Annotated in this window: 37 protein-coding genes and 2 pseudogenes (1 of these 39 running past the window's edge); 22 read left to right on the top strand and 17 right to left on the bottom strand. The window is 52.4% G+C overall.

The genetic code is table 11. From position 1 onward, the window contains the following. From ALO80_RS08975 to ALO80_RS08940, 8 genes and pseudogenes are all read right to left on the bottom strand, one after another. Positions 1-270: pseudogene (locus tag ALO80_RS08975) on the bottom strand (ABC transporter permease); the annotation flags it as partial. After that, complete coding sequence (locus tag ALO80_RS08970) at positions 270-1,214, bottom strand: ABC transporter permease (RefSeq protein ID WP_055008726.1); 945 nt, start codon at positions 1,212-1,214, stop codon at positions 270-272. The gene ALO80_RS08970 and the pseudogene ALO80_RS08975, both read right to left, overlap by 1 nt. 28 nt (positions 1,215-1,242) lie before the next feature. Then, the gene (locus ALO80_RS08965) at positions 1,243-2,745 is read right to left on the bottom strand and encodes an ABC transporter substrate-binding protein (protein WP_055008725.1); all 1,503 of its coding nucleotides are present in this window, start codon (positions 2,743-2,745) and stop codon (positions 1,243-1,245) included. Continuing rightward, positions 2,742-3,863, bottom strand: coding sequence for an ABC transporter ATP-binding protein (locus ALO80_RS08960; RefSeq protein ID WP_055005056.1), 1,122 nt, complete (start codon positions 3,861-3,863; stop codon positions 2,742-2,744). The genes ALO80_RS08965 and ALO80_RS08960 overlap by 4 nt, the downstream gene beginning before the upstream one ends. Beyond that, positions 3,860-4,876, bottom strand: coding sequence for an ABC transporter ATP-binding protein (locus tag ALO80_RS08955; protein WP_055005057.1), 1,017 nt, complete (start codon positions 4,874-4,876; stop codon positions 3,860-3,862). Before ALO80_RS08955 ends, ALO80_RS08960 begins: the two co-directional genes overlap by 4 nt. Continuing rightward, a complete protein-coding gene (locus tag ALO80_RS08950; RefSeq protein WP_055008724.1) occupies positions 4,873-5,610 on the bottom strand; it encodes a FadR/GntR family transcriptional regulator in 738 nt (245 codons plus the stop codon). The genes ALO80_RS08955 and ALO80_RS08950 overlap by 4 nt, the downstream gene beginning before the upstream one ends. Positions 5,611-7,072: 1,462 nt before the next feature. After that, complete coding sequence (locus ALO80_RS08945) at positions 7,073-7,342, bottom strand: hypothetical protein (RefSeq protein WP_055008723.1); 270 nt, start codon at positions 7,340-7,342, stop codon at positions 7,073-7,075. 83 nt (positions 7,343-7,425) lie between these two features. Then, positions 7,426-7,845 carry a helix-turn-helix domain-containing protein gene (locus ALO80_RS08940; RefSeq protein ID WP_235812467.1) on the bottom strand — a complete coding sequence of 140 codons (420 nt, stop codon included), beginning with the start codon at positions 7,843-7,845 and terminating at the stop codon, positions 7,426-7,428. Between the two features lie 68 nt (positions 7,846-7,913). Between ALO80_RS08940 and ALO80_RS08935 the strand changes: the two genes are divergently transcribed. The 11 genes from ALO80_RS08935 to ALO80_RS08900 all read left to right on the top strand — a co-directional run bounded on the left by ALO80_RS08935 (position 7,914) and on the right by ALO80_RS08900 (position 16,386). Further along, entirely contained in the window at positions 7,914-9,044 is a 1,131-nt protein-coding gene (locus ALO80_RS08935) for a phage/plasmid replication domain-containing protein (RefSeq protein ID WP_055008722.1), read from the top strand. After that, the gene (locus ALO80_RS08930) at positions 9,041-9,271 is read left to right on the top strand and encodes a hypothetical protein (RefSeq protein ID WP_055008721.1); all 231 of its coding nucleotides are present in this window, start codon (positions 9,041-9,043) and stop codon (positions 9,269-9,271) included. Before ALO80_RS08935 ends, ALO80_RS08930 begins: the two co-directional genes overlap by 4 nt. 265 nt (positions 9,272-9,536) lie before the next feature. Beyond that, a complete protein-coding gene (locus ALO80_RS29305; RefSeq protein ID WP_083493205.1) occupies positions 9,537-9,836 on the top strand; it encodes a propanediol utilization protein in 300 nt (99 codons plus the stop codon). A gap of 1 nt (position 9,837) precedes the next feature. After that, complete coding sequence (locus ALO80_RS08925; protein ID WP_170286819.1) at positions 9,838-10,047, top strand: hypothetical protein; 210 nt, start codon at positions 9,838-9,840, stop codon at positions 10,045-10,047. Positions 10,048-10,057: 10 nt separating this feature from the next. Beyond that, positions 10,058-10,291, top strand: coding sequence for a hypothetical protein (locus tag ALO80_RS08920; RefSeq protein WP_055008720.1), 234 nt, complete (start codon positions 10,058-10,060; stop codon positions 10,289-10,291). A 578-nt stretch (positions 10,292-10,869) separates the two neighbouring features. Beyond that, a complete protein-coding gene (locus tag ALO80_RS31705; protein WP_159420667.1) occupies positions 10,870-11,304 on the top strand; it encodes a hypothetical protein in 435 nt (144 codons plus the stop codon). Beyond that, positions 11,265-11,672 (top strand): hypothetical protein, encoded by a 408-nt coding sequence (locus ALO80_RS29295; protein WP_083493209.1) that lies wholly within the window; start codon positions 11,265-11,267, stop codon positions 11,670-11,672. Before ALO80_RS31705 ends, ALO80_RS29295 begins: the two co-directional genes overlap by 40 nt. Positions 11,673-11,674: 2 nt before the next feature. Then, a complete protein-coding gene (locus tag ALO80_RS08910) occupies positions 11,675-11,986 on the top strand; it encodes a DUF2523 domain-containing protein (protein ID WP_055008718.1) in 312 nt (103 codons plus the stop codon). Positions 11,987-11,991: 5 nt separating this feature from the next. Beyond that, complete coding sequence (locus tag ALO80_RS08905; RefSeq protein WP_055008717.1) at positions 11,992-13,257, top strand: zonular occludens toxin domain-containing protein; 1,266 nt, start codon at positions 11,992-11,994, stop codon at positions 13,255-13,257. A gap of 1,245 nt (positions 13,258-14,502) precedes the next feature. Next, positions 14,503-14,787 (top strand): hypothetical protein, encoded by a 285-nt coding sequence (locus tag ALO80_RS30605; protein ID WP_144434211.1) that lies wholly within the window; start codon positions 14,503-14,505, stop codon positions 14,785-14,787. A 318-nt stretch (positions 14,788-15,105) separates the two neighbouring features. Continuing rightward, complete coding sequence (locus tag ALO80_RS08900; RefSeq protein WP_055008716.1) at positions 15,106-16,386, top strand: tyrosine-type recombinase/integrase; 1,281 nt, start codon at positions 15,106-15,108, stop codon at positions 16,384-16,386. A gap of 200 nt (positions 16,387-16,586) precedes the next feature. On the opposite strand, the gene ALO80_RS08895 is transcribed toward ALO80_RS08900, so the two are convergent. The 3 genes from ALO80_RS08895 to ALO80_RS08885 all read right to left on the bottom strand — a co-directional run bounded on the left by ALO80_RS08895 (position 16,587) and on the right by ALO80_RS08885 (position 19,358). Then, a complete protein-coding gene (locus tag ALO80_RS08895) occupies positions 16,587-17,132 on the bottom strand; it encodes a 3'-5' exonuclease (protein WP_159420666.1) in 546 nt (181 codons plus the stop codon). A gap of 202 nt (positions 17,133-17,334) precedes the next feature. Next, a complete protein-coding gene (locus tag ALO80_RS30600) occupies positions 17,335-18,063 on the bottom strand; it encodes an HNH endonuclease family protein (protein WP_144434210.1) in 729 nt (242 codons plus the stop codon). Beyond that, positions 18,060-19,358: an AAA family ATPase gene (locus tag ALO80_RS08885; RefSeq protein WP_055008713.1), complete on the bottom strand. Its 1,299-nt coding sequence runs from the start codon at positions 19,356-19,358 to the stop codon at positions 18,060-18,062. Before ALO80_RS08885 ends, ALO80_RS30600 begins: the two co-directional genes overlap by 4 nt. A 1,088-nt stretch (positions 19,359-20,446) precedes the next feature. Here ALO80_RS08885 and ALO80_RS29285 point away from each other — a divergent pair. After that, positions 20,447-20,809, top strand: coding sequence for a tyrosine-type recombinase/integrase (locus ALO80_RS29285; protein WP_159420665.1), 363 nt, complete (start codon positions 20,447-20,449; stop codon positions 20,807-20,809). A 424-nt stretch (positions 20,810-21,233) separates the two neighbouring features. On the opposite strand, the gene ALO80_RS08870 is transcribed toward ALO80_RS29285, so the two are convergent. The 3 genes from ALO80_RS08870 to ALO80_RS08860 all read right to left on the bottom strand — a co-directional run bounded on the left by ALO80_RS08870 (position 21,234) and on the right by ALO80_RS08860 (position 24,806). Next, a complete protein-coding gene (locus tag ALO80_RS08870) occupies positions 21,234-22,328 on the bottom strand; it encodes a hypothetical protein (RefSeq protein WP_055008711.1) in 1,095 nt (364 codons plus the stop codon). Between the two features lie 79 nt (positions 22,329-22,407). Beyond that, positions 22,408-23,268 carry an HNH endonuclease gene (locus ALO80_RS08865; RefSeq protein WP_235812466.1) on the bottom strand — a complete coding sequence of 287 codons (861 nt, stop codon included), beginning with the start codon at positions 23,266-23,268 and terminating at the stop codon, positions 22,408-22,410. Continuing rightward, positions 23,265-24,806 (bottom strand): AAA family ATPase, encoded by a 1,542-nt coding sequence (locus ALO80_RS08860; protein WP_055008710.1) that lies wholly within the window; start codon positions 24,804-24,806, stop codon positions 23,265-23,267. The genes ALO80_RS08865 and ALO80_RS08860 overlap by 4 nt, the downstream gene beginning before the upstream one ends. 199 nt (positions 24,807-25,005) lie before the next feature. On the opposite strand from ALO80_RS08860, the gene ALO80_RS08855 reads away from it, so the two are divergent. Together ALO80_RS08855 and ALO80_RS08850 are read left to right on the top strand one after the other, a co-directional pair. After that, positions 25,006-27,318 (top strand): AAA family ATPase, encoded by a 2,313-nt coding sequence (locus ALO80_RS08855; protein ID WP_055008709.1) that lies wholly within the window; start codon positions 25,006-25,008, stop codon positions 27,316-27,318. Then, a complete protein-coding gene (locus tag ALO80_RS08850) occupies positions 27,315-29,189 on the top strand; it encodes a UvrD-helicase domain-containing protein (protein ID WP_055008708.1) in 1,875 nt (624 codons plus the stop codon). Before ALO80_RS08855 ends, ALO80_RS08850 begins: the two co-directional genes overlap by 4 nt. A gap of 272 nt (positions 29,190-29,461) precedes the next feature. On the opposite strand, the gene ALO80_RS29280 is transcribed toward ALO80_RS08850, so the two are convergent. After that, complete coding sequence (locus ALO80_RS29280; RefSeq protein WP_083493201.1) at positions 29,462-31,447, bottom strand: ATP-binding protein; 1,986 nt, start codon at positions 31,445-31,447, stop codon at positions 29,462-29,464. Between the two features lie 588 nt (positions 31,448-32,035). On the opposite strand from ALO80_RS29280, the gene ALO80_RS08835 reads away from it, so the two are divergent. The 3 genes from ALO80_RS08835 (at position 32,036) to ALO80_RS31970 (ending at position 34,627) form a co-directional block, all read left to right on the top strand. After that, a complete protein-coding gene (locus ALO80_RS08835; RefSeq protein ID WP_055008729.1) occupies positions 32,036-33,301 on the top strand; it encodes a phosphoribosyltransferase-like protein in 1,266 nt (421 codons plus the stop codon). Positions 33,302-33,461: 160 nt separating this feature from the next. Continuing rightward, a complete protein-coding gene (locus ALO80_RS08830; protein WP_235812465.1) occupies positions 33,462-34,307 on the top strand; it encodes a reverse transcriptase family protein in 846 nt (281 codons plus the stop codon). 44 nt (positions 34,308-34,351) lie between these two features. Continuing rightward, positions 34,352-34,627: a hypothetical protein gene (locus ALO80_RS31970; protein ID WP_235812464.1), complete on the top strand. Its 276-nt coding sequence runs from the start codon at positions 34,352-34,354 to the stop codon at positions 34,625-34,627. A gap of 678 nt (positions 34,628-35,305) precedes the next feature. On the opposite strand, the gene ALO80_RS08825 is transcribed toward ALO80_RS31970, so the two are convergent. Beyond that, a complete protein-coding gene (locus tag ALO80_RS08825; RefSeq protein ID WP_055008707.1) occupies positions 35,306-36,223 on the bottom strand; it encodes a LysR family transcriptional regulator in 918 nt (305 codons plus the stop codon). Between the two features lie 121 nt (positions 36,224-36,344). Here ALO80_RS08825 and ALO80_RS08820 point away from each other — a divergent pair, with 121 nt between their 5' ends. From ALO80_RS08820 to ALO80_RS32485, 4 genes and pseudogenes are all read left to right on the top strand, one after another. Then, the gene (locus tag ALO80_RS08820; protein WP_055008706.1) at positions 36,345-37,271 is read left to right on the top strand and encodes an alpha/beta hydrolase; all 927 of its coding nucleotides are present in this window, start codon (positions 36,345-36,347) and stop codon (positions 37,269-37,271) included. A gap of 143 nt (positions 37,272-37,414) precedes the next feature. Further along, complete coding sequence (locus tag ALO80_RS08815; RefSeq protein ID WP_235812463.1) at positions 37,415-37,906, top strand: hypothetical protein; 492 nt, start codon at positions 37,415-37,417, stop codon at positions 37,904-37,906. Between the two features lie 455 nt (positions 37,907-38,361). Further along, positions 38,362-38,820: pseudogene (locus tag ALO80_RS08810) on the top strand (quinone oxidoreductase family protein); the annotation flags it as partial. Positions 38,821-39,123: 303 nt separating this feature from the next. Next, positions 39,124-39,342, top strand: coding sequence for a tryptophan 2,3-dioxygenase family protein (locus tag ALO80_RS32485; RefSeq protein WP_083493199.1), 219 nt, complete (start codon positions 39,124-39,126; stop codon positions 39,340-39,342). A gap of 56 nt (positions 39,343-39,398) precedes the next feature. Here ALO80_RS32485 and ALO80_RS08805 read toward each other — a convergent pair whose 3' ends face one another. After that, the gene (locus tag ALO80_RS08805) at positions 39,399-40,073 is read right to left on the bottom strand and encodes a TetR/AcrR family transcriptional regulator (RefSeq protein ID WP_211372062.1); all 675 of its coding nucleotides are present in this window, start codon (positions 40,071-40,073) and stop codon (positions 39,399-39,401) included. Positions 40,074-40,336: 263 nt separating this feature from the next. Between ALO80_RS08805 and ALO80_RS08800 the strand changes: the two genes are divergently transcribed. After that, positions 40,337-41,149 carry the 5' portion of a metallophosphoesterase gene (locus ALO80_RS08800; protein WP_055008704.1) on the top strand. 306 nt of this gene lie beyond the right edge of the window, so only the first 813 of its 1,119 coding nucleotides appear in the window; its start codon is at positions 40,337-40,339; its stop codon lies beyond the right edge, outside the window.

The following is a 41,149-nucleotide window of genomic DNA, read 5'->3' as shown; positions in this document are numbered from 1 at the left end:
GGCGCCATACAGCAGGCGTGAAAGCAGATCGCGACCCAATTCGTCGGTACCCAGCCAGTAGATCAGCGAAGGGGCTTTGCGTACGGCGAGGAAGTTGGCTTTGAGTGGGTCGTGCGGCGCGATCCAGGGTGCCAGAACGGCCGCCAAGACAAACAGCAACAATACCGCTGCGCCAATCACGGCACCTTTGTTGGCGAGGAATTTTTTCAGGAACGGTGAGCGGCTGCGGCGCAGGATCGCGCTGTGCGGGAGGCTGGCAATAGCGGTCATCAGGCAGTCCTCAGGCGTGGATTGATCAGGCGGTAGAGCACGTCGGCTAGCAGATTCAACATCACGAAGCCAATCGCGACACACAACACCACACCTTGCACCACGGCATAGTCACGGTTGAACACCGCGTCGACGATCATCTTGCCGAAACCCGGAATGCTGAACACTTGCTCGGTCAGCACCGCGCCGCCGAGCAGCTCACCAAACAGCAAGGTCGTGAGCGTGACGATGGGCATCAACGCGTTGCGCAACGCATGCCTGAGAATCACCGTGCGCGGGAACAGGCCTTTGGCCCGGGCTGTGCGCACGTAGTCAGTGCGCAATACTTCCAGCATGGCGCTGCGGGTGTGACGCATGAGTATTCCCGACAGCCCTGCACCCAACACGAAGGCTGGCAGTATCAGGGTCTTCAGGTTTTGCCCGAAGTCTTCACCCATCGGCACAAAGCCGGAGGCGGGCAGCCATTGCAGTTTCACTGCAAAGACCATGATCAGCAGGATGCCCAGCCAGAAGTGCGGAATGGAAATGCCCGACAGCGCTACCACGTTGGCACCGTAATCCACGGCGGAGCCTTTGCGTACCGCCGAAATGATTCCGGTCGGAATGCCTATCGAAAGCGCAATCAGCAAGGCCAGCACAGCCAGTTCAATGGTGACCGGCAGCTTGGACGCGAGCAACGTAGTCACCGGTTGTTCGGTGCGCAGCGAGGTGCCGAAGTCGCCGGCCAATACGTTGCCGACCCAGTTCAGATACTGCAGGGGGATCGGGTCATCGAGCCGGTACTTGTCGCGCAGGTATTCCATGACCACCGGATCGCGTTCTTCGCCGGCCATCGCCAGCACCGGGTCACCCGGCAGCAGCTTTTGCAGGGTGAAGACGAACAGCGAAACCAGAATCAGCGTCGGTATCGAGCCGAGCAGGCGTCGCAGGATGAACATCAGCATACCGGAACCTCGCAGTTGCGCCCGTCAGTCATGGCTTGAACGCGACATTGGTCAGACGAATCAGACCGTCCGGGTTAGGGACGAAACCGGTCACGTTATTACGCAGGGCAATGATTCGCGGATCGAAATACAAGTATGCGGTCGGCACTTCATCGGCCAGTAAACGCAAGGCTTCGTTGTACAGCGCCTGGCGTTGTGCAACGTCGTTTACGGTGCGCGCCTTATTGAGCAGTTCGTCGAGCCTGGCGTTGCAGTACTTGCCGTCGTTCTGGCCGCCTTTGCAGGTCACGAACTGATGGATATCACCATCTGGATCCGGGCGACCCGACCAGGCGCTCATGCCGATCTGGAAGTTACCGCTCTGTTGTTCGCTAAGCATCGTGGCGTACTCAGTCGCAACCAGGTTGACCTTGAAATCCGCTTCTTCCGCCATTGCCTGAATGATCTGCCCGACCTGTTGCGCAATAGGATTGTTGGCCACTTTGAGGTCAACTGCCAAAGGCAGTTTCACACCGGCCTCAGCCAGCAGCGCTTTGCTTTTTTCAATATCGCGCGCCGGGATCGGCAGATCCTTGTCGTAATACGGACTGTTTTTCGGGAACGGCTGGGCACTTGGCGCATACAAGCCCTCGAACACCACCTGGTTAATGGCATCGCGGTCTATGGACAGCTCGAACGCTTTACGTACGCGTTTGTCCTTGCCCATCGGCGAGCTGGCTTTTTCACCATTGCCGATGTTGAACATCAGCTGCATGTAGCCCAGGCCTGGAGTGTTGTAGATCGCCAACTTGCTGTCGCCTTTGACGGTCTTTACATCAGTGGGTGCAACGCGCTCGATGATGTCCAGGTCGCCGGAACGCAGGTTGGCGAGGCGCACCGAGGTATCCGGAATGGGCAGGAACACTACTTTGTCGAAATGGTAAGCCTGCTTGTTCCAGTAGTGGTCAAAACGCTCCAGAACGATTCGATCCTGCTGCACGCGCTGCACAAATCTGTAAGGACCTGAACATACGGGGCTGGAGGCGAAATCGCCCTGAGCAGCTTTCGGCGCAAGCATCATCCCGGCACGGTCCGAGAGCTGCGAAACCAGCGTTGCATCGGCTTGCTTTAACTTGATGGCGATGGTTTTTGCATTAACCACTTCCACGCTGTCCACCGAGGCAAGCTCGCTTTTGCGCAGGGAGTCGGGGAGGGTGCGCGCGCGGTCCAGGTTGAACTTCACCGAGGCGGCATCAAAGGGCTCACCGTCGTGGTACGTAACGCCTTCGCGCAAGCTCATGGTCAGGGTTTTGCCATCCGCACTCCAGTTCCAGGCCGTAGCCAGTTGTGGTGCATACGTCAGGTCCGGATTGACGTCCACCAGCTTGTCGCACAATGCGGTGTAGACCAGTCGACCGGAGTAGGTGCGCGAACGATGCGGATCAAGCACATCGGGATCGTCCTGAATGCCGATGCGCAACGTCGATTCGGCAAACGCGGCGTTGGCGGCCAGCAATAACAATGTTCCTGTCATGACGCGTGCGATTTTCATGGCTGGCTCTCCACTGCAAGGGATTGATGGGTCTTGAACAGATTCAGGCGCTGCGTGTATGCAGCACTGGGTGTTGTGATTAACGTTCCGCTGCCTGCATTGGCGAGCTCTCGCCAGAAGTGGCAGGCCACCTGGCGTGTGGTGTCGACTGTTTCCATGACTGGCGCTGCTTCCTTGCACAGTGCGCGGGCATGCGGGCAACGGGTATGAAAACGGCAACCCGAAGGAGGGCGGCTCGGGCTTGGCATGTCTCCGCCGAGCAGAGGACGTGGCTGGCGCTGGTCGGGATGACTGACCGGCACAGCAGCCATCAGCGCCTGCGTGTAGGGATGCAGAGGGTTTTCGAACAGCGCGTTGACCGGCGCCAGTTCGACGATTTCACCCAGATACATCACCGCCACGCGGTCACTCATATGGCGGATCACGGCCAGTCCATGAGCAACAATCACTAGAGTAAGGCCGAACTGATGTTTGAGGTCTTCGAGCAGGTTGACCACTTGTGCCTGCACCGAAACGTCGAGCGCCGACACCGGCTCGTCACCGAGTATCAAACGGGGCTCGGAAGCCAGTGCGCGAGCAATGCCTATGCGCTGGCGCTGACCGCCGGAAAATTCATGGGGATGCCGACCGCTGTGTTCCGGGGCGAGACCTACTGTGCGCAATAACTCAGCGACCCTGGCCTGGCGGTCACTGCGGCTGGCTTCGCTGTGCAGCCAGATCGGTTCGCCTACGATGGATTCCACGGTCATGCGCGGATTCAGCGACGCAAACGGGTCCTGGAAAATGATCTGTAAATCTCGGCGTACCTGACGCAGTTTTTCCGGCGGCAGGTTGGCCAGATTACGGCCTTCGTAAATCACATCACCTGAAGTTGGCTGCAGCAGATTGAGCAGCAGGCGGCCAAGGGTTGATTTACCCGAGCCAGATTCGCCCACCAGCGCCAGCGTTTCGCCTTTGCGGACAGACAAGTTGACGTTATTGACGGCCTGCACCGGTGGCTTCTTCGCCTGGAACAGGCCGCTTTCAACGGCAAAGTGTTTGCTAAGGCCGATGCTCTCGAGAATGGGTTTCTGCACACTGCCGCTCGTGCTGGCGATATTGTGTTCGGAAAGGCTCATGCACTGACTCCCACATGCTGTTCCAAAGGCGCTCGGATGCACGCGGCGAAGTGTCCTGGAGACAACTCGAGCAGCGGCGGACGCTCATCTCTGCATTGCTGGATCACGAACGGGCAGCGACCGGCAAAGCGGCAACCCGCTGGCATTTCTGCCGGCGTCGGTACCCGGCCGTTGATCGTTGCCAGACGGCCTTCGCGAGGGCCAATGGATGGCATCGAACCCATCAGGCCGATGGTGTAGGGATGCTGCGGATCGTCGAACAGTGTTTTCACCGGGCCGCTTTCCACGACGCGTCCGGCGTACATGACCATGACGTCATCGGCTACTTCGGCGACCACGCCCAGGTCGTGAGTGATCAGAATCATCGCTGTGCCGGTCTCGGTCTGCAGGTTGGCGATCAGCGAAAGGATCTGCGCCTGAATAGTCACGTCCAGCGCAGTGGTCGGCTCATCCGCAATGATCAGTGCAGGATCATTGGCCAGCGCCATGGCAATCATGGCGCGTTGACGCATGCCACCCGAAAGTTCATGCGGGTAGGCGTCCAGCCGCTGGCGAGCGTCCGGCACGCGGACCTTTTCCAGCATGTCCAGAGCCCGCTGGCGGGCGGCCTTGTCTGAAAGACCCTGATGACGCATCACGCTTTCAGCAATCTGCTCACCGATGGTGAAGACCGGATTCAGAGAGGTCATCGGTTCCTGGAAGATCATCGCCATGCGGTTACCGCGTACATCCAGCAGTCGATCTTCGGACATGCCCAGCAAGGCTTCATCTATCAGTAAAGAGTCACTGGCACCGACCTTGGCAGTCGCTGGCAGCAGGCCCATCAGTCCCATTGAGGTCACGCTTTTGCCGCAGCCGGACTCGCCGACGATGGCGAGGGTCTTGCCGCGATTGACGGAAAAAGAAACGCCGTCGACAACGTTGGCGGGCGCACCGTCAAAGCGAACGGTCAGGTCCCTGATGCTGAGCACTGTGCTATCGACGGTTTCTGCGGGGTAGGCGGTGGCGCTCATGAGCTGGCCTCCAGATCTTGATTGATGACGTTATCCAGCGCTTGTTGCAGCGCCCGTAAATGACCGCGCATGGCTGTGGCTGCCTTGATCGGATCGCGGCTTTCAATAGCGGTAACGATGTCGTCGTGATCGTGGCTGTAAGTGTCGAGCCGGTCGGCGTTGCGCGCCCGTTGGCGCAAATCACGCCAGGTTGGGTCCAGACGGATCGCATCGAGCATTTCGAAGATATCCAGCATCAATCGATTGCCCGCTGCTTCAGCAATGGCTCGGTGCAAGGCGCTGTCCCAAAGCTCAATGCCTTCGGCATCGGTCTGCTCGGCAACCTGCTGGCGAGTGGTGCGCTCGGCAAGGCGGCGCAGAATCGCCATTTGTACGCCATTGGCCCGTACCGCGGCCAATGAGGCGAGTGCCGGCTCCAGGTGCAGGCGAGCCTCCATGACCTCACTGAAATTGGTCCGGCCGGACAGGCGGGCGAAGCTCATGGCGGCGCTGGGTGGGGTAGGTCCGACAAAGGTCCCTTTGCCTTGCCGCCGCCAGATCTGGCCTTCAGCCTCGAGTACCGACAGAGCTCGACGAATCGCCCGTCGGCTAACACCGAAGTCGGCAGCCAGGTCCCGTTCAGTGGGCAACGCTCGCTGCGGGAATGCAGCATGCTGGGCAACGATCTGGCGCAAGGCATCCAGTGCCAGTTTTGAAGAGTTGTCGATAGGGGTGTCAGGGTCGAACCTTTGCATCGTGGTACTCGCGCCAGACCAGAAAAAAGTGCCCTGAGCTGCCTACAGGCAGAGATTCACGGCAAAGGGGAGAGTGCAAGAGCGATGCCAATGAAAATTGGTTCGGCCAGCTTTGAGCGGCAATAAGCCTGCTGATGAACAGTGATCAAGGCTTGCTGGCCAATTCTCAATGGTTCGCCAAGTAGGCTCAGGGTATGAAAGAGGATTGGTTCGCTGGCAGGTGAACCAATTTTTCAGGTGGTACGAACTTTTTGCATCAATGCGGGCATGGTGCGCCAGTGAGGCGCGCATTTTGTAGGCAGTTACCCAGTGCTACCGAAACCGAGCAGTCTTATTAGTAAGCACAGGATTCGTCAGAGCAGTAAGGACTCGCGACAAGCCTGTAGCGGTTTGGATGTATGGCTGACGAGGTGATAGGGCGCTTAACAAGTAAGTCTGCCAGGTAGCTAACGGGATAACTCAACTAAATGGTGGTTTAGTTGAGTTGGAACGGGTAGTTGCAATGGACGCGGAGCATTGGCAGAGGGCGACTGACTTTAACAGGTTTCATGACACATTGCGGTTGCCTTCGTTTTGTTACCCGGCCGACATACCGCGCGGGCTATAAGCTGCGCTGACACTGTAATCCGCCGCATTAAAGGCTGGATTTACACGCCCGCAATGTGTCATGCCGGTAAGGGAATAACCATGTTGTAACTTCGGCTCGGGCAGGTGAATACGCAAGCTTTAATGTTGAGGCCAATCCCATGCTTGAAGCGCTCGATTTAGCGCTCGATTTCAAGGCGTAAACAGCCTGGCTCGGCCAAGTGGATCCGCGGGGCTTTAAGCCAGGCCACCAAGCCAGCATCGACGTTCCTGTCTTGGCTTTATCCCGAATAGCTGCAATGTGCGGTAGCCCTTGAGTTTTTTAATCGCATCGGCTGTCAGTAGCGTGGGTACGCTGAGATGTAAACGTGCTCGTCAGTAACCGAGCTGAATGATCGGAGGAATGCATGGGCTCGGAAAATATGATGCTGTGCATTTTGTGTTAGCGCTGGATGGAGGTGCATCAAATGGAAGGTGTCGATCAGCGCGGAGAGAAACTGAAATGCCTGTGAGATTGACGTTTGGAAAACGTGGCCAGGTCATGAGCGTGAGAAACGCATTCTGGAGGCAGGCCTGACATCTGCCTGGGACTGAGCTCGGTGCGTAATACCTTGTTACGCATAATGTGTGGACGTTATGGTACTTGCGGCCAACGGCCAGAATCGATCGTCGGGACCATTGCGCAGCCCCCCGGCGATCGATTTACCCATAACGTCAATTATGCGTGGCACCACCTCATCTGATCGCGTGTGACGCTCTCAGGCCCCTTGTGATCTGACTTCGCGCCATGATCACTCAGCTTTACCGCAACGGACCCATAGCGCACAGCACTTAGGTGGTCAGGTCCCGGAGGCTCGTACTTGCAGCACTTGTCCTGTCAAAGCGAATCCAACATCTGATAGGTCGTTTCTGGCGATTCCTGCATGACAGGTTTCGCTTTTTCGCGTGCCTGGCTTTCCCAGGCAATTCTTGATCCAGCGCAAGCAGGGCAGTCGTCGTCCTCTCCAGCGCAATGCACGCAGATCCCGCTCAAGCGCATCAGCTCTTGCCCAAGCCGTCGCAGAACATCGTCCTGCCGGGACTCCCAAAGCTCCTCAGAGAGTGTTTCGCCGATTCTGTACATCCTTACTGATTTTGCGTCTGCCATTGCCCTGTGCCCTCTGGCGATTTTGGAGCGAAGCGGGTGGGGGTGCTGTTACACCCCCACTTTACCGCAAAACGCCTCGGTCTCTACTTGATCGCTTCTTGCTCAAATCCGAAAAGCACGCCTTTCAGGGCTATGCGTGCCTGATTCCTGATCTCTGGCGGCAGGGAGTCGAATCGTTTCAAGATAGGCCTTAAATCCTCTGATACCGTCAGTTCGGATTCGCCTAAAAGCAGCTCGTCATTCGACACGCCTAATACTTTTGCAAGCTCAACGATTTTGTCTGCAGACGGCATCTGTGTGCCTGCCTCATAAGACGTATAACTCGACTTCGCGATGCCTGCTGGCCCCCAGACGTCAGGCTGTGTAAGGCCTCTCGCCTTCCTGAACCTCTTCAGGTTTTCGCTCAGTGTCATCGTTCTGTCGCTCTGGTTTCTCATCGTTTCCAGATCGTAAATACTGTTCAATTGTCCAGTTCCGTTATTCCGGTATTTTAGTGCTTGCATGTCGTGACCCTCAGTGGTTAGCATACCGGCATTCGGCTACCGTTATTCCGGTATTGACAAGGATTTGTATGTTTATCGATTGGTTGACAGTTTCTCAGGTGTTTGATTTCGACCTTCCCGTCATTTCGGACACTGCTTTTTTGGCTGTTGACACCGCTACGCACGAAATCCTGAGCACGTCGTACCGTTCTACCAAATACGAAGGCAGCTATAGCTCCACTCTCAAAATCAAAATCTCTGGTCGGAAAATTACCGTAGATGGCAATCCTTCACGCATCAACAGGCATGACAACTTGTTCGGTTTCGAAACTGTCTCCGAATGCATCTCCGTCTTTAATTCGGTCATGTCCAATCTCGGTCTTCCTTCTTTCACCCGCTGCACGCGGTTTGAAATTCGCGATGGCGAGTCAGGGGGGAAGGCCGGTCATTTATGGTCTGACGGTTGTGTCATCCATCGTATAGATTTGACTACTAATGTTGCTGTTGGTTCTGGCAATGAAATGTCTTATATACGCGCTTTAGCAACTCAAAGAATTGGTCATTCTATTGGGTTTCTTTATCCAAATGGTCAAACAACTGACTGGACTACATCCGGTCACGGCAAGGGCGCTAGACTTCAATACAGAAAAGTATATAACAAAGCTTTTGACCTCATTAATAAGCACTTGCCTAAAGTTAAGCTTATTTATGGTGAAACATCCGAAGAGTTTAAGTACGCCCAAAGTCTTTATGACTACTGTGTTTCTCAGGGTATTGTTCGTTTTGAACAAGAATTGAAAGATGAGTTCCTTAAGAAGAAGGGTCTTTCCTTCTGGGGCTTGTTTGACGAAGGCATTTATAGCCAACTCCATCGAGAGTTTTTAGATATTGATCAGCGCCTAAAGGTGACTAAAATGGATCAGGTCAGCATTGCACAACAGCTTTTACTTGAGAATGTAGTTGATACTCCGCGTCAGGCTAATACAACTGCCTATTACGCAAGTCTTTGGATGAACGATCAGGAACTCGTTCTCTCTCAACGCTCTTTTGAAACTCATGCTGCTCGGCTTAATCGCATTGGTATCAATATTCGTAATGTCTGCGACATTCGTTCGTTCTCTACTGTCTTTATTCGTGAAATGAAAGAGATTACACCTGCTAAGAACATTCAGCCACCATCGTTCTACAAGCGCGCTTCTCATTTGAGGTCTGTGGCATGATTTATAATAATCATCAGGGAACTCAACTTACAACCAAGCAACGCCATATGCTCGATCAGCAGCGTCACGTTCGTGAGTTTATGAACCCTGTTCTGACCCAGCAAGTAGCAGAAACACTTGCTGTAATTGAAGTTCGGAAAGAGCATGGCACTAAACCCGAGCGCATCTGGTTTCTTGATCGTCAAGAAAAAGGCACTCCGTCAATGGCTGAATGGATGGGTTACTAATGGATAAGTCCCAATATCAGATTCTTCGTTATTCCGTCGAGGCCGAGATTGCTAATTTTAACTCTGGCAACATTGATGATTCTGCTTTCGCTAGCTCGCTTATGCGCCTGTTTTTACAGGCTTCATCAGCTGAGCAAGTACGCTCTCAAATAGCTAAGCGTCAGTTTCTTACTTTTCGCCGTGTTCCAAATCTCATTCCGCCCAGCTGGGCATACTGCAATCCGAGCTTAAGTTCTCGGCTGCCTACACTGTAAGGGGCTTTACCATGTCTATGACTCTTTTGATTGAAGTAACTGGCATTACTCGTTCCGGCATTTCTTCAAGGTCTCAGAAGCCGTACACGATGTTTCAGGCCTTCGTCCATTTGCCAAATATTCCTTATCCTCAGAAGACTGACTTCTATGCCGCGCTTCCCACCGAAGTTCCACAGCCCGGAACTTATGAGTGTGATGTTATCGCTGATGTTCGCGATGGTCGTCTTGAGTTTACTTGTGATCCTCGTCAGGGCCGCCGCAAGAACATTCCTCCTCTTTCTGCTGCAATGAACCCGCAGAAGGCTGGCTGATATGAATTTTTTGGGCTGTGATGGAATGTGGCAAGTTCAGGCTGACGGTACTCCCGTTTGTACTGGTCAACTACAAACTTTCACTGTTCAAGAGATGCGGGACTCCCTTAGTCCTGCAATTACCGCAGAACAGCGGATGGAGATTACCGGCGCGCTTTTTGCACTGTTCGTCTTTGTCTGGGTCTGCAAAACCGTCCGCAATGCTTTTTAATTGGTGATATATGAAAAACAAACTTCTCGTACTCTGCAAATCCGGTCGCGCTCAACTGGCTGTAGCCGCTATTGTCATGGCGTCTACCTCGCAATCGTACGCTGCCGCCGCAAACATCGACACTGCTGAAGCCCTGGGTTACGTCACTGGTGGTGCTGCCGCTGCCGCTGCGGTTGTCGCTGCCATGTTCGGTCTGACCGCCCTCATCGGTGCTGCCAAGAAGGCAATGCGCGCAGGGACTTAATTAACCCTGTTTGCCCGGTGGGAGTTCTTCCCTCCGGGCTTTTTTTTGTCTGGAGAAAATAATGGGGACATTAAAATGTATATTGATCCGAACGACTTTGTCTGGTTTTGGGTTACGGCTGCGCTCTTTCTTCTTTGCGTTGGTCGTTAGTTTATTTTATATTCAGGCTGCCTCTGCTGCTATTTTCTACACTGGTCCTCTGTCTAGCTCACATTTCTCTACACCAGCTGCAGCATGTGCTGAAACTGCCGCAGCTTGGGGGCCTGTAAACCTTTCATACCTCCAATCCAATCTATGGGCTTGTGGTAATTCACTTAATGTTCAAGGGACAGGAACGTGTGACTCTGGAACTATTTATAATGGTACAACGGGCGCATGTGACAATCCCGAGTTACAGAAATGCTTAGATGCCAAAGGTACAACTAAGAAAGGACATAGTTGGCATCAAACTACTGACACACCAAGTCCTCCTTCACCCGGCGGCTGTTCAACTACTTTGTCTGGAGTATCTATATGCCTCGCAGACCCTACTGGCGGATTTACTTGTACTGGTGATATCACTGTTACAGGCGATCTTTATGTTCCTCCTCCTACAACAGAACCTACACCCGACCCAACCCCAACCCCAACTCCCACGCCAGGTACTGGCACCGGTGACACTGGTACAGGTTCTGGATCCGGTAGTGGTTCTGGTAGTGACTCAGGCTCCGGTAGTGGTAGTGGCTCTGGTTCTGGTTCTGGCAGTGGTTCAGGCTCAGGTTCCGGTAGTGGCTCTGGCAGCGGCTCAGGCTCAGGTTCCGGTAGTGGCTCTGGCAGCGGCTCAGGCTCAGGTTCCGGTAGTGGCTCTGGTAGCGGCTCAGGCTCAGGTTCTGGTAATGGTTCTGGATCAGGTTCTGGCACTGGTACTGGCGATGGTGACGGTACTTGTGAAGGTGATAAATGCGGTGAGGATGACGCTCAGGTTTCCGGTGATATGCAGTGTCAAACTGTCGTTTCTTGCACCGGTGATGTAATTCAATGCGCCGTACTTCGTCAGGAACAGCAATCACGCTGTGCAGATAAAGAGTATCGTGATCTAACTGAGAAGAAGATAGCGGATTTAAAGTCCGAGCTTCAATCTGAGTTTGCAGGTGAAGACTACAAACCTATTAAGCCCGATTCTGATTCAACTTTTGATCTTTCATCTATGATCGACACGAGTAGCCGTTTTGGTGCTTCCTGCCCAGTCCTTAGGACTGTAAGCGTTCCTTTTATGTTGGGAAGGTCAGTTTCTTTTGACCCTAATGTTCCGGGTCTTTGTACATTCCTCACTTTTATGGGTTATTTAATGGTCGCCTTTGCAATGCGTAAGGCTGCTGAAATTATCGCAACTGGAGTTTGATTATGCCCGCAATTATTGGCTTGTTTATCCGCATGCTGGGTCTTTCCATTGTCCCGTTGGGTTGGAAGCTTTTAAGAGGCCTTGGCTTTGCTGCAATAAGTTATATTGGCATTGATGCCGCACTTAATAAGGCCAAGGATTATGCATTTTCTCAGCTTGGCGGATTGCCTGCCGATTGGCTTTCAGTTCTCGGCATGCTTAAAGTGGATGTATGTTTGAATATATTGTTCTCTGCATATATTGCGCGTGCATTGCTTGCTGGTATGAACAAGTCTGGCAATAAAACAAGTATGAAATGGACACCTAAGGAGTAGGGCGCATGTTATTTCTTCGCACTGGCTTGCCCGGTTCTGGCAAGACGCTTAATACCATCAAGGAAATTGATTATGAACATGCTGCTGATCCAGATAATCCTTTGTTGCGTCTTCATAAGGATCCTGATAATCCCAACCTTCCGCCGCGCACCATTTACTACCATGGTATCCCTGAGCTTAAGGTGGATCAGTTAAAGTCTAATTGGGTCGAATGGGAAACTCCAGATCTCTGGTACGAATTGCCTGATGGCTCCGTTATCGTTATCGACGAGGCTCAAGGCACGTTTGGTACCGATGTGCGTGGACGTGTTGAAAAAGTTACTCGTTTTGAGAAACATCGACACCACGGTTGGGATGTTCATATTATCACTCAGCATCCATCACTCATTTGCTCGCCTGTGCGAAAGTTGGTAGGCAAGCACATCAACTTTATTCGTCCATACGGCAGGACCAAAGGCATATTTCGTCACGAATATGAAATGTGTATTGATCGTCCTGAGAACCGCTCTAATTTCAAGATGGCTCAAGAGAGAAAAATCGAATTTGACAGTCATTACTTTGGGCTTTATAAGTCTTCAACTGTTCACACTCATAAAAAGATCACACCCAGTTATTACAAGGCGATCCCATTCATTGCCGCTGCTATATTGATACCGATATTGTTCCTTGCTGGTGGGTTTTGGTACGTTATTAAGAGTAAGAGTTCTGACAGTGATGCTCTTATGCATTCACAGCCAGAAACAAAAGTCTCTGAGACTAAAACTCAAGTCGCACAGTCTTCATTGCCTAGCACTCCAGGCCGTGTAGTTCAGCCTGTTCAGGAATATATCCAGCAGTACAAGCCTAGGATTGCTGATGTTGAGTCGTCTGCGCCTAGGTACGACGAAACCAACAAGGCTCGTGATTTTCCACGTCCTACCTGTATGGCTTCGACCGATGTGCGTATGTTGTTGTCTGCTAAGTCGAGAGGTTTAAATACTGGCACATTCAATGGTGAGGACACCGTTTGCCAGTGCTATTCACAGCAGGCCACACGAATGACAACGTCTTTTGATTTCTGTATGTCAGTCGTGCAGAACGGATATTTTGATGACACCAAGCAGCAGCCAGCGTATGCCACACCGGCCGGTCTTTCATCAACTCGTTCCCTGGAGTCGCGTGACGGTCCGCAGCGAGGGCTCGCAGCGGTGGACCAGAACGCGCAATCTACAAAGCCTTCGCGGTTCAACATCATTCCTGACACCAGTCGCACTCAGAGGACTATCAAATGAAACCACTTGAGCTTATGTACAGATTCAACCCTGTCGTTGAGCGCTTAGACCTCTGTAACTCTCATGTTATCGACTGGAAGTGGCACCTACAGGAAACCCGTCCTCATTTTTGGTGGCGTTCCCGGTGCTGGCTGTTATAACTCGACTAAACGGTAATTTAGTTGAGTTATGCTTTTTGGTGATTAAAAGGACTGTACATCGATGCCGGGATGGATTCCAGAGGTACGCATAATGTATATTATGTTAAATTATGTCTGTGTGTTTCCAATTACCGACGAGTACTTGGTCAGCTCCTTGGCACCATTACATTTGCGCCAATCGCGATTTGATTGGAAAGCCCTCCTTTATCTTCCCAACCCCTTGATTCCATTGGGCTTTAGTTCACCAGGCATCCCAGTTCGACGCAGCTTTTTGACGATATGAGTGGAAACCTCTCCGATTCATAAATCCATAAGTCATTGATCTGTATAGATTTTACAAATCCACGTCTAAACGGAACAGCTCCATGCCTAAGGAGAAATCAGTGGAATCATATTTCAGGGGATGCATTGTCGACCGCCTCGAACCTCTTACAGGACAAGGGCTCCAGCGCTTTTTGAGGAATTGAGTGGACATTCCGCACCACCGTTTCCCAAGACGAAACCAGTGGAAAATCCACGAAAACACTGCCTTGCTGCGGGTCGTATGACGCCCAAACCAATATCGATAGAAACCCGTAAACCGAGGTTGCTGAGAACCGCCAATACCCTTGAAGCCCCCGTAATCCCTAGCCCTGGCCAGGCTAACAGTCTCTAATTCAGTTCTACCGTACTGCCCCAACACGGTACCCGGCGGCTCCTGAGATGCCTGGTCACGGGCTGAAGCATCATCGGATCACGACGTTTCCTGATAAAACAACGAGTGGAAATTCCATTTGCGAATTCGCTCAGAAAAGCCATGAAAGCCAATAAAACCCGGCACCATAGGATTTTCAAAGAAACGAGTGGACATTCCAGAGAGTTTTTCCATTCAAAGATTTAAATGGAAAAACCGCAGTGTCACTCAGCTCACTCTACGTGCGCGTTCAATTCTCTCCAAGGTAATGGCGCGGGTTGCTTGCTGAGCGTCAGGGTGCTCGCCCGGTCGACGCGAGTGACTGCTTGCTTCAAATCAAGGTTTTGTGCGAGCGCACCGTTACCGGCCCGACACAAAAAATCTCACACTCCCCGTTGAGGCGTTAGGGGGCTTTTCCCCTGAGCAGCCCATGTGTCCCAGAACGCCACGCCCCAAATCGCGAATTGCCCAACAATTGCAATTCGGCTTATCAGAGATCCAATAGCCATCAACCACAAAGCCTTTCAACAAACTCCAATCCAGATCCCTAAAAACCAAAACCCAGAAACCCAAAATACTAAAACCCAAGCATTGGCATTAATTGGCAATATCCTTATTAAGGGTAATAAAGCCACCAGCCGGCCACACCAAGAAATCCCAGAAGAACACCTTGGCAATATACGATTAAAGCAACTAACGCCTACGAAGCTCTCATAAAGACGCGAAACGACGGAATAAGTGGAAAAGCCAAAGCGCGCGTCTATTAGTTTATGCCGCAAGCCTTTGTCAAGCTCGCCGCTAAACTTTTAACGCCGAGCAGAGATAGTTGCAACAGTGTCAGCCGGGGGCTACCATCGGGCATCGTCAACGAATTGGGCAAGGGGGGATGAACGAAATGCACGCGATCAAAATGCAGAAAATCACTATGCAAAAAAACAAAATTCGAAGAAGCGAGCAGCTACCCTACCCTAACTTCCAGTTACTACCATAACTGGAAGTTCTAAATCAGCTACAAATCATACGGTATGCACCAACATTTCTACGCAGCCCATGCCTGTTTTTGAGACCTACGAAATCTTCATTGATATGGACTTTAGTCTGCGTGAACCTAGTATGGCTTGCGTTCGTCAGTACATTGAAAATTTTCCCGCATCATTGGAGGCTAACAAGGGTTATCTAACGACTCGGGAGTTTCTTCGCGCCTTTTCGGACAACAGCCTAACTTTCACTTCTTATAGAACTCATGTTGAGAGGTTATTATTATGGACTCTCATTATAAAGCAGAAGCCGTTTTCTCAGCTCAAACGCCAAGATGCGGAAGACTACCTGGAGTTCTGTCGCAACCCTCCAACTGAATGGGTAGGCCCGATCGTGCGGGGCCGGTTTGTGACCAGTGACCACACCGAATCTGCCTGGGGTGACCCCATTATTCCAAACAAGAAATGGAGACCGTTCAGCCTGAAGCTCCCTAAGGACTTTTCGAACGAGCAGGAGTCAACTCGTTATAAAGCTTCTTCGAGCACCATCAATCAGATTTACACGATCTGCAGCCGGTTCTTTGAATATATGGTTGAAGATGGGACGGTTACAGCTAATCCTTTTCGGATGATCAAGAAGAAGAGCCTCAGCGGTAGAGTCCCTCAAGAGGATAGGGTAAATCGAGCCCTGACTCCTTTGCAATGGGACTACGTTCTCGAAACCGCTGAGCGGATGGCTACTGAGGAACCAGAGCGGCATGAGCGTACTTTGTTCATCGTCGCCACTCTCTTCGCGATGTATCTGCGGGTATCCGACATCGTTGGCAGGCCGAACTGGCGTCCGGTAATGGGGGATTTTCGACTCGATCCCGAGGGCAACTGGTGGTACCACGTAATCGGGAAAGGCAATAAGGTTGGGAAGGTCGCGGTCAGAGATGAGTACATTTCAAAGTACCTAACGCGCTATCGTCGATACATTGGTCTGTGTCCGCTGCCAGAGTGGAATGAACAGACGCCTCTTCTCATGACACTGCGAGGCCGTTCAGGGCTGTCTGGGAGGCAGGTGCGCGCCCTCCTCCAATCGTTATTTGATAACGCGTTGGCACGGATGCGCGATGAGGAGCGTGAGGAACATGAGATGAACAGTCTCAGGTCGGCTTCTGCACACTGGCTAAGGCATACCTCTGCGACCTTCGATGCGCCGCTACGCAGCCCGAAGGATCTGCAGATGGATTTACGTCATAGCAGTCTCAGTACCACCCAGAATGTCTACTACCACTCACATGATCAAGAGCGCAGTCAATCCGTGCGTGGCGTAAGTATGCGTGACAGGGGTTGAGAGCCGCAGATGACTGAACAGGACATAAAATCCGAAGACATTCCATAGCGACTACGACGTACCGAGCGGCCAATGCGGCATCAATCCTGCCGAGCAACAGGCTTTCCTGTTAAGGCATGGCGTCCAGCGCCACCTCTTGCTGCTCAGCCAGGACGAAAGCTCGGGTGGGGAATTACCAACAGAAAAAATCTAACCATGCGCTATTGGCGAAAATCTTCAAAAAACATGCGCGAAGTATCAACGCGTTCAGACGCTTTTGGTAAGCCGTTCCCCCCAGCAGCATTTTCTTCCATAAACCAATAACAGTAGAGCTTGGCACGAGTGATGGCTACGTATGCTAGGCGCATGACTTCGTCGCCTTGAGCGTCATCGTACGCGAGCGCTTCCCCGTTCATCGACAGATCCGCCTGCACGTAGGCTTGGTTACAATAGTCTGACAGCATGAGCTGTTCACAATCGCCGACCAGAAAAACCACATCCGCTTCCAATCCTTTGGATCCGTGGTAGGTCATAAGGCGTATGTTGTCAGGCTTCTTGTCCCGTTTCGCTCTGTTGAGAATACCACTGAGTGTTGTGGGGAGAGCACCCTTAGTGCTTCTGGAGCGCGTCAGAACCATGATCTCGTGACCTTGACTGTAGTGACGTTCGACCATTTCCAGCAGGCGATCATCGTCTCGCTTCCATAGTTGTACGGGGTTCAGGACGTTTTTCATATCTGGATGTGCAGCATCGATAATGAATACCAAGGGACGGGCCTTTTGACTTGGCTGAGGCTCAAAGAAGATAGGCAGGCAGAGAACCCACATCCTGTCTGGCCAAGACCTTCACGCTTCAAATCATAGTTTGTCACGTGAGCAAAAGCGCCCACCAGGAATTGGTAGGCCTTGCCAGGGGCAACTACTGGTCGATTGTCCTGCTTGAATCGACCACAACAACTCCATCGCCCCACTAAATAACGTCTGGAATTGTAGGGTTGCGTCCTACAGGGTCGTTGTTCGCATTGAACCAATTCACGCGATCAATTTTAAACTGCGGTATATCTAGCATCGCATCGATCACGACCTTCTCATTCTTAAAAACCTCTAGCCACAGACTGAAAAAACCATCTGTGACCACACTGTCCACTATGCTACCTAGCGTGCATTTTCCGAATTTATACTCAAGGTAACGTCGAACTGCTTTACTTCCGATTACTGCTTTTCGTGTGTACCTAGCATCCCCCTCACCCGAAGCTAACAATTTTTGATCAAGCTTATAAAGATCAATAGTTGCTGTCGCTCGTGCAAACTGCGCAGCATTGAGTCCCGAATGAGGTTTCACAAGCAACGCATCCGGCCCTATCAAAGTGGTACTGAAAGCCATCAGGGTATTATTAAAATGAGGCCAATAGTATCTTAAACGATAAGGCTGCACAGGAATCGTAATGTTTTTTCGAGAATTACAAGAAATACAGATAAGCAAAAAGTTTGGCCACTTATTGCTTAATGATGGATAGATTTCTTTCGGCTTTATGTGCTCAACGGCCAAACCCATAGGTAATTGGATTTCACAAAAATGGCAATACTGGCCAGTGCGGTCTACTAAGAACTCGCGAGCTCTAGTCCAATCCGTAAACACCAACCTTATTGCGCTATTATTTTTGCGCGTTGGCCACCCCCCTTTATTGATAGGTCTCATTCCCTTCCCTTCTCTTTCAGCTCCAAGAAAGCTTTGTACTCTGGATCATTTGTTTCAGATAAAGCAATTTGATCCAATGCCTTACTAATTTTTTCATAATCGTCAAGGCTAAGCTCTCCATTTGTAGCCTCTATTTCGGACAACTGTTGCGTAGCATCTTTTACTCGCTCCTCGAAATCATCACTCCTGATTCCGTCCACACCCATAACTTGTGTGGCAACTTTATTGATTGGCAGCAAATTCGGGGACTCGCTTAGTTCCAATTCATCGAGATTCACTAGCTCGTCAGCTTCGAGGCTCTGGACAATAAACGGAGAGTGCGTGGTAGCTACAAACTGAATATTTGGAAAGGCCACCTTCAAATCATTAACGACACGCTTTTGCCAGTTAGGATGAAGGTGCTGGTCTAATTCATCAATCAATACCACCCCAGGCGTAAGATTCACCACGTCACGCCCAAGATGTGGATTGAGTTGAATGCAGCGGAATGCAATATCTGCAATCATACCAATGACGTTTCTGAAGCCGTCACTCAATTGATTATAACTAAGCTCCAGTGTGCGACCTGAATTATCTACAAACGTCCCGGTGAGAACTTCCTGCTTGTGATCATATTTAACGTTAGTCCAACGTCCATCAATCACTAACCCTTCAATGGCTGCCTTAAAAGCTTCCAAATGCGCGCGCTCCATCGGGCGATCGAATTTGGCCACACTATTTTCTTGAGTTTTAATCCAAGAAATGAAACCTTTACTAGAAGATTTTGCCGAAAGAGCATTGATATAAGCGCGATCAACACCCTCTATCTGTTTCTGATATTTTGGAGCTTCATGTTCCGCCCATAACCGCCCTGTGCCGTGATAGGCGATAACGGGGAATATAGCCTCAGCACCGCCCTCTCGCTCTTCACGAGGAGTTCTGCTCAGCTTCAACAAATATTGAGCAACGTCTTTTATAGGTTTTGCATCTTTAGTGGTAGTTTTCTTAATAAGGATACTACGCCCCCAAGGTTTGAGCTCCTTACCATTCACACTCCCTTTTGCCTTGATTTCAACAGGTGTCTGGGGCTTTTGCTGCCCATCAATAACCACCATCCTGACTTCATCCCAATTGATGCTTCGAGCGGGCACTCCAACACCAAGAAAAAAACTACCCAGAGCGACAGCTAAGGCATCTAGCACCGTAGTTTTACCGGTAGCATTATTTCCTATAAAAACAGTAAACCTATCGTTCAGTTTGAAGGATCGATTGGATACCCCTTTAAAATTTTTTATCGAAATCTCAGTTATCTTCACCTGTCCTACCCCTTGTATGTTTGCTTTGTACAACCCGCCCGAGTTTTGTTGACGATGCAAAGATCACACCCAAATAATACACTACAGCTGGCTCTCTTGCCAGAGCCTATCTCAAAGCTTTATACGCCCACCACCTAAGTTCGAGACGGAATTACCTCCTCCATCTCAACTAAACATTCCCAAAGTTTAAATCACTAAAACTATTGCTCTATTTCAACCCCACATAGATTATCTTACTTCCCCTTTGCTGCCCCTCGCTGGGCAACATGATAGCTATCCTGGATAGCAAGCAACTGGTGTCCCAATAGGGGAACAAATGGAAAGGTGCAATTGTGGGCATTGCCGCTAGAGTGATCCAATTTGAGCACGCCATCCTCAAAAATGAGCCTGCGCGCATGGACTGAATAGATACCCTCATTCTTCTTCGTAACCATGAATGCGCCTGGGGAAAGTACGCCACCACCTGCCTTGTAAGCAGTCTATAGGCTTCGCCAGCCGCATTATCACCCCTACCCAGTCTGTTGTTGCAAGCCTGATAGTTCGTCTGGAACTAGCTCCCGTTGCTGGATACGCCCCTCATGCTCCAATCTCGTACCTGCCCACGACCGGCGCGGGCGTCGTTCGCTACCTGGCGGAATACGCCGACAAGCTCTCGATCAATACGCTAAAGCAGCGTTTGGCAGCCCTTGCGCATGGCATATTACTCAGGGTTTCCCTAACCCCACCAAGACCCCTGACGTTTGCCAGATGATCAAGGGCATCAGGGGCGTGCATCCTGGAAAGGTGAAGCAGGCCGCCCCGCTCCTGCTGAAGCACCTAGGGCAGGCGGTCACATGGCTTGAAGGGGAAGCTGCAGTTGCGATTAAACGGGGAGATTACAAATCGCTGGTGTGTCATCGTCACTCGGTGGCGATTATCTGATTGGGTTTTGGCGTGGCTTTCGTGGCAATGAGTTGGCCAGACTAACGGTCGAGGATACCCAAGCCATAAGTGGATAAGGCATTACTTTTTTCCTGCCCTACACCAAGGGTGATCACCAGCATGAAGGAACCACGTTCCAGACGCCCGCACTCACCATGCTTTGCCCCGTGGAGGCCTACATCAACTGGGTAACAGTTGCCGGCATTGCGAAGGGCCCTGTGTTCCAGCGGATTGATCGCTGGGGCAATCTGTCAGGCAAAGCCATGCAACCGTATAGCCTGATTCCCGTGCTACGCCGCATTTTCAAAGAGGCGGGATTGCCAGCCGAGCTCTTTAGCAGCCACTTGATGCGGCGAGGCTTTGCGACTCGGGCGTCTGCCAATGGCTGGGACATCAAGGGGCTGATGAGCTATGTGGGCTGGAAGGACATGAAGTCAGCGCTTCGGTATGTAGATGCTAGCGTTTCTTTCGGTGGGATAGCGTCACGCGAATCCCCCATCGAAGGGAAGCGGCTGACCGGCAGAGACTGATGCCCAGCACGGGGCTAATGTCTCAGGCTCGTTGACGCGTTTCGAAAAGCCAGTACATTCGGGCAAATCATCCGCAATATACTGGATCTGTTCAAGTGTCCGTTACTGTCTCCACTCCTGCGCGAACCTACCTGTTCTGTAGCTTGGCATAGGTAGCTGCACTTTCGTTTCTGCTACAAAATTTGCAATCGTGCGGCACGAGTCCACTTGAAATATGGAAATGCCGTTTCCCCTCTTAAGTACTCGCCTGTCGATTGGTTGAGCAACTCGACTGGAAGCCCGCACCGCCAGTCGATAATGCAGCCTGCACTGGAGTGGGCAGACCCAGTTTCTCCAGGAAGTTCTGAAACGATTTACTTGGGGTTGCATCCCCTTATTTAGCGATAGCTGCAAGATCGAAAAAAATCCGCATTAACGTTTAAGGTCAATAAACGGTGTAAAATCTATTGCCACACAGAAGATAGATTTTTTCAAATTTCCTTTTTCCACCTACCAGACTCTGTTGAACTTGAGTGATAGTTTCTTGAATTAACGACTCGTCTCCTTGATAAGTGTAATCTTGGGGGATAACCACCAAAAGAGATCTTTGATCAGGGTATTGCTTTTTATGTTTGCCATTTATTGCAGATACTATTTTCTCACCTAGAGAATCACTCATCTTTTTGAAATTGGCCCGATTTTTTACGGGCAAAAAACCACTACCTACCTGAGCAACCAAAGAAAGTAATTTATGGTCGCCCTCCGGCAAAGCCCAGGTAATCTCCAATATTTCTTTCGTTAACCCGTCTGCTTGCGATATCTTCAAATCAAAAATATCAGCTTTTAGTCCAAACGACAAAATCTCATCATCAGCCGCCTTAATCTTTTTCATATAATAAATTGGCAAAAGCTCCTCGCGCAGAAGTTTATTCTCGGGCCTTCTGGTGGAAAAGAAGCCATCCTCTGCAGCGAAATAGCTTAAGTTCTCTTCTGTACTATTTTGAAAATAATTATTTATAACGGCTTTGAACGCGACCACAGACATTGGACTGTCAAACAAGGAAATATCAACAGATTCTTTTTCATAGCTTTTTTCTTTGGGCGCTTCACGTGACTTTAATTCCAGATCCGCACCCTCCACAATTGAGAAGTAGTGCATAAGAAAATCAGGATCCGGGAGAAAGTCTGGTTGATCCGTCCGCACAAACTCTTTATCGGCTGCGTCCGGAAATGCTCTTAATACATCATTGATTTTCCTCTCCAGTTCAGAGGCTACTTGATTTTTGATTAGCGGATCCTTCTCAAAAAAGCTGAACCACCAGATGAAATAATCCTCATAAATAAGATATTCATGCTCGTGAAAATAAACTTCCTTGTTTAACTCGCTCTTAAAAAAGGTTAATTCCGAATTTATCGCCTCGACCAGTTTTGAGTGAGTGCTCCAGCCTAGTGTGACCTTTGGATTGCCTTCCGGAAAGCAGACAAAACCATGAAACTGCTCCGCCTCCAATTTATCTAAATCATCACTGCCTATCATCATCGACTACTCCGTTGTCGTTATAACCATTTACCTAGAACGCATCAAATTATGGGCAGAGCTATCGCTAGTTATAATGCCTCTACCGAAGCTCGGCATTGCAAAACAAGGCGTCATCCGCCAAGGTTTCGTAGAGTGTTTTCTTCCACCCATTGATCAACAAATCAGGCGTATTAGCGCCTGAACGGAGGAAGTCTGAAAAAGCTTCAGGAGGCTGCCTACTGAAGTAGTTTGTACGCATGTCCATCAGGAAGCTGAGTTCTGAGCCCGCTTGGACGCTGTATCGCTCGGCAATTCCGAATAGGGAGAAATGGTTAATTACCCTTGCCTTGTCCTCATCACTCCAGTCATCAGGTGGACTGGCGCTGTAGATGATTGAGCAAGGGCTGGTGTGAGATACGGAAACACTGATCCACCTTTCCTCAAAAAACTGTCGTTTGTCCAGATATGGGTGAAGCGGTTGCCGATGCGGGTGGTCAATCAAGGGGTTACGTTTGTCGGTATTGCAGTCACGGCAAGCAGGGATCAAGTTTTGGGGAACGATAGCCAGCTTCGGGTAGTTGGCTTTTGGCAAATAATGATCCAGGGTTCGCGGTCGTCCTATTCCACCACATGTAGGACAATGGTCACCTGCAGCCACCAAAATAGAGTCGTAGAGTGCTCGGCCAGGTTCTCGCTGCACCATGTAGTATTCGTAGAGGTGAACAAGCTCGCTTTTTCGAATGTCATCGATCATGAAGGGATCATCCCCCCTGGCCGACCTCAATGAGGGTAACTCCCACGTGGATCCTGCGGCGACTCTTTCGATAAATTCGGCGGCGTTGGCTGTGATACTTGGAAGAATCCCCCTCATTCTAGCTCTCTGCTGATCATCGATGATCGCCGAAGTGCAGGCCATGTAGGCCTCCTCAGGGGTGCAATTCGGGGCTAACAGTTGCTTCATTCCTGCGCCTTCGAATCACGCTCAGCGATTAATGCTCGAAGAACTGCCTGCCCCTCAAGCCCCAATTTTCCACCAAATTTTTGAAGGATGACCTCAAAGCTATGTCCTTCGGCAGCCTCAGCAGCAAGCAGCGTGTGAAAACCCGAGCATACCACCTCCAAGCCAAAAACTTCCCGAGTCAGAATCCCTACGTTCTCGCCGAACGTCTCGACTGTTGGCCTGTGGGCTGAGGCCACCAAATTAGAACGATAAATTTTCCACACACACGATGCAGGGATTTCTTGAAGTACTACCGGAGAATGCGTAGCTAAGATCGCTACACCGTTGCGATCTAGGAGCAACTCACTCAGTGCCCTAATCAATGCTGATAAGAGCGGTGGATGCAAATGGCTTTCGGGCTCATCCATAAGGACGAGAGTCTTTTCTTCGACACGCTCGACCAGCTTTGTGATAGTCAGCAGCACGATCGAGTGGCCGGAGCTGAGGTTCGAAAAGATTTCGTTAGCTGTCGTGACCCATTCTTCGCCACTCAAGGACAGAAGCCTGTCGAATCCCAAACCTGCGAAATTCTCATCAGTTTGTAACGTTTTGACGGCCTGTCGCCAACGGTTTCGCTTATGCGTTTCCCGCAGGCACCCTCTCATACCGTCAATGAAGTCTGATTTGAGAGCGTCCCGGCGCTTTAACTCATGCCATGCGTCCTCGCCTTTAGACTTTAACCCGACATAGAAAAAACACGTGCCTTTGGCTGGATCGGGCTGCTCTGGAGGCGGATCAAAGGGGTCAAATGCGCTAAAGGATACGAGCACTACACTGCTGAAAAAATCTGGGGCAATAATCGCTCGCTGCTGCCCCCAAAACTGAACTTGGTAGATGGCATCTGCACCAGCGTGGCGATTATGGATGGCATTGGTGATGCCATTAAGGATGGTGGTCTTTCCGATGCCGTTTCGTCCGATTAGCGCGTGCACATTTGTCAGGGGCGTCGAATCAACATTCACATCAAAACTCAACTCAATGCCCGCAGTAGAACTGTCAGCATGTTTCGAGTAGACGAAGGAAAAATTTGTTCGAACGGCACCACCAAGAAGGACGCGTGCAAATTGATTTTTTACGCTGACCAAGCTGACATTGCGCAACAATGAGATCGATAGCACGGGCTCCTCTATTATCGTTTCCAGGATTTCAGGGTGAGCGACAATGTCATTCATCCCACGGAGGAAGTCGAACCTTAGATCGCCTGAGAATGAACTCGCGATTTTTTGATAGTACTCCACACTGGTACCTAGTGAGAAGAAGCCTTCTGGAACGTTTTGGAAAGAATCTGGAAGTTTGGAGCGTGTGGTTGTTGCAGTATCCTGCCCTTTGAATCCAATCTTGACGTTCTCAAGATCGTGAGCCCTACCAAACTCGTCGTATACGATGACATAGAACATTGTGACAAAACTGTGATCGTTCCAGCGGTCAAATTTGAGATACGCAGTGCTGATCTTCCCGCTCGGGAATTTGTCATCCCTGCCTATGATATGGAATTCCATTCTTCCCTGTTCCTGATGAGCACGAGGCTAAGCGACTGACTTGAGTGGATGCCGCTTATGGTGGCACTTCGGCTCCAGAACTACAAACCAATGAGCATTAGCCAGTGGATTGAGCTTGGTGCCCTTCGGCTAGCAGTCAGCTACAGTTCTATAACCTAGCAGTGGCTCACGGCCATCGCCTTATCTCAGGGAGGACTCCATGCGCATCCAGCATCTGGAGCTTGCGAATTTCCGCAAGCTTAAATCCGTTAGAATCGACTTGGCGGCCGAAACCACTCTTCTGGTAGGCGCCAACAACAGCGGCAAATCATCAGCAATGCTGGCACTGCGCAAATTCCTGGTTAAGCCGACGACGTTCCGGCTGCAGGATCTCACCCTTTGCCATATCGCCACGCTCGATGCGATTGGTCAGGAGTGGGAACAGGCCGATGACAGCTTCGCTATTCCAGCATCCAACGCTTGGGCTGACTGGCTGCCAACGCTCGACGTGTGGATACAGGCAGCTCAGGGTGAGCTCCATCACATTCGCGATCTGATTCCCAATTTTTCCTGGTCTGGTGGAATGGTCGGGATGCGGTTTCGATTGGAACCGGACGATCTACCCACGCTCTACGCCGATTATCGAAAAGAGCGTGCTCGTGTGGCCACTCTCCTTCAGGAGATCCAGAATCAGGCTGAGCAAGGACAACAGCGCCCTACCCTAAAGCTATGGCCGCAGAGTCTTCATGACTATTTAAACCGGCGCTTGGTCAAGTCGTTCAAGGTGCACTGGTATCGGCTTAACCCGGATATGCTTTCTGCCCCGTGTACCGAAAACCGGACAGCGATCCTACAAGCGCTGGCTGACACTGCAGTGCCACTTGAGCGTAATCCACTCCTCAGTCTGATCCGGGTTCATGAGATCAATGCTCAGCGCGGTTTCGGAGACAGCGCCGATGAGGGGCAAGATGACAGTAAAACGGGAAGTGGCAGGAAGTTGTCTGAGCAGCTGCGAACCTATTATCGCCGCCACCTCGACCCTGGCGACAGCCCAGACGTATCGGATCTTGAAGCGCTCAGGGCCATTGAAGCTGCCCAAAGCGCTTTTGACACTAGGCTAACAACGAGCTTTGCGCCCGCGCTTAGAGAGGTTGCAGGCCTTGGGTACCCGAACAACAGCGATCCCAGCATCAAAGTGGCAACCCGCCTCGGCCCAACTGATGGCTTAGATCATGAGGCAGCAGTTCTGTTTGAGTTGGACTCGGTTGCAGGTGCGCCTGGAGAACCTCGCTTAACGCTTCCAGAGACATCGAACGGCTTGGGTTACCAGAATCTGATCTCCATGATCTTCCGGCTCATGGCATTTCGTGACAACTGGCTGAGGAAGTCCCGAATCCCCGAAGAACGCACCACTGCGAACGTCGAGCCCATACACCTTGTGCTGGTTGAGGAGCCCGAGGCGCACCTGCACGTTCAAGTCCAGCAAGCGTTTATAAAGCATGCGTACCACGTGCTCTGCAACGACCCGGTGCTTGAGGAATTTCCTAACCTGAAGACCCAACTGGTCGTCAGCTCCCACTCAAGCCACGTCGCTCACGAAATCGAATATGAACACCTGCGCTACTTCCGGCGGCTCCCATCCGGCATGGCAGGCATACCCATCCCTGTTTCGACCGTTTCCAACCTGAGCACCGTATTTGGCCAAACAGGCAAAACTAAAGAGTTCGTCACACGGTACCTGCGAGCGCACCACGCCGACCTGTTTTTCGCTGATGCTGTGATCTTGGTGGAAGGCGCTGCAGAGCGAATGATCCTGCCCCATTTCCTGCGGCAGCATTTCAAGTTCCTCGACCAATGCTACATCACCATCCTAGATATTGGTGGGAGCCATGCACACCGACTGAGGCCATTGGTGGATGCGTTGGGTATCGCGACGCTGGTCATCACCGATCTCGACGCGGGGAAAGACAAAGCGGCTCAACCAGTGGCTAGGGGCGCAGAACAGATTACTAACAACCCGACTGTCCGCCATTGGATGAGAGTGAAAGGACTCGGCCATGATGTGGACACGCTGCTCGACCTAGAGGATGCGCATAAAGTCGAAGAGATCGACTCCCTATACTCAATCAGAATCGCGTATCAGACCCCTATCTCTGTTCAGTTGCCGAAGACCGGTGCGCAAGGCGAAGCGTTGCCAAATACGTTCGAAGACAGCTTGGCATTAACCAATATCCAGTGCTTCTCGGGTAATCGCCGACGTGGATTGATGCGTGCTTTCAGCCAGGCTATCCAGGAGTCTGAAACAGGACAAGCTTTGGCCTCGGCGCTGTTCGATACGCTGCGCACGGGCGACAAAGCCGAATTCGCACTTGAGGTGCTCGGTGATCCGGCGTTCGGTCAGCTTGCAGTACCCGCCTACATCCATGAGGGCCTGACGTGGCTGCAGTCCAAGCTGGAGCTCAAACGCAAGGATCTACTGGTCGTTCCTGCCGCGATCGTTGAGGTAACAGAGATCGTTGAGGTAGCAGAATGAGCCCCGCGACGACTGAGTACGCCGAAGGTGCCCGTGATGCCGATGAGGTGATCCGAGAGTGCTTGGACTTGGATCACCCGAAGAGCTTTTTTCTTTACGCCGGCGCAGGATCAGGGAAAACGCATTCCTTGGTTACAGCGGTGAGTGAGCTGAAGTCCCGAGAGCACAAACGGTTGACGTTCGAAGGGCGTCAGGTGGCAATCATCACCTACACCAACGCGGCGTGCGAGGAGATTGCCCGTCGTCTGGAGAGTGACCCCTTGGTAGTCGTTTCAACCATCCATGCGTTTTCATGGCGAATGATCCGGGGCTTCAATGACGACATCCGCGAGTGGCTTCGGATCAAGCTTGGCGAAAGTATTGAAGAGCTGAACGCAAAGCTCCTCAAAGCCCGAGATCTGAATAACAAAACGGCTCGTGCCAATCGTGCATCGCTTGATAGTAAAACGCGGCGGCTGGCTGCCTTGAATGAAGTCGTCAGTTTCACTTACAGCCCCACCGGAGAGAACCGAGGGCGCCAAGCGCTGAATCACGCGGAGGTTATCCAGATGGCGGCTGCATTTATTCAGCGCCCGCCTCTGCTGGACGTTATGGCCGATCAGTACCCGGTGCTTCTGATCGATGAAAGCCAGGATACCAATGGCGCTCTCATGGACGCGTTTCTGACCGCTCAATCGCTTATCCCTGCACGGTTTTGCCTGGGCCTTCTCGGCGACACCATGCAACGAATTTACAACGACGGGAAAGAGCACCTGGAGCGGGCTATTCCCGATGACTGGGCTATCCCTGAAAAACCCGTAAACCGCCGATGCCCCACGAGGGTCGTTGAGCTCATCAATGTCATTCGCAGCGCTGCCGATGATCATCAACAGACTCCAAAACCTGACGCGTTCCGAGGTGCCGTCCGCCTGTTCTGCACTCATCAAGCTGCGGGCACTGGCTTTGAGTTGGAAAGTCGGGTTGCCGAGCGTATGGCGCAAATCACAGGCGATCAGCAATGGGCTGCTGGAACCTCAGAGCGCAAAACTCTAATCCTTGAGCACAAAATGGCCGGGAGACGCCTTGGCTTCGAGGGGGTCTTCACGCCCCTTTATGCGGTAGAGCATCTGCGCACCGGTTTGCTGGATGGGACGCTACCAGTACTCAAAATGTTCTTCGAGGGCGTCATGCCTATCCTGGCCGCTGCCAACGAGAGCGAATTTGCTCTGATGGAAGCTGTACGGTTGATTTCGCCTCTGCTGGAAAGTGATCGGATGAAAGCGGCCCCTGATCAGTTGGCATTGCTTCAGCAGGCAGGTATGGGCTGTCAAACGCTGTGCGGACTATTCGCCGACAACAATCCATCCTTGGCCGATGTCGTGTGGGCACTAGTAGAAACAGGTCTGCTCGAAATACCGGAACGGCTACTGATGGCAGTTGCACAAGGTGTGACCGACGAGGAGCCGCCGGATACCATCGACCGTGAGGCGCTTGAAGTGCACGCGTACCGTGTGCTCCTGGGGCGGCCTTACTCTGAAATGGCCGCATTCGCCGGATACGCAGAAGGCCTGTCTCCCTTCGATACACACCAGGGGGTGAAAGGCTTGGAGTTTCCAAGGGTCATGGTGATTCTCAACGATGAAGAGGCCGGAGGATTCCTGTTCAGCTACGACAAGCTGTTAGGCGTTAAGGCGCCCTCAGACAACGACATCAAGAACCAGCAAGCAGGCAAGGACGATGCCCTTTCTCGGACGCGAAGATTGCTGTACGTCACTTGCAGCCGGGCTGAGGAAAGCTTAGCCATCGTCGTGTACACCTCACAGCCAAGAACTGCCATACAGCGCGCAATCGAGGCCGGTTGGTTTACCGCTGAGGAAGTCGAGATTACGTGATTATGATGGCCAAACAATTCCGGTTCTATCTGCGCCTTCAAGCCAGAGAGCATTGAGCTTATGATCCAGCACCGGGATGCACTCGTCGTGAAAGCATGACCGAACTTGGGAACAGACGTCAGCACCATCAGCACGTCAGTTTCATCGGAAGCGCTCGACCACCTTCCCCACCCGGTTGCCCTAAAAAAACACTGACTGATGCAATGTGCAGAATTTGCACAATGCACATATCGTGTTCCGCGACAAAGCGCTTGAGGTGATGGCGCAGTAGATCAGACCACCTCTGTCACGGAGGCTTCGTCCTTGGCTCCAGATTCCGGCACCGCGCCCAAGTCAAAGCTCGTCTGCTCTTGGGTTGCGAGAACCTTGAGAAGAAGCGCGTCCGTTTTGAGGTTGCCATAGCGGTCTTCCAAGGTTTCCCGCAGACGCATCAGACGTAAATTGGCCGTGCCGACCAGTGTTCCATAGGTAGTGGCGCGCACCTGCCCATACTTATGGTGCTCATCGCCAACGGTCTTCGTGGTGGCCACCCCTGCTGCAATCGACTGCCCCACTACCCATGCCGTTATGAACGGAGAACCGTTTACATACCCTGAGCTCGCGATGTCCTGGACGTACTCGTCGGCCTGGTTGACCTCTTTTCGGTTGAGTTTGAATCCACCTTTCTTAAGTTCAATCAGAAGGATGTTTTGCATTTGGGCGAGCGAAGCGTCGTGCGGGTCGAACTGCTCGATCCCCACAAGCTGCGCGGTGGATCGATCCGGCAGTACCACGATGTCGGGACGTTTGCGCTCGTTGATGAATGCTGCGTCAGCATCCCTCCACAGCTGCTTCGCAACGCTTTTCAACGTCATGTTGGAGCAGTACTCCATTGACCCAAATTCGGGCCCAAACAACCACCGGGAACGCAGTATTAGGGGATGCAGAGTGTGCAACTCATCGGTATCAGGATCCTCAGCCAGCCTGCTGATAGCTTCGATGACACTGAGCCGGTCATCGATCTCGTCCAGCACTCTCAGAGCATCCTTGACTGACCAGTCTGCCAACAATGAGTCCAGCCCCTCGATATCGGACGCAGGTAGGTGGGCCAGCTTGGTGAGCAAGGATGCCCCGCTCTTGGATTTCTCCAGGTTGATCACCGCCTTGACTGCTGTCGCGAGAAAGTCTGGTGAGACCATTGGGTGGGCCTGGGCCACGGCTTTAGTGAATTCAGTCACTTCCATCTGAGCGCCCTGCCCCAAGGTTTTGAGTTCAGAGCGATTCTGCACCAATGCATCTTCAGACGTTGCCTCTACAACCTCGTTAGCCAGCTCATTCGCAACGTGGTTGATGCACTCCGCTGCAGCCTTGAATAACTCCTCGACGGCTGGCGTTGACTGAAACCCCGTCCAATCTTGGAATACGTGCCCCTCAAATCCTTGGGTGTCCACGATGACTTTGTAGCGTTTTGCGAACCGTGTACGACCATCGAAGTTAGCGACCTGGCCAATCACCCATGAGGGGTCACCCACGAGCCGATTCTCAACCCAAAACGCCACGCCTTGATGAATGGACGAATGATTCTGCTGTGTGGAGTCGATGACGATGACTTTTGCACTACGACCATCGCTCAATTCAAGGAGGTGGGTTCGAGCGTGCTGCTCAAGCTTCGCCAACGTCAGAGGCACCCCGTTCACTCGAATCTGAAATGCCGGATCATGGACGAATCGGGCGGCAAGCACTGTCACGATCTCTTTAATATCGGGCATTTTACGGGTGACCGATACAGAGAGCCGGGTGCCAGAACCATCTCGTTCGGCAAACTCTTCCGAGCGCACGACAAACGGGCTGGGGCCGGACTCTGTCCCCACGACGAATGTGCAGAGCTTGCTGTCACGCCAGGTTTCGACCTGATACTGATCACCGAAGCAGAGCAGCCCATGTCGACCTACCCCGTTGCGCCCGTAGGCCTTCCTGAGTTTGGCATTTCTGCCTTTGGGAAATTCGACCTTGGAGCTCTGGTGCTTCAGGCGGTCATACCGCAGAGTCATCCAGCGCTTGCTGAATTGCGCGGCCGTCATCCCATGGCCGTCATCAACGACGGTGAGCGTACCGCCCGGCTCGGTGGGGAGAAACAGGTCAACCTTGCTGGCACCGGCATCCCATGCATTCGCCACAAGCTCGGTTAACGCAACCTGGGGCACATGCGCAACGGGGCCTAGTTCACGGAGAAGGTAGTCCTCCTCAAACAACGAAAGATGACGGGTTTGGTCAGACATTAATTCCCTCCATGGATGAGTGTTTCCAGACCAAAAGGCCACAAAGCAAATACATGCCCGCAATCGTACCCCAATAGCCCGTCTGGCTGAATCACCAGTTCTGGTAACACCTCCGGCCCGACGGGATGAGATGGAAGGCGCTACAGCACTACGCGTTTTCCGATGCCTGTCAATGAGGACAGTGGTGTCCGCGACTTTTGATCTCAGTAGTCGGCGTGCGCGTGGGGCTATCGGATTGCCCATTCCCGGCGCAAGCATTGATAGCTGCAACGCCTCTCGCAGAATTTTGGTTCAGCAATAATTATCGCTGAGCCATAATTTCAAATAACTCTAGCCGTAAGCTCTGCACTGTTCGAATTGCCGAGTACATATCAAGGACGATCCAGCATGCCCCCCGTGAGTTCGTGATCCCTGCCTACTCAAGAACTGCTGGACTGAACAAACGAGCCAACTCCACTATGCTGGCTTGGCCCCGTCCAAAACGCGACGCATCTGCCAGTGCTAATGGGCCAGTGCGACCAACACAACCAGGCGCCGCCAAGCTTCCCCGATAGCGGCCAACACCAGCAGAAACAGAATGGAGACATCGTGCAGCCATTGAAGGAGCAAGAAAAAACCCAGCTATGGCTCGATCAGTTCGGAAGCCCCGCCGACCGTCTGCTGGCCGAGAAGCTGCTCGACTCGATCAGCTACTGCCCTCTCAACGAATTCAAAAATAGCCTCACCAAGCTCATAAAAAACACACTTCCATCAAAGACCACATCGGCGCTTTTCATCGAGCGCGAACTACAAAAAACAAGAGCTAAGCTCCCGCCTCCGATATACGAGTCGAAAAAGACCTACAATCCAAGGTCGAAGAAGAAGCACCTGCGAGCTCAGGGCGCAGCGATACAGGCCATTAAATCGCTTAAGTACACCAGCCAAGATATTGGAAGTGAGACGCTAACGACCCACGTTGCAACTACGCTCTGCCGCTCCAACGGCGCACGTTTTCTACTTCAGCCCACTGCGAATAATGTCAGAGACTCCAAAGTCAGAAACTTCGTCATCCTCACTGACTTTATCGGCAGCGGAGACCGAGCATTCGCGATGCTTGATGCCATGTGGAATGTTCCCTCAATTAGAAGCTGGCACTCGGGAAGGTTCATAAAATTCTGGGTGATGGCTTACAGTGGTACGGGGCAAGGTATCAGAAAAGTTGAGACGCATAGGTTCGCCCCAACCGTCGCCGTTGTGACCGACTGCCCTACCCTTCATAACAGCTTCGATGCAGACTTGGAGGATATGAAATCGCTCTGCAAAAAATACGGAGCACACAGCGACAACCCATTAGGCTGGAAAAACACTGCTGCCCTGCTGGCCTTCGAACACGGGGCGCCGAACAACATGCCGGCGATATTCATCTCGGAGAAAAATAGAGGTAAGAGAAGATGGGCGCCCCTCTTTCCCAAACGCGTCACCGATGTCCTTCGTCAGTCCGCCCAACTCACCCAAACCAATATGGACGTCCTGTTCAGCACCGCCTTGAATTCTCTTCAAGCCATTGAAATCGCACAGTCCCCCCGGTTCAAGCGATCCAATGATCAAAGCAAATCCGCAATAATCGTTCTGCTAGCCCACTCGCAATGCAAACGACGAATAGCGGAGTTGCGCCGAATCCTGCCGCTATCTTTAGACACATTAATTCACGCAATAGATCGTGCAGTCCGCAGGGGCTGGCTCACAAACTCGGGAGCGCTGACGCTGGCGGGCCATAAAGCTATCCGCTTCCTCCGACGCCAGGGGAAGAAGTTTTTTGTAGCCCCCGCCGCCCTCGCTCCGTATTATCCAACGCAGCTGAGGGCTCCGCAGTAGCGGAATCTAGTATCCCGCACGTTGTGCGGGCGGTTTGGGAGCAAATTATGCTTACCGTCGAACGATCTCACGCGTACTGGAGGTTGGCAGCCTTCGTGGTGTTCGCTATCGAAGTCTGGCGCCAGAAGGCTTCCATCCGCAGGGCGGAATTCAAAGGTAGATGACCCGCTGGAGCTCTCAGCCCTATCTGAAAGCAGGCCGCCAAGCAGGCGTGTCTGAGAGTATTCTGCAAAATGCTGTGCAGACGGCAAAGCAGATGAAGCACAGCTGCCCGCCTATATTTACCCTGAAGCACCTCGCTCACCTGACTGACGTCCCATACCCCTTTTTACATCGGACGATTAGCCGTAAGTACAGGGCAGAAGCGTACAACGTATTCAAGCTGAAGAAGCAGAATGCTGGGCACAGCCCAGATCGGTTCAGGTGGATCTGTGCGCCCACGGAGGATTTGCTCCGGGCGCAGCGCTGGATCAACACCCATATCCTGTCCAAAATCCAGCCGCACGAAGCCAGTTTCGCCTACGACAACCGCAACGGGGTGCTTGAGACCGCACAACTGCACTGTGGGGCGACGTGGCTGATCAAGCTCGACCTCACTAACTTCTTCGAGTCGATCTTGGAGCCTCAAGTCTACGAGCTCTTCAGGTCATTCGGTTACCAACCACTGGTGGCATTCGAGCTTTCGAGGCTCTGCACCCGTGTTCGCGCAAGCGGTAACCCGGATCAACGACATGGCAACAAGACGCTTCCTCCGGGGCTCCCCTACTCTGGCGACACCCGCATTGGCCACCTACCCCAAGGAGCAGCGACTTCTCCGAGAATTGCCAATCTGGTCATGCAGTCCTTGGACGAAACGCTTCAGAACTACGCGACAGAAAATGATTTGATGTACTCGCGGTACGCGGACGACCTCGTGTTTTCCTCAAAGGGGTATTTGATAGGCCACAGGCTAGCCAGCACATCAAGGCGATCAACACGTGCATCGCTGAGGAAGGGTTCTGGCTAAACACTACCAAGACGAAAATAGTCACGCCAGGCGCCCGCAAGATCGTGCTGGGACTATTGGTTGATGGCGACACACCTCGGCTTTCGAAAACCTACAAGAAGGATGTCAACGACCATCTTTATTACTTGACCCACCCCAAGATCGATGCCGCGGCCCATGCGAGGCGGCGTGGATTTCATTCGCTGCAGGGACTGATCAATCACATCAGCGGGAAGATCGCCTACGGCTTCAGTATCGAACCCGACTGGGCAAACGAGCACGGCAAGCGCCTCAAAGGCATCTGCGCGCAGCTTCATGTTGACCATGTCCTGTTCCCGTGAATCCCGTCGATAGCAGAAAAACTCTCGGGAATCCGGACGTCAATCAGAGCGCTATAAAATCTACCCTTTGTACCGGAGCCGTCTGTTCGGGCATGAGGTAAACATGATCAACGGCCGTCATGACGTCCTCTGGACTGAGATCCAATTGATCAGCACGGGTGAGACTTACACCCTCCAACCGCCGTTGCCAGCTACATATCCTCTAGGAGATCGAGGATCTGAAGGAGTTTCGACCAGCGTCCCTCGCCGGCGCGATCTTGAGCAATGACCTTCGCCTCCCTCATTGATGAAGCAGTCCATAGCGCCCTTAGGACGCAGGTATTGAAGGTGCCATACCGTCCGCAATTGAAAAACCAGAGAGTACCGATCGGTTAAAGCTGGTGGCGTTTGAGAAGCTGCTACTGTGGTCAATTTACGTAAAAGGTAAACGCTTTTTTCGCTAACCCCGCTTGATGCGATTGAGTCGATCAATATCCATATTTTTTCCGGACTGGGGGATCGGGGATCCAGTTGCGCCACGAGATACGTATCACGAGTCTGATCGCAGAATACGACCACCCTCCTCAGCTCATCGTAAAATATCCAATACCCGAACGTGTCAGCCGTGCGAAACACTTGGTCAGTGGAGGTGTGGACACATTGACCAACTTGTGCACGATGAAGCGCCGGCTTCTGCTTTTACGAATGCTGCTCCCAGGGTGGGCATGGTGACCAAGCCTCCACGAGCTTATCGATGAAGAGTCGAATTTTTGGAGATAGGTGCCGCTTGCTAGGGTAGATCACCCGAATAGGCTCTGCGGCCTCTGCATACCCAGCGAGCAATTGAACAAGCTTGCCGCTCCTCAAATCGTCGTTCACCACGTAGGACGGAAGAGTGGCGATACCCAGGCCACCTACAGCTGACTGGTGTAATGACTCAGCGCTGTCCATCTGTAGCCTTCCACCATGAGTAACGGACACAGAGCTACCATTCACGCGAAAATTCCAAGGAAGCAATCTCCCACCGCTCACGAAATGCAGGCACTGGTGCTCGGTTAAATCCTCAGGCGTTTTAGGCTCGGCATGCTCCGCCAAATATCTGGGGGAAGCGCAGGTAATCATTTGTTGGTAGGCCAGAGTGCGCGTTAACAACCGAGAATCTTCCTTCGGTGGCCCAATGCGTATGGCCAAATCAAATCCCTCATCGATCAGATCGACCAGCCTGTCAGAAAAGGTGATATCCACGCTCAGGGAGGGCCAATCCTTAAGACAGCACTCAATGTGTTGAAGGATATGAAGTCTGCCCAGTGCAACCGGCAGGCTCATCCGCAATCGCCCACTGGGTGTCGAACGACGAAACGCAAGGGCATCCTCCACGTCGTCCAGATCCTGAAGAACGCCCACACAGCGTTCATAAAGAACCTGGCCGTCATCGGTCATGCTCAAGCTACGCGTAGTGCGATTCAGTAAACGTACCTGTAAACGAGCCTCGAGCCTGACTACCGACTTCCCCACTGCAGAGCGAGTAAGGCCAAGCTGTTTTGCCGCCGCAGTGAAGCTTCCAGCGTTTACCGAGCTTACAAATGCGGCGATATCATTCAGATTATGGAGTTCCATACGGCCTCAATGGTCCCAACGTTCGGTCGACTTAGCACCTGTTATGGGGAAACCTATTCCCCAATAATACGCATAGTATCTCCATTAGCTAATCCGCTCCCAGCGATCAATTGAGGTCATCATGAACACTAAAGTCCAAGCAGCCGTCCAGACATGGGCAAACAGCCTGAGCGATCTGGTACCCGTTCTTAAGGGAATCGATACCACCACGAAAATGAGCGACATTCGCGACTCCTACGCAAAAATGCTCGCGCAAAATCCAGCGCCAGCTGGCGTCAAATTTGAAGCAATCGACATGGGTGGTGTACCCGGCACACTGGTTACCCCGGACGAGATCAAGACTGACGCAGTAGTGATGTACATCCACGGCGGCGCCTACATTGTAGGTCGTCCAGACGGCTACCACGGCATCGGCGGCAACTACGCGAAAATGCTCGGTGCTCGTGTGTACATGCCGGACTATCGCCTTGCCCCTGAGCACAAGTTCCCAGCCGCTATTGATGACACACTGCGCGCCTACGAGTGGCTGCTTGAGCAGAAAATCCCGGCTAACAAAATTGCATTCTCTGGTGAGTCGGCTGGCGGCGCGATGGTTATCAGCGTCATGGTTGCGGCTAAATCGAAAGGGCTTCCATTGCCTGCGGTTGGCTCCTCCATCTCGCCGTGGGCAAACCTTGAACACACCGGTGCTTCCATGAGCAACCGTGAAGGTCTGGATCCTCTAAACTCCAAGCCTGTCTTAGACATCCTCGCCAGAGCATTCCTAGGGGACGCATTGGCCAATCATCCTCTGGCCTCACCTGTGTTCGCGGACGTCACCGGTCTTCCACCCATCCTGGTGCAGATCGGCGAGAACGAGCTGATGCTGAGTGATGCAATGCGCCTTGCAACTCACCTGGCCGACAACCGCGTTCGCGTAAACCTGGAAGTGTGGCCTGCGATGTTCCACGCCTGGCACTTCTACGCCACCATGCTGCCAGAGGGTCAGCAGGCAATGGAGAGTTCCGTTCGCTTCATTGAGACTGGCTTGGCCGACGCTAACCGCTAAAACGCAGAACAACCGCGATAGCTTTCTTGCTCAGGGAATCAGAAGCTACAGATTTTGTAGAACCGGCCGATGTAGAATAATGATACGTTTTGCTACATTTCCGTACCGATGGCGTACTTCGGGCATCTCATGAGGCATACACGTTGAACATCTCCACTCAGCTCTCCAATTTCAGCTTCACGCCCACGGTCGTCCCTGCGTCCAGTCCTGACACTGGCAAGGTTACGGATGAGTCGCTTGAGTCGTCTTCGGCAGCGTCAACTGCGGTTCCGGCCGAAGGGGTAAAAATTTCATTGTCCAGTGCGGGCATTCAGAAGTCTGCCGACGACAATAAGCCAAAGTCGAATGCCGATATCGAATCAAGCGGCTTACCAGACCAGACGCAAAAAACCCTCAAGATGATTCGCGAGCTGAAGCGACAGATTGAGGAGAAACAGCAAGAGTTACAGTCACTCATGGCGGATCAGAGTATGGATCCCGAAATCAAAAAATCCAAAATTGGCGCTTTGGTCACGGAGATCTCAACCCTGACCGCTGGCCTGGCGACTGCCAACAACGCCTTGGTAAAACAGGCCCGCGCCCACAAGATTTCACCCGATCAGTTGCAGCAGGCCCAACAACTCGCGGCGAAGTAATGTTGCGAAGTCCTTACCGTTGAGCGCAATGACCAATCCGTCCACGAGAAAAGCACGCTCTGCGGGCTTTCTCGAAGCCTTTGGAAGAGGATGAACGCGAGGGCAGACGTGAGGGAGATGTGAAGCCTTAACTTCAGCAATTTTACACGCCAACGCGGGCCTGCCCTCCTCCTCTTGCAGCAGATAAAAATGTGGAACCGAAGTTTCGGTGGCCTGGGCTGTCGATCTTTCGCACTCTCTCACAATCGTTGGCTACTGCGCCGCCACTGCGCGCGCCACGTCCTTCAAGTTTTTCATCACTTTCCCCATTAAAAACCGGACTGCTCGATAGTGATTGACGAGTGATGTTACAGCGCATCCTTGAAGACAATGCATGAGCCGATCAGATAAGCGTTATGAACCCTCAACAGGTGGTGGGCAAGGTCATCCAATTGATGACGGGGTGATAAAGGCACATCAGTGCTGTGCGCAAGGCTGAACACGCCGAGGTCCTGAGGCGCAAGGGGTACGACGCAATCGTGCTTGATAGCGCAGCATCGCTTGAACGCCAAGTATTCGAGGTCTTTCCTGGTGGGGCGCACGTCATCTTCGACACAACTGGGTTTTGGCTCCCGGCTGCCGTATCAGCGCTGGCAAACTTTGGACAAATCGCAATAATCGCCGCTCCCGCAGACGGGATGGTCGATTTCCCCGCGTTGGCGCTATATCGCAAAGGAGGTGTTCTTGTCGGCGTCAATTCCCTTCTTTACGACAACACTCAATGCGCAGCAATGCTCAAGGATTTCGGTCACTACTTCGATGAGGGTGTACTGCCTCGACCTGAGGGAGTAACGGAAATAGCGCTTGTAGATGGCATCACACAGTACAAAGCCGTGGAAGCCGGCAGCAGCGATAAAGCAGTGCTTATTCCTTGAGACCGGCGCGACGCTGAATGTACTTTCAGATGCTGCTCCGTTGATCGCATTCATGGCGTTGACCAGGTATTCAAGCGAGTTCTTGCTATCGCGTGCGAGGCTGAGCAAGTCGAGGCCAAAACTGCCGGACCACTCTTGCGTGTATGGCCTCGACATCAGTCTCCCTGCGCCCTTGCTTCAGCTCTCAACGCCATGAAGCAGGTCTTTTCTGTTGCACAGGCGTTCAGCCCCAAGATGGGGTAAATAATTCCGTCAAAGTACGCTGGCACCCGTATCGACAGTTGCGGCTGATCAACGCCTTGCTTGCCTCCCCAACGGCCTTCTTACGAAGCGTTGTTGCTGAACCAGCTATTGGACCTGGATTCACTGTTGCAAGAATGGCGCTTTCGCCATGCCAAACTGGTCGAGCGCACGATAGGTTCATCGACAGGCACCGGTGGTTCCGCCGGGTTGAGCTATTTGAAATCAACGCTTTTCACCCCGATATTTGTGGAGCTTTGGGCCGCCATTAACCGCTCATAAGTCATCGTGCTGTGGGCAGTGTCGATATCGAGATATCAGTGTACGTCAAGGCTGTTTTACTGTTCGGCTTCATCCCTTGCCGATTTCGACTCGCCCAGTGCAGGCAGTAGCACGCCATCGATCATGGCGGTCAAGAAATGCAAATCAAACGGTTTGCGCTGAACCAGGGCGCGATAAGCCGCCATGCAGGGAAGCACCTGGCATGCGGCGTCCACATCGGCGTTCGCCGATATCTCGCCGCGTTCAAGCGCGCGTTGCATCAGCACGCGATTGACCATGGCCCACGGCTCGACAATCGCCGCGTGCCCTGCTTCAGCCAGCTGCGGACTCCGCAATAACACGGAGGCGAGACCGGCCATCACACGCATTTTGCGCTCGCCCTCTTCAGCCGATTGTGGCTTGAGCATGGCAAGCAAATCGCCTCTTAAAGAGCCTGTGTCAGGCAGACTGTGCAGATCTACCTGGCTGTGTTTCAGGTGGGCGACGGCGTCGACGATCAGCTCCGCCTTGGAATTCCAGCGACGATAAACCGTTGCTTTGCCCGCTCCGGCGCGTGACGCAACCATGTCCATGGTCATGCCGTCATAGCCGGACTCTGCCAGCACGTTTATTGCTGCGTCGAGAATGGCTGCGTCTCGCGCCGGATCACGCTTGCGCCCGCGAGCCGGTTTCGGCAAGCCAGGCGCCTCGCCGTGTCGGGCCGGAGCGTTATCCAGATCTTTTGCAATCAACCTGTCCATCCTTTTGTGCGATGAGCAACTCTACCCATATATTTCGGAACTTGCCAGTCTCGTAATTCTGTGGCCTGATGATTGTATCCGGGTATTTGATGAGGAGCAGGGTAAATGCGTTACAAGAGACTTGGCAGTACGGGCCTGTTCGTGTCGGAGTTCTGCATTGGCACAATGACCTTCAACGGTGCTGTGGCAAGGCATCGAGTCATGCATACCGGGATGTCAGGGGAGCACAAGATAATGGCCAGAGGAGCACGTTGATGTTTCACGTTATGTTCAGCATGCCCTGCCTCTATGTCATTGGCAGGTTCATAGCGCCGATGCCATGGGCCTTATCGGTCAAAATAGCCGTTGCTCTGCTACTTGTCCTGGCTTCGCAATACCATCTTTATTGCCGTTTCTCTTCCGGCAGCGTGTTCTCGCCGGAATTTCCACGCAGCATCGTCATGCTGTTCAACTGGGCGTTCGGTGCCATTCTGCTGCTTGCAGTGCTCCAGATCATCGTCGATGTCGGTACGTTACTGACAATGCTGTTACGCCAGCGCACGCTGACCATTCCGGTAAATCTGCGCTACGTCATCGGTGTGGCGGCCTTGTTGCTGGCTGCAATCGGCGTCCAGCAGGCGGTGCGCGTGCCGCCTGTGAAGGATCTCCAGATCGCGATTAAAAACCTTCCTCCGCAATTCGAGGGTTACAAAATCCTGCAACTGACGGACATGCACATCAGTCGTCTGTTTGATGCATCGTGGACGCGGGCGGTGGTGCAACAGTCAAATACGCTGGGTGTGAACCTTATCGTCATCACCGGCGATCTGATCGATGGTTCGCTCAGCGACCGCAAGCAGGATATCGACGCCTTGCGTGATTTGCGTGCGCCGGACGGTGTGTATGTCATTCCTGGCAATCATGAGTATTTTTTCGACAACCAGGCGTGGATGCAGCACTTTGTTTCATTAGGGATGGTGCCACTTGCCAACAGCCACACTTTGATCGAGCACGACGGCGCACGGATCGCTCTGGCTGGCGTCACCGATGTGACAGCACCTGAAACCGGTTTCCCCGCGCCCGATCTT

Origin of the sequence: Pseudomonas caricapapayae, from assembly GCF_001400735.1 — a bacterium.
Classification (GTDB): domain Bacteria; phylum Pseudomonadota; class Gammaproteobacteria; order Pseudomonadales; family Pseudomonadaceae; genus Aquipseudomonas; species Aquipseudomonas caricapapayae.
Note: the sequence above shows the minus strand (reverse complement) of the source record. Positions and strands in the feature narration are given on the sequence as shown.

Coding starts and splice junctions, on each gene's coding strand:
- ALO80_RS08970 (WP_055008726.1), bottom strand. CDS start 1,214: ATGCTGATGTTCATCCTGCGACGCCTGCTCGGCTCGATACCGACGCTG.
- ALO80_RS08965 (WP_055008725.1), bottom strand. CDS start 2,745: ATGAAAATCGCACGCGTCATGACAGGAACATTGTTATTGCTGGCCGCC.
- ALO80_RS08960 (WP_055005056.1), bottom strand. CDS start 3,863: ATGAGCCTTTCCGAACACAATATCGCCAGCACGAGCGGCAGTGTGCAG.
- ALO80_RS08955 (WP_055005057.1), bottom strand. CDS start 4,876: ATGAGCGCCACCGCCTACCCCGCAGAAACCGTCGATAGCACAGTGCTC.
- ALO80_RS08950 (WP_055008724.1), bottom strand. CDS start 5,610: ATGCAAAGGTTCGACCCTGACACCCCTATCGACAACTCTTCAAAACTG.
- ALO80_RS08945 (WP_055008723.1), bottom strand. CDS start 7,342: ATGGCAGACGCAAAATCAGTAAGGATGTACAGAATCGGCGAAACACTC.
- ALO80_RS08940 (WP_235812467.1), bottom strand. CDS start 7,845: ATGCAAGCACTAAAATACCGGAATAACGGAACTGGACAATTGAACAGT.
- ALO80_RS08935 (WP_055008722.1), top strand. CDS start 7,914: ATGTTTATCGATTGGTTGACAGTTTCTCAGGTGTTTGATTTCGACCTT.
- ALO80_RS08930 (WP_055008721.1), top strand. CDS start 9,041: ATGATTTATAATAATCATCAGGGAACTCAACTTACAACCAAGCAACGC.
- ALO80_RS29305 (WP_083493205.1), top strand. CDS start 9,537: ATGTCTATGACTCTTTTGATTGAAGTAACTGGCATTACTCGTTCCGGC.
- ALO80_RS08925 (WP_170286819.1), top strand. CDS start 9,838: ATGAATTTTTTGGGCTGTGATGGAATGTGGCAAGTTCAGGCTGACGGT.
- ALO80_RS08920 (WP_055008720.1), top strand. CDS start 10,058: ATGAAAAACAAACTTCTCGTACTCTGCAAATCCGGTCGCGCTCAACTG.
- ALO80_RS31705 (WP_159420667.1), top strand. CDS start 10,870: ATGTTCCTCCTCCTACAACAGAACCTACACCCGACCCAACCCCAACCC.
- ALO80_RS29295 (WP_083493209.1), top strand. CDS start 11,265: ATGCAGTGTCAAACTGTCGTTTCTTGCACCGGTGATGTAATTCAATGC.
- ALO80_RS08910 (WP_055008718.1), top strand. CDS start 11,675: ATGCCCGCAATTATTGGCTTGTTTATCCGCATGCTGGGTCTTTCCATT.
- ALO80_RS08905 (WP_055008717.1), top strand. CDS start 11,992: ATGTTATTTCTTCGCACTGGCTTGCCCGGTTCTGGCAAGACGCTTAAT.
- ALO80_RS30600 (WP_144434210.1), bottom strand. CDS start 18,063: ATGAGACCTATCAATAAAGGGGGGTGGCCAACGCGCAAAAATAATAGC.
- ALO80_RS08870 (WP_055008711.1), bottom strand. CDS start 22,328: ATGATGATAGGCAGTGATGATTTAGATAAATTGGAGGCGGAGCAGTTT.
- ALO80_RS08865 (WP_235812466.1), bottom strand. CDS start 23,268: ATGAAGCAACTGTTAGCCCCGAATTGCACCCCTGAGGAGGCCTACATG.
- ALO80_RS08860 (WP_055008710.1), bottom strand. CDS start 24,806: ATGGAATTCCATATCATAGGCAGGGATGACAAATTCCCGAGCGGGAAG.
- ALO80_RS08855 (WP_055008709.1), top strand. CDS start 25,006: ATGCGCATCCAGCATCTGGAGCTTGCGAATTTCCGCAAGCTTAAATCC.
- ALO80_RS08850 (WP_055008708.1), top strand. CDS start 27,315: ATGAGCCCCGCGACGACTGAGTACGCCGAAGGTGCCCGTGATGCCGAT.
- ALO80_RS29280 (WP_083493201.1), bottom strand. CDS start 31,447: ATGTCTGACCAAACCCGTCATCTTTCGTTGTTTGAGGAGGACTACCTT.
- ALO80_RS08830 (WP_235812465.1), top strand. CDS start 33,462: ATGACCCGCTGGAGCTCTCAGCCCTATCTGAAAGCAGGCCGCCAAGCA.
- ALO80_RS08825 (WP_055008707.1), bottom strand. CDS start 36,223: ATGGAACTCCATAATCTGAATGATATCGCCGCATTTGTAAGCTCGGTA.
- ALO80_RS08820 (WP_055008706.1), top strand. CDS start 36,345: ATGAACACTAAAGTCCAAGCAGCCGTCCAGACATGGGCAAACAGCCTG.